Source organism: Planktothrix mougeotii LEGE 06226 (genome assembly GCF_015207485.1).
Taxonomy (GTDB): Bacteria; Cyanobacteriota; Cyanobacteriia; order Cyanobacteriales; family Microcoleaceae; genus Planktothrix.
Window position 1 is genome coordinate 1 of sequence record NZ_JADEWU010000005.1, and the last position, 57,671, is coordinate 57,671.

At 39.2% G+C, this 57,671-nt stretch carries 53 protein-coding genes, 1 tRNA gene and 1 CRISPR repeat array (1 of these 55 running past the window's edge); of the genes, 38 read left to right on the forward strand and 16 right to left on the reverse strand.

Annotated features, from left to right (window positions below; genetic code table 11):
- Nucleotides 1–257: 257 nt before the first annotated feature.
- On the forward strand, nucleotides 258–374 hold the full coding sequence (gene psaX / locus IQ236_RS03525; protein WP_072719390.1) for a photosystem I protein PsaX: 117 nt from the start codon (nucleotides 258–260) through the stop codon (nucleotides 372–374).
- A gap of 158 nt (nucleotides 375–532) precedes the next feature.
- Here the strand turns inward: psaX and IQ236_RS03530 are convergent, their stop codons facing one another.
- On the reverse strand, nucleotides 533–907 hold the full coding sequence (locus tag IQ236_RS03530) for a hypothetical protein (RefSeq protein WP_193867990.1): 375 nt from the start codon (nucleotides 905–907) through the stop codon (nucleotides 533–535).
- A gap of 41 nt (nucleotides 908–948) precedes the next feature.
- On the opposite strand from IQ236_RS03530, the gene IQ236_RS03535 reads away from it, so the two are divergent.
- From IQ236_RS03535 to IQ236_RS03560, 6 genes are all read left to right on the forward strand, one after another.
- Entirely contained in the window at nucleotides 949–1,584 is a 636-nt protein-coding gene (locus tag IQ236_RS03535) for a DJ-1/PfpI family protein (RefSeq protein ID WP_193867991.1), read from the forward strand.
- Nucleotides 1,585–1,745: 161 nt separating this feature from the next.
- Nucleotides 1,746–3,233, forward strand: coding sequence for a hypothetical protein (locus IQ236_RS03540; protein WP_193867992.1), 1,488 nt, complete (start codon nucleotides 1,746–1,748; stop codon nucleotides 3,231–3,233).
- A 2-nt stretch (nucleotides 3,234–3,235) separates the two neighbouring features.
- Nucleotides 3,236–4,606: a DUF1822 family protein gene (locus IQ236_RS03545; RefSeq protein ID WP_193867993.1), complete on the forward strand. Its 1,371-nt coding sequence runs from the start codon at nucleotides 3,236–3,238 to the stop codon at nucleotides 4,604–4,606.
- Nucleotides 4,607–4,622: 16 nt separating this feature from the next.
- Nucleotides 4,623–7,097 (forward strand): CHASE2 domain-containing protein, encoded by a 2,475-nt coding sequence (locus IQ236_RS03550; RefSeq protein WP_193867994.1) that lies wholly within the window; start codon nucleotides 4,623–4,625, stop codon nucleotides 7,095–7,097.
- A complete protein-coding gene (locus tag IQ236_RS03555; protein WP_193867995.1) occupies nucleotides 7,090–7,827 on the forward strand; it encodes a hypothetical protein in 738 nt (245 codons plus the stop codon). Before IQ236_RS03550 ends, IQ236_RS03555 begins: the two co-directional genes overlap by 8 nt.
- 144 nt (nucleotides 7,828–7,971) lie before the next feature.
- The gene (locus tag IQ236_RS03560) at nucleotides 7,972–8,889 is read left to right on the forward strand and encodes an ATP adenylyltransferase family protein (RefSeq protein ID WP_193867996.1); all 918 of its coding nucleotides are present in this window, start codon (nucleotides 7,972–7,974) and stop codon (nucleotides 8,887–8,889) included.
- Between the two features lie 67 nt (nucleotides 8,890–8,956).
- Here the strand turns inward: IQ236_RS03560 and ald are convergent, their stop codons facing one another.
- The gene (gene ald / locus IQ236_RS03565) at nucleotides 8,957–10,042 is read right to left on the reverse strand and encodes an alanine dehydrogenase (protein WP_193868101.1); all 1,086 of its coding nucleotides are present in this window, start codon (nucleotides 10,040–10,042) and stop codon (nucleotides 8,957–8,959) included.
- Between the two features lie 286 nt (nucleotides 10,043–10,328).
- On the opposite strand from ald, the gene murA reads away from it, so the two are divergent.
- The 3 genes from murA to IQ236_RS03580 all read left to right on the forward strand — a co-directional run bounded on the left by murA (nucleotide 10,329) and on the right by IQ236_RS03580 (nucleotide 12,804).
- Nucleotides 10,329–11,702 (forward strand): UDP-N-acetylglucosamine 1-carboxyvinyltransferase, encoded by a 1,374-nt coding sequence (gene murA, locus IQ236_RS03570; protein ID WP_193867997.1) that lies wholly within the window; start codon nucleotides 10,329–10,331, stop codon nucleotides 11,700–11,702.
- Nucleotides 11,703–11,865: 163 nt separating this feature from the next.
- Entirely contained in the window at nucleotides 11,866–12,744 is an 879-nt protein-coding gene (locus tag IQ236_RS03575) for a M48 family metallopeptidase (RefSeq protein ID WP_193867998.1), read from the forward strand.
- A tRNA-Leu gene (locus IQ236_RS03580) sits at nucleotides 12,723–12,804 on the forward strand. The genes IQ236_RS03575 and IQ236_RS03580 overlap by 22 nt, the downstream gene beginning before the upstream one ends.
- A 76-nt stretch (nucleotides 12,805–12,880) precedes the next feature.
- Here IQ236_RS03580 and IQ236_RS03585 read toward each other — a convergent pair.
- Both IQ236_RS03585 and cobQ read right to left on the reverse strand, forming a co-directional pair.
- Nucleotides 12,881–13,114 carry a 2Fe-2S iron-sulfur cluster-binding protein gene (locus tag IQ236_RS03585; RefSeq protein ID WP_072719380.1) on the reverse strand — a complete coding sequence of 78 codons (234 nt, stop codon included), beginning with the start codon at nucleotides 13,112–13,114 and terminating at the stop codon, nucleotides 12,881–12,883.
- 24 nt (nucleotides 13,115–13,138) lie between these two features.
- Entirely contained in the window at nucleotides 13,139–14,602 is a 1,464-nt protein-coding gene (cobQ, locus tag IQ236_RS03590; RefSeq protein WP_193867999.1) for a cobyric acid synthase CobQ, read from the reverse strand.
- A gap of 112 nt (nucleotides 14,603–14,714) precedes the next feature.
- On the opposite strand from cobQ, the gene upp reads away from it, so the two are divergent.
- The 3 genes from upp (at nucleotide 14,715) to IQ236_RS03605 (ending at nucleotide 16,200) form a co-directional block, all read left to right on the forward strand.
- Nucleotides 14,715–15,386, forward strand: a complete 672-nt coding sequence (gene upp / locus IQ236_RS03595; protein WP_193868000.1) for a uracil phosphoribosyltransferase — start codon at nucleotides 14,715–14,717, stop codon at nucleotides 15,384–15,386.
- 115 nt (nucleotides 15,387–15,501) lie between these two features.
- Nucleotides 15,502–15,798 carry a hypothetical protein gene (locus IQ236_RS03600; RefSeq protein ID WP_193868001.1) on the forward strand — a complete coding sequence of 99 codons (297 nt, stop codon included), beginning with the start codon at nucleotides 15,502–15,504 and terminating at the stop codon, nucleotides 15,796–15,798.
- A 111-nt stretch (nucleotides 15,799–15,909) separates the two neighbouring features.
- Nucleotides 15,910–16,200 (forward strand): YggT family protein, encoded by a 291-nt coding sequence (locus tag IQ236_RS03605; protein ID WP_190520574.1) that lies wholly within the window; start codon nucleotides 15,910–15,912, stop codon nucleotides 16,198–16,200.
- 232 nt (nucleotides 16,201–16,432) lie between these two features.
- Here IQ236_RS03605 and trxB read toward each other — a convergent pair whose 3' ends face one another.
- The 3 genes from trxB to IQ236_RS03620 form a co-directional block, all read right to left on the reverse strand.
- On the reverse strand, nucleotides 16,433–17,800 hold the full coding sequence (gene trxB, locus IQ236_RS03610; RefSeq protein ID WP_193868002.1) for a thioredoxin-disulfide reductase: 1,368 nt from the start codon (nucleotides 17,798–17,800) through the stop codon (nucleotides 16,433–16,435).
- A 92-nt stretch (nucleotides 17,801–17,892) separates the two neighbouring features.
- The gene (locus tag IQ236_RS03615) at nucleotides 17,893–18,252 is read right to left on the reverse strand and encodes a type II toxin-antitoxin system RelE/ParE family toxin (RefSeq protein ID WP_193868003.1); all 360 of its coding nucleotides are present in this window, start codon (nucleotides 18,250–18,252) and stop codon (nucleotides 17,893–17,895) included.
- A complete protein-coding gene (locus IQ236_RS03620) occupies nucleotides 18,242–18,508 on the reverse strand; it encodes a type II toxin-antitoxin system RelN family antitoxin (RefSeq protein WP_375539533.1) in 267 nt (88 codons plus the stop codon). Before IQ236_RS03620 ends, IQ236_RS03615 begins: the two co-directional genes overlap by 11 nt.
- 440 nt (nucleotides 18,509–18,948) lie before the next feature.
- Between IQ236_RS03620 and IQ236_RS03625 the strand changes: the two genes are divergently transcribed.
- Nucleotides 18,949–19,641, forward strand: coding sequence for a class I SAM-dependent methyltransferase (locus tag IQ236_RS03625; protein ID WP_193868004.1), 693 nt, complete (start codon nucleotides 18,949–18,951; stop codon nucleotides 19,639–19,641).
- Nucleotides 19,642–19,762: 121 nt separating this feature from the next.
- Here IQ236_RS03625 and IQ236_RS03630 read toward each other — a convergent pair whose 3' ends face one another.
- Nucleotides 19,763–20,755 (reverse strand): AEC family transporter, encoded by a 993-nt coding sequence (locus tag IQ236_RS03630; RefSeq protein ID WP_228041406.1) that lies wholly within the window; start codon nucleotides 20,753–20,755, stop codon nucleotides 19,763–19,765.
- Nucleotides 20,756–21,272: 517 nt separating this feature from the next.
- Here IQ236_RS03630 and IQ236_RS03635 point away from each other — a divergent pair.
- From IQ236_RS03635 to IQ236_RS03655, 5 genes are all read left to right on the forward strand, one after another.
- Nucleotides 21,273–22,139 (forward strand): M15 family metallopeptidase, encoded by an 867-nt coding sequence (locus IQ236_RS03635; RefSeq protein ID WP_193868103.1) that lies wholly within the window; start codon nucleotides 21,273–21,275, stop codon nucleotides 22,137–22,139.
- Nucleotides 22,139–22,813, forward strand: a complete 675-nt coding sequence (locus tag IQ236_RS03640) for an ATP-dependent Zn protease (RefSeq protein ID WP_193868005.1) — start codon at nucleotides 22,139–22,141, stop codon at nucleotides 22,811–22,813. The genes IQ236_RS03635 and IQ236_RS03640 overlap by 1 nt, the downstream gene beginning before the upstream one ends.
- A gap of 56 nt (nucleotides 22,814–22,869) precedes the next feature.
- Entirely contained in the window at nucleotides 22,870–23,976 is a 1,107-nt protein-coding gene (locus tag IQ236_RS03645; RefSeq protein ID WP_193868006.1) for a leucine-rich repeat domain-containing protein, read from the forward strand.
- A gap of 187 nt (nucleotides 23,977–24,163) precedes the next feature.
- Nucleotides 24,164–24,517 (forward strand): PadR family transcriptional regulator, encoded by a 354-nt coding sequence (locus IQ236_RS03650; RefSeq protein ID WP_190520559.1) that lies wholly within the window; start codon nucleotides 24,164–24,166, stop codon nucleotides 24,515–24,517.
- 46 nt (nucleotides 24,518–24,563) lie between these two features.
- On the forward strand, nucleotides 24,564–25,097 hold the full coding sequence (locus IQ236_RS03655; RefSeq protein WP_193868007.1) for a cofactor assembly of complex C subunit B: 534 nt from the start codon (nucleotides 24,564–24,566) through the stop codon (nucleotides 25,095–25,097).
- A 287-nt stretch (nucleotides 25,098–25,384) separates the two neighbouring features.
- Here the strand turns inward: IQ236_RS03655 and IQ236_RS03660 are convergent, their stop codons facing one another.
- Nucleotides 25,385–25,708, reverse strand: coding sequence for a DUF3155 domain-containing protein (locus tag IQ236_RS03660; RefSeq protein WP_190520554.1), 324 nt, complete (start codon nucleotides 25,706–25,708; stop codon nucleotides 25,385–25,387).
- A 146-nt stretch (nucleotides 25,709–25,854) separates the two neighbouring features.
- Here IQ236_RS03660 and IQ236_RS03665 point away from each other — a divergent pair, with 146 nt between their 5' ends.
- The 4 genes from IQ236_RS03665 (at nucleotide 25,855) to IQ236_RS03680 (ending at nucleotide 30,239) form a co-directional block, all read left to right on the forward strand.
- Nucleotides 25,855–27,258 carry a sensor histidine kinase gene (locus IQ236_RS03665; RefSeq protein WP_193868008.1) on the forward strand — a complete coding sequence of 468 codons (1,404 nt, stop codon included), beginning with the start codon at nucleotides 25,855–25,857 and terminating at the stop codon, nucleotides 27,256–27,258.
- A gap of 122 nt (nucleotides 27,259–27,380) precedes the next feature.
- Nucleotides 27,381–28,010: an SLATT domain-containing protein gene (locus IQ236_RS03670; RefSeq protein ID WP_193868009.1), complete on the forward strand. Its 630-nt coding sequence runs from the start codon at nucleotides 27,381–27,383 to the stop codon at nucleotides 28,008–28,010.
- Between the two features lie 121 nt (nucleotides 28,011–28,131).
- Complete coding sequence (locus IQ236_RS03675) at nucleotides 28,132–28,791, forward strand: hypothetical protein (RefSeq protein ID WP_193868010.1); 660 nt, start codon at nucleotides 28,132–28,134, stop codon at nucleotides 28,789–28,791.
- Nucleotides 28,792–28,859: 68 nt separating this feature from the next.
- Nucleotides 28,860–30,239 carry a four-carbon acid sugar kinase family protein gene (locus IQ236_RS03680; RefSeq protein WP_193868011.1) on the forward strand — a complete coding sequence of 460 codons (1,380 nt, stop codon included), beginning with the start codon at nucleotides 28,860–28,862 and terminating at the stop codon, nucleotides 30,237–30,239.
- An 88-nt stretch (nucleotides 30,240–30,327) separates the two neighbouring features.
- Here the strand turns inward: IQ236_RS03680 and IQ236_RS03685 are convergent, their stop codons facing one another.
- From IQ236_RS03685 to IQ236_RS03695, 3 genes are all read right to left on the reverse strand, one after another.
- Nucleotides 30,328–30,900, reverse strand: coding sequence for a hypothetical protein (locus IQ236_RS03685; protein WP_193868012.1), 573 nt, complete (start codon nucleotides 30,898–30,900; stop codon nucleotides 30,328–30,330).
- Entirely contained in the window at nucleotides 30,900–31,070 is a 171-nt protein-coding gene (locus IQ236_RS27970) for a transposase family protein (protein ID WP_193868013.1), read from the reverse strand. The genes IQ236_RS03685 and IQ236_RS27970 overlap by 1 nt, the downstream gene beginning before the upstream one ends.
- A 164-nt stretch (nucleotides 31,071–31,234) precedes the next feature.
- Complete coding sequence (locus IQ236_RS03695) at nucleotides 31,235–32,197, reverse strand: aldo/keto reductase (protein WP_193868014.1); 963 nt, start codon at nucleotides 32,195–32,197, stop codon at nucleotides 31,235–31,237.
- Between the two features lie 67 nt (nucleotides 32,198–32,264).
- Between IQ236_RS03695 and IQ236_RS03700 the strand changes: the two genes are divergently transcribed.
- The 3 genes from IQ236_RS03700 (at nucleotide 32,265) to IQ236_RS03710 (ending at nucleotide 36,418) form a co-directional block, all read left to right on the forward strand.
- Nucleotides 32,265–32,849: a DUF1802 family protein gene (locus IQ236_RS03700; protein ID WP_322744076.1), complete on the forward strand. Its 585-nt coding sequence runs from the start codon at nucleotides 32,265–32,267 to the stop codon at nucleotides 32,847–32,849.
- Between the two features lie 765 nt (nucleotides 32,850–33,614).
- Nucleotides 33,615–34,682, forward strand: coding sequence for a GUN4 domain-containing protein (locus IQ236_RS03705; protein WP_193868015.1), 1,068 nt, complete (start codon nucleotides 33,615–33,617; stop codon nucleotides 34,680–34,682).
- Between the two features lie 119 nt (nucleotides 34,683–34,801).
- Entirely contained in the window at nucleotides 34,802–36,418 is a 1,617-nt protein-coding gene (locus IQ236_RS03710; protein ID WP_193868016.1) for a YcjF family protein, read from the forward strand.
- 25 nt (nucleotides 36,419–36,443) lie between these two features.
- Here the strand turns inward: IQ236_RS03710 and IQ236_RS03715 are convergent, their stop codons facing one another.
- Complete coding sequence (locus IQ236_RS03715) at nucleotides 36,444–37,631, reverse strand: helix-turn-helix transcriptional regulator (protein WP_193868017.1); 1,188 nt, start codon at nucleotides 37,629–37,631, stop codon at nucleotides 36,444–36,446.
- Between the two features lie 402 nt (nucleotides 37,632–38,033).
- Here IQ236_RS03715 and cas10 point away from each other — a divergent pair, with 402 nt between their 5' ends.
- From cas10 to cas2, 11 genes are all read left to right on the forward strand, one after another.
- Nucleotides 38,034–41,075, forward strand: coding sequence for a type III-B CRISPR-associated protein Cas10/Cmr2 (gene cas10, locus IQ236_RS03720; RefSeq protein ID WP_228041407.1), 3,042 nt, complete (start codon nucleotides 38,034–38,036; stop codon nucleotides 41,073–41,075).
- 11 nt (nucleotides 41,076–41,086) lie between these two features.
- Entirely contained in the window at nucleotides 41,087–42,190 is a 1,104-nt protein-coding gene (locus IQ236_RS03725) for a type III-B CRISPR module-associated Cmr3 family protein (protein WP_193868018.1), read from the forward strand.
- 5 nt (nucleotides 42,191–42,195) lie between these two features.
- Complete coding sequence (cmr4, locus tag IQ236_RS03730) at nucleotides 42,196–43,026, forward strand: type III-B CRISPR module RAMP protein Cmr4 (RefSeq protein WP_193868019.1); 831 nt, start codon at nucleotides 42,196–42,198, stop codon at nucleotides 43,024–43,026.
- A 20-nt stretch (nucleotides 43,027–43,046) separates the two neighbouring features.
- Nucleotides 43,047–43,427 carry a hypothetical protein gene (locus tag IQ236_RS03735; protein ID WP_193868020.1) on the forward strand — a complete coding sequence of 127 codons (381 nt, stop codon included), beginning with the start codon at nucleotides 43,047–43,049 and terminating at the stop codon, nucleotides 43,425–43,427.
- 4 nt (nucleotides 43,428–43,431) lie between these two features.
- Nucleotides 43,432–45,411: an RAMP superfamily CRISPR-associated protein gene (locus IQ236_RS03740; RefSeq protein ID WP_193868021.1), complete on the forward strand. Its 1,980-nt coding sequence runs from the start codon at nucleotides 43,432–43,434 to the stop codon at nucleotides 45,409–45,411.
- Between the two features lie 62 nt (nucleotides 45,412–45,473).
- Complete coding sequence (locus IQ236_RS03745; RefSeq protein WP_193868022.1) at nucleotides 45,474–47,186, forward strand: DUF3696 domain-containing protein; 1,713 nt, start codon at nucleotides 45,474–45,476, stop codon at nucleotides 47,184–47,186.
- Nucleotides 47,176–48,201 carry a hypothetical protein gene (locus tag IQ236_RS03750; protein WP_193868023.1) on the forward strand — a complete coding sequence of 342 codons (1,026 nt, stop codon included), beginning with the start codon at nucleotides 47,176–47,178 and terminating at the stop codon, nucleotides 48,199–48,201. Before IQ236_RS03745 ends, IQ236_RS03750 begins: the two co-directional genes overlap by 11 nt.
- 38 nt (nucleotides 48,202–48,239) lie before the next feature.
- The gene (locus IQ236_RS03755) at nucleotides 48,240–49,712 is read left to right on the forward strand and encodes a hypothetical protein (RefSeq protein WP_193868024.1); all 1,473 of its coding nucleotides are present in this window, start codon (nucleotides 48,240–48,242) and stop codon (nucleotides 49,710–49,712) included.
- 177 nt (nucleotides 49,713–49,889) lie between these two features.
- The gene (gene csx18, locus IQ236_RS03760) at nucleotides 49,890–50,171 is read left to right on the forward strand and encodes a CRISPR-associated protein Csx18 (RefSeq protein WP_193868025.1); all 282 of its coding nucleotides are present in this window, start codon (nucleotides 49,890–49,892) and stop codon (nucleotides 50,169–50,171) included.
- A 3-nt stretch (nucleotides 50,172–50,174) separates the two neighbouring features.
- A complete protein-coding gene (cas1, locus tag IQ236_RS03765; protein ID WP_193868026.1) occupies nucleotides 50,175–51,167 on the forward strand; it encodes a CRISPR-associated endonuclease Cas1 in 993 nt (330 codons plus the stop codon).
- The gene (gene cas2 / locus IQ236_RS03770) at nucleotides 51,167–51,448 is read left to right on the forward strand and encodes a CRISPR-associated endonuclease Cas2 (protein WP_193868027.1); all 282 of its coding nucleotides are present in this window, start codon (nucleotides 51,167–51,169) and stop codon (nucleotides 51,446–51,448) included. Before cas1 ends, cas2 begins: the two co-directional genes overlap by 1 nt.
- 325 nt (nucleotides 51,449–51,773) lie before the next feature.
- A CRISPR array of direct repeats spans nucleotides 51,774–53,543; the repeat unit is 36 nt; unit sequence TTCCCTACTCGTTAGGGAAATTAATTGATTGGAAAC.
- Nucleotides 53,544–53,638: 95 nt separating this feature from the next.
- Here cas2 and IQ236_RS03775 read toward each other — a convergent pair.
- From IQ236_RS03775 to IQ236_RS03785, 3 genes are all read right to left on the reverse strand, one after another.
- Nucleotides 53,639–54,745, reverse strand: coding sequence for a M23 family metallopeptidase (locus tag IQ236_RS03775; RefSeq protein ID WP_193868028.1), 1,107 nt, complete (start codon nucleotides 54,743–54,745; stop codon nucleotides 53,639–53,641).
- A 270-nt stretch (nucleotides 54,746–55,015) separates the two neighbouring features.
- Nucleotides 55,016–55,663, reverse strand: coding sequence for a hypothetical protein (locus IQ236_RS03780; protein ID WP_193868029.1), 648 nt, complete (start codon nucleotides 55,661–55,663; stop codon nucleotides 55,016–55,018).
- A 120-nt stretch (nucleotides 55,664–55,783) separates the two neighbouring features.
- On the reverse strand, nucleotides 55,784–57,262 hold the full coding sequence (locus IQ236_RS03785) for a BCD family MFS transporter (protein WP_193868030.1): 1,479 nt from the start codon (nucleotides 57,260–57,262) through the stop codon (nucleotides 55,784–55,786).
- A gap of 145 nt (nucleotides 57,263–57,407) precedes the next feature.
- Between IQ236_RS03785 and IQ236_RS03790 the strand changes: the two genes are divergently transcribed.
- A protein-coding gene (locus IQ236_RS03790; protein ID WP_193868031.1) for an alpha/beta fold hydrolase crosses the window boundary here: on the forward strand, nucleotides 57,408–57,671 show its start. 342 nt of this gene lie beyond the right edge of the window; the window shows 264 of its 606 coding nt (coding positions 1–264); the start codon lies at nucleotides 57,408–57,410; its stop codon lies off the right edge, out of view.

A 57,671-nucleotide genomic window follows, 5' to 3' on the forward strand; every position in this document is an offset into this window, starting at 1 on the left:
GATGGGGGGACGGGGAGATGGGGAGATGGGGAGATGGGGAGATGGGAATGATTAAGGGCTTACCTCGATCTTCAGACTGCTGTTATAACTTTTAATAGAAGCGGGGATCACGCAAAACGCAATAAGTTGGTGAATAGATCACAATCGGGACTGAGGATTGAGTATTAATTCCTGCTTTTCAACTGCCGATCTTTGATTCGTTGAAACCGTCTGCTTCTGTGTTTTAATAAAATCAACGTATTTTAGGAACCAAACCTATGACCAGCAAAACTCAAAAATCCGGTGGCCCTTATACCTTTCGTGTGTTTTGGGCACTGCTTCTGTTAGGGATTAACTTTTTAGTTGCCGCTTACTATTTCGGCATCATTGTATAGTTTTAACATCATCCACTTTTAAAGATTGTGCTGCTCTTGATCAATCTTCTAAGATGAGGAGAATAAATTTCAACTTCTCAGATCATCGAGCAGCACTATGATTTCAGGATATTTGACATTCCGCTACAGTCACATCTCCTCAACCGTTTAACCGTTAATTATTGGGTGTCTATTCGCGCTTTTAAATCCGCGATTTGTTGTTGAAGTTGTTGCACATCTTGTTTTGTTTCTATAACTAAGGTGGCTAACCGATCAAACATCGGATCACCCGAAAGGAAACGATTTTCTGGTTGAGGTGGAGGACTGGTTGCATCCGGCTCAACCTGAATCACTGTTGTTCCTGAGCTTTGATATCGCAAACTATTAATCTGTCCTGCGAGTTGAGAGACTTGTGCTTCTAATCGACTCATGCGATATTCAAGCTGAGTGGCTGAACCTTGTGCTAAGGTCAAACTATTCCAACCCAGCGTAACGCCTAAAATGATTGTAATCGCTAGAATAAGATTCTGGAACCCAAAACGCTTTTTCACCATATTTTAACCCCTTATCCTTGTTGTTTAGGATTACTGAACTAATGACTCAAAAAAATGTTGCTATTTTAATGTTTAATGACGTTGAAATTCTGGATTTCGCTGCCCCCTATGAGATCTTTTCTATTACCTCAGAAATTAACGAAGATAAACCCTTTAATGTTTATCTAGTGGCAGAAACCTTAAACTCCCTTCAATCCCATAATGGCTTAAGTATTAATCCTGATTTCACCTTATTAGATAGTCCCGTCCCTGATGTAATTTTTATACCGGGTGGAATTGGCACAAAGGCTGCAATGAATCAACTTCAAATTTTAGCTTGGATTCAATCTAAAGGACATCATGCTGATTTAATTGTATCAGTCTGTACGGGAGCTTTACTGTTAGCTAAAGTCGGTTTATTAGATGGGTTAGTTGCGACGACTCATCATCAAGCTTTAGAGCAATTAAAAGTGCTTGCTCCCCAGACTACTATTGTAGACAATCAACGATATGTTGATAATGGCAAAATTATCACAGCGGCTGGAATTTCGGCGGGAATTGATGTGTCTCTTTATGTGATTGCTAAACTTTTAGGGGATGACAAAGCTTTAAAAACCGCTCAATACATGGAATATGATTGGAAACCCAAAGTTAAAATCACCCCAACTCCTAAAATATCAAATTCTTTGGGACTCTAATTCTGTTTGAGCTTGCATAAGTTTAATCACTTCAGAGATAAGTAAACTTGAGGGGTGAGATCACCTTACCCCTCTGTCCTAAATCACTTGTTGGAGTTGTTGGTTGCTTGGGATTCATAAGCCGAATTCAACAAGATACCGACTTCCTCTGTTCCTAACCCATGAGTAAAGCATTAAAGTATTGGACACTGGTTAAACTCGAAAGTTCTGGCCGACAAAAACGGTCGGAAATAGCAGCAGCCAAAGCCTTTTTTGAGAGCGCTTTTCCAGAATTCATCGCCGAGGCGGATGTTCCCGATGTGCCCATTCAGAAGCAATTAGTACAATGGCTTCGTGATGCTAATTCTCAAGGGAATAATATCAATAGCCAAAATGCAGAATGTTGTCTTTTATGCTTTATTTCTTGGGAAATTGAACAGGTTTGCCTTCAGTTAGCTCAACAATTTGGAACCTATCATGGTTTTAGGGGTCAAGACTTATTCCCCTTTGTTTTGGATGAAGAAGGAATTAATCGTCAGCGCCATTTAGGACAAACAAAAACCCCTTATCAATCCTTTGCACGGGAAATTTTACAAACCTTTGATCCTCAGCAAAGTAGTTTGGCAACTTGGACAAATCGACGAGTTAAATTTAATAGTGAAATCAATAAGTTTTTACTAGAGCATGGGGTGTATCTCGTGAGTGATTGGGCAATTTTAAATGATACCCATCCTCAACAACTGGAAAAAATTTTAACCCAGTTTTATCAATTAACGTCCCTGGAAGTTGAACAGCGATTACAGCTTTTAGCTTGCTACCATAGCGTTTACCGTAGCCAACGTTTACAACAACGCCAAGCCGGAGCTAAAAAACGCTGTCAACCGCCAACGGCCCAACAATATCAACAAATTGCTCAACGGTTAGAAACCTTAATTCAACAGAGGATTTCTCCTAAAGCCGTCGCCCTGAAATTACAAAATCTAGCAACTCAATTACGCCAATATCGTACCTATATTCGCGGAGGAAAGTTACCCAACCAATCCTTTATTTCTATTGATGATTCTGATTCTATTATTGAACAAATTCCTAGCCCTGAAGCGTTAGAAAACGATGAGGAAGACATCAAAAAACAGGAGTTTTTAAACTGGTATGAAAAACAGTTTTTGATGTGTTTAAATAGCAGTATTGCTCAAGTTTTAGAAACCTGGTTAACAACTTGCCAAAAGCGAGGTGGAGAAAAAACGGAACAATTTTTAACCGCACTTTATCTGTTTCATTGTCAGGGTCAATCTATGAGCGAAATTGCAGCTACATTAGGATTAAAAGCTCAGTATCAAGTAACTCGTTTATTAAAGCTTAAAGCCTTTCGCGCTGATGTCAGACATCATTTATTATTGCAGTTACGCGATCGCATTTTAGAGTATACCAAACCTGAGCATCTTTCCCAAGAGTTAGAACAGTGGGAAAAACAAATTGAATTAGCCTTAGATGGAGAATTGGAAACCCTGTTTAAACAAGCTGAATCTGATTCCTATATTGCTCAAAATCGTCCCCTAGATAGTCCCTTTTTTAAAGGCGTTTGCTACTATTTAGATTTAAGAGAAAAAAGTCCCAACTTGATACAGTCCATGATTTCTTTATTATCTAAAAATTCCCGACGGAGCTATTAATAATGTTTACTTCTTTCTTAGATGAATCAGAAGTTTTGTTTGAGTTTGAACCGCTTAATCCTGAAGCCTTACCCTTATCTTCTGAACAAATTGATCAATCCTTAGATTATTGCCGTTCTATTCTCAATGATCGAAAACAATGGCAAACCTATCTCAATTCTCTAGCCTTATTTGGGTTTCAGAATTGGTTAGAACAGCGTTCATCAGAACTGGTATTTAATTTAGAGCATCCTTCGTTAGAAAAACCTGAATTAGCTTATTTTATTGAAGCTGTTTGCCACTTAGCTGTTAATCAATTTAAAATCTGCTTAGTCGCCTTGGGAAATTCTAGGACGGATACTATTATTTTACCTAGGGCTATATTTGAATTACCAGAATATAGGGCGCATTATTATATTTTAATTGAAGTTCAAGAAGAATTAGAAACAACCTCAATTTATGGGTTTATTTCCTATTCCGATTTTCAAACCCATATAACACAGATTGATTTAGAACCCAAAGCAGATTGGACATATTCTGTTCCCTTATCTTGGTTTAACATAGAACCTGATCAATTTTTATTATTTTTACGCTGTTTAGAAGTGTCTGCAATTCCTTTACCAGAAATTCCAAATCCTGCAATACTATTATCTCAAATTCGAGAAGAATTAATTAGCAAACTTTCCCAACTCCAATCCTCAGAACCCGGTATTTTTCCTGAATTGTGGCAAATTTTAACTTGGGAACAGGGAAAGATTCTTTTCAGTTATCCTGAATTACTGCGGTGGATTTATGAAGTACAAAATCAAGTGAGTTTATCGGTACAACCGATTTCTCAATCTCCTCAAAATCCGGTTGCTTATTTAACAGATTTATTTGACTTATTAACACAACCTGCGCTCAATTTAGCGCGATGGTTTAACCCGGAATTAGACACAATATCAACAGCTTTATCCTGGGTTTTTATTCCCAATTTTTCTCCAGAAACCGCCTTGCGTGACGGAACTGAAATTTCCAGTTTAGTCAAACAACTCCAAGAAAATGGCGTCGAAATTTCTCCCCAAGCCAAAGGTGCTTATCGAGATTTAGGTTTAGGAGGACGTTCTCTACGATTATATGCTTTAACTTGGCCATTAGAATGGGAAATTGAACCCGAATGGACGCTATTATTAATATTAGGTTTACCTACAGGAACGGATTTACCAGTGGGTGTGAAATTACGAGTCAGTGACGCCACCGGAATTTTAGTTGAACAAGATTTAAGTCGGGAAGATCAGTGTTCTTATTTATTTACTCGTGTGGTCGGAACTTGTCAAGAAAAATTTGTGGTGACAGTGAGTTTAAGGGAAGATATAACAGAAACATTACCGCCTTTTGAATTTAGTTTCAATTAAGATTAAAAACCTAAATATGAATGCCATTGTTTCCCCTTTTTATCTCAAAGTTCAACGAGTTGAGCAGGTTTGCTTATTTCAATTATCTTGGGGAAAAGGGCAAAATTTGGGAGTCACCCTTCCCTATCCTGAACGATTAACTCAACTGTATCAAGAATGGCAATATATTTATCTAAGTTTTTATCAGAAAGCCCTGCGGGGTCGAGTGGAAGCGACCGGAAAACTTACCCAAAACCAAACAGATTGGCACGCTAAATTAGTTCAAGCAGAAGCAAAATTATTATATGAATTTCATCGCTGGTTAAGACATGAAGAATTATATGAAATTCGAGCAACTCTGGCTAAAGCGACATCAAAGCAGAATTTAGAAACTTTACCCCGTCATCCCGGCGTTGGATTAGATATTGATGTGTTTCTCACCACTGACCCGATAGATGTGGCTCGACTTCCTTGGGAAGCGTGGGAAATTGGTACAGAATTTGCGGCGACTGGAAAAATTAGAATTGTTCGTCAACCGATTAATATTCGTCAGGTTACAACGACTTCCGAACACCGACCAACCCGCAACAAAGTTAGGGTATTAGTAATTTTAGGAGATGAAACGGGATTAAATTTTCAAGCTGATAAAGAAGCGGTGCGAGCGCTCGCTCCAATTGCAGAAATTCAGTTTGTCGGTTGGCAACCTCAACAAACTGTAATGGAGGTTAAACTCGCAGTTGTTAAAGCCATTCAAGATCAAAAAGGTTGGGATATTTTACTGTTTGCTGGTCATAGTAATGAAACGGAATTAACCGGAGGAGAATTAGGGATTGCGCCCTCAGTTTCGTTGTCCTTATCCGAACTGATTCAACCCTTAACTGTTGCCAAACAACGAGGCTTACAATTTGCTTTATTTAATTCTTGTAATGGCTTAAGTTTAGCGAATACCTTGATTGATTTAGGATTAAATCAAGTGGCGATTATGCGAGAACCTATCCATAATCAAGTGGCTCAAGAATTTTTATTACGATTTATTCGCAGCTTAACGGAATATCATGATGTTCATGATGCCTTATTATCCGCTTGTCAATTCCTTAAATTAGAAAAACATTTAACCTATCCCAGTGCCTATTTAATTCCGTCCTTATTTCGCCATCCCCACGCTCCTCCGTTTAAATTACAAGCCTTAAGTTGGAAACAACGATTAAAACGATGGTTTCCGACAAAAAAAGAAGTCTTTGCCCTGACAACCTTATTAGTTATCGCTTGGCAAACTCCGATTCAAAATTTTTTATTAGAACGACGAATTTTGATTCAAGCTATTTATCGAAATTTAACTCATCAAATTCCAACTCAATCCTCTCCCCCCGTTCTATTAATTTTAATTGATGAAAAATCTATTCTAAAAGCTAAAATTTCTAATCCAAGACCGATGGATCGAAGTTATTTAGCTGAGATTATTAATCAGTTAATTCAACTTAATCTGCAAATAATTGGCATTGATTATTTATTAGATCGTCATCAACCTCAAAACGATCCCATTTTATCCCAATCTTTACAAAATGCAGTTCAAAATCATCAAACTTGGTTAATATTTGGAACCAGTAAAAATCCCACCGGAGGATGGTTTGAAACCTTACCCGAATTAGCGAGTCCTAATTGGAGCTTACAAGGGGATTTAAGAATATTAGGTTATCCTCCCCTCTATACCACCTTACTGCCCCTTCCTGACTCTCGACAACAACCTTTACCCTTCGCTTATTTATTAGCTTTAGCGTATCAATTAAACGTTCAAGAACTTGAACCTCCTTCCCCTCAACTTAACTCATCCGTTGATTGGCTATCCCATTTAAAAGCCTATTTAATTGATAGTACCGGAACAGATTATCAAAGGTTATTTTCATCAAAAGCACGTTTACAACCGATCACAAATTGGGCATATTTATTAAAGCAATGGTGGTTTCATCCCCTGATTGATTTTTCAATTCCCCCAAAACAAGTGTATCAAAGTCTTCCCGCTTGGCAATTATTTGAGTCTCCAGAGTCTACCTTGAAACTTTCTACTCCCTTTGTCGTTCTAATTGCACCAGGGGGATATGGTGAAGCCGGAATTGCAACAGAAGGTCAGGATAATTTTCCTTTACCTATGGCATTAAATTATTGGTATTCTCAGGAAACACCACGCAATTATCGCCAAGTCTTACCGGGAGGTGAAGTTCATGCTTACATGACTCATCACTTTATTCAGCAACGATTTGTGATTCCCATTCCTGACCTTTTGCTGATTTTAATTGCCGCTTTATTCGGAAAAGGAGCGACTTTATCCTTAGCAACAGTTCGTCCTCAAAAAATAAAGTATATCCTGGTGTTTTTGGGATTAACAGGAATATATGGATTAGGGAGTGTACAGGTTTATATTACAGGGGAACTTCTGCTTCCTTGGGTGTTACCAACTTTGATGTTTTGGATGTATATTTTTCTGACATTTGTGGAAAGGAAATTTTATGGCTAAGTTCAACTTTGTGCGTTCTCTTTGGAGATGCACAACCCTGGTCAGCATAATAGGATTTTCGGTTATTCCTCCTGCACTGAGTGAACCCAGTTTTTATCCTTTAGAATTTAAAAAAAGTTCCCATTCTGGAGAAGAATTGTATCAGCTTGCTAATCATGATTCTTCAACGACTAATCATGAACCGCCTGTCTATTCTCCTGGGGGGTCACGGGGAAATGAAATTTGTACAATTGTTCCTCTAACCCAACCTAATAATCATCAAGTTGATAGTGAAATTTGGAGTGACAAACCCACTTTTATTTGGCGAGGAAATATTGAATATGTAGAACTGCATTCTGATGACAATGGGACTTTAATTTGGAGTCAAAATATTTCGGATTCTAAGCAAAGTATTTCCTATACGGGAGAACCGCTTCAACCTGGAGAAACCTATCAATTATCACTTTATGATATCTCTAATCCTGATGTCAGTGATTTTCCCCGTGACTCTTTAACTTTTAAAGTTATAGAAACCCATCAACACCAGAAAATTCAGCAGGATTTAGAAGAATTAGAAACGCAACTGCATCAACAAAAAGCCCCCGCAGAAGCAATTACTTTAGCTCGGATTCAATATTTTGTAGAACATCAGTTATGGTCAGATGCTCTGATGGAATCTTCCTCAATTCAGGTTCAAGACCCCAGTTTAAATGAGTTATTAAAAACTAAAGTGTCCCGTTCTTGTGGATAACTCAAAATTGGAATTTTAGATTTTTTTGATCTTTGCTTCAACCCCCGACTCATAGGAAGAAGGGGGTGAGATTATCTAAATTGATAATATAGTCCTGAATTAATTTAAGATAGGAAGAAGACCTCAATTCCAATTTAGATTAAAATGACAACAGAGACAGCAGCAACCTCAATCTTGCCATTGGGTACATTATGGCAACGGATTATTACTCAAACTGAATATGCTCTCAATTGTGGCGCTCTTCAATCAATTGCAACAGATTATGATTTTATTGAAGAGGGGGATATTCGCTTTTTAGTTAGAATTTTAGCTAACTTAGCGCGTAAGGAAAAAGCGAAGAAACAGCAAAAAAAGATAGAGAAATCGGGGAAAGAGTTTAACCCTTTTCTTCCTTATGAAAAAGATTTATTTGTTGCTGATTTATCGAAAACTCATTTATGTTTACTGAATAAATTCAATGTAGTTGAGCATCATTTATTAATTGTAACCCGCGAATTTGAAGAACAAGAAACTTGGCTAACTCAAGCCGATTTTGCAGCGATGTGGATGGGTTTAGCAGAAATTGATGGATTAATATTTTATAATGGGGGTAAATTAGCGGGAGCAAGTCAACGCCATAAACATCTACAATTAGTTCCTTTTCCCTTAGTTCCCGATGGCTTAAATCTTCCCATTCAACCTGCGATCGCTTCTGTACAATTTCAAAATTCTATTGGTATCATTCCTGAATTCCCTTTTGTTCATGCGATCGCCTCTTTTAATCCCAATTGGATTCATACCCCATTAGAAGCTGCTATTTTCACCTTGGAATTATACTTTGCTTTATTATCAGCCGTGGGTTTATCCGTTGATGATCATCTTTTTCAATCAGGAGCTTATAATTTATTAGCTACCCGAAATTGGATGATGATTGTTCCTCGATCTCAAGAAGAATTTGAGGGAATTTCGATTAATTCTTTAGGGTTTGCGGGAGGATTATTAGTCAGAAATTCCCAACAACTACAATGGCTTAAATCCTATCACCCTTTAACGGTTTTAAAACAAGTCGGAATTTCCCGTTAATTCGGCTCTTTTTTGATGTTTTTTCTATTCCCCCTTCGTAATTCGTAATTCGTAATTCGTAATTTTTTTAAACTAAATCAGGAAAAACTTCCCGAACAGCCGGATGGACTAAATGGTGATTTTCCACATTTAAACCTTTGGCTAAAACCGGGTTTAATTCTAATGCTTTGAGTCCCCGATCTGCTAACTGAAGAACATAAGGTAAGGTACTATTATTTAGAGCTTGGGTCGCTGTCCAAGGCACAGCACCGGGCATATTGGGAACGCCATAATGTACCACCTTTTCTTCAATATAAGTCGGATGGCTGTGAGACGTTGGCCGTAAAGTTTCAATACACCCTCCTTGATCTACGGCGACATCCACAATGACAGAACCGGGACGCATTTGAGCGACTAACTCACGAGAAACTAATTTTGGGGCGCGTTTTCCTAAGATTAAAACCGCACCAATTAATAAATCTGCTTGGGGAACACTTTCTTCAATTTGGGATAAATGACTGTAGAGTAATTCCACACTCGATCCAAACACCGTTTCCAAATACGCTAATCGCTCCACATTCACATCTAAAATTTGCACTTTAGCCCCCATACCGAGGGCAACCCTAGCCGCTTCTGTGCCAACTACACCTCCCCCTAAAATTACAACAGTGGCCGCTTTTACCCCAGGAATTCCCCCTAATAAAACCCCTCGTCCTCCCTGTTGTCGTTCTAAAAAACGAGCCCCAAACTGAATCGATAACCGTCCCGCGATAATACTCATGGGGGTTAGTAAAGGCAAGCGACCATCAGGAAGTTCTACCGTTTCATAGGCGATCGCATGAACACCCTTATGAATTAACTGTTCCGTTAGTTCCCGATCTGCCGCCAAATGCAGATAAGTAAACAGCAGTTGCCCTTTTTGAATGCACTCATATTCTGAGGGCAAAGGTTCTTTAACTTTCACCACCAGTTCGCGACACCAAGCATCAGCCGGAGATTCCACGATTATGGCTCCCGCTCGTATATAATCCTCATCGGTAAATCCAGCACCATTCCCTGCACCCGTTTCCACAAAAACTTGATGACCTCGTTCACAGCAGACTCGCACACTACCGGGACTCAATCCCACCCGAAATTCCTGATCTTTAATTTCTTTCGGAATCCCAATTTGCATCATCAATTATTTCTCCTTCGTCTGACTGCGCTATCTTTCAACCTTTGTATTCTAATTTAGAGGATAATTTTGCTGGGAGTTTCTAATCTAAGTATAAAATTCAGGGGGGGACTTACAGCCCAATCTTTAAATATCCGTGATTATTTCTAAATTGGGTATTCCAAGATTAATATTCGGATAAAACCCCTCCCTCAGAGTGATTCCAGCTAATAGATCACTAATTAACGACTGTTTACCCCTAGACATCTGGAATCTTTTCGGTAGAATCAGAACAAAAAATTAACGAATGTTAACGTACAACCCATTTTTGGAGGATAGGCCCATTACACTCGCTATACGTTCATCAAAGCTCGCTACTGCGTCCAACCCTAACCAGTCCGTTCTCAAAATTTGGGGGCATCAACCCCTACAGGGTCATGTTTCGATTAGCGGGGCTAAAAATTCCGCTTTAGTTTTAATGGCCGGTGCATTGCTGTGTTCTGAAGATTGTCGGCTTCGTAACGTTCCCTCCTTGGTTGATGTCAACCGCATGAGTGAAATTCTCACGGCGCTAGGGGTTAAAATCGACCGCCAGGGTGATGTTCTCGATATTAAAGCGGGTCAACTATCAGAATCACAAGCTCCCTATGAACTCGTCAGCCAACTCCGGGCTAGTTTCTTTGCCATTGGGCCGATACTCGCTCGTTTAGGGGTAGCCAGAGTTCCCTTACCGGGAGGTTGTGCCATTGGAGCTAGACCTGTCGATCTTCATGTTCGGGGACTGCAAGCGTTAGGGGCTGAAGTTCATATTGATCATGGCATTGTTCATGCTCACGTTAAGGGATCTAACCCCCGACTCAAAGGTACTCGCATTTATCTGGATTATCCCAGTGTAGGAGCAACGGAAACTTTGATGATGGCAGCAACCCTCGCTGAGGGAGAAACCATCCTCGAAAATGCAGCCCAAGAACCGGAAGTGATCGATTTAGCCAACTTCTGTTGTGCGATGGGAGCAAAAATTCAGGGGGCTGGAACTAAAACCATTGTGATTTCTGGGGTTCCTAGTCTGCATTCAGCCGATTATTCGATTATTCCTGATCGAATAGAAGCCGGAACTTTTTTAATAGCAGGAGCCATCACCCGCTCTGAAATTAGTTTATCTCCCATTATTCCAGAACATTTGACTCCGGTACTGGCTAAACTCAAAGCCATTGGGGTCAAATTCCAGATGGAAGGGTCAAACCATTTACGCATTCTCCCTGTGGAGAATTTAACGGCAACAGACATTGAAACCCTACCCTATCCGGGATTCCCTACGGATATGCAAGCCCCCTTCATGGCTCTGTTAACGCTGTGTGAAGGCAATAGCTTGATCAGCGAAACAGTGTTTGAAAATCGGTTTGGTCATGTTCCTGAACTCAGCCGCATGGGTGCAGATATTCGGGTTAAAGGAACGACTGCCTTAGTCCGAGGAGTTCCGTTCTTATCGGGCGCACCTGTAACAGCAACCGACTTACGCGCTTCTGCGGCTTTAGTCCTAGCGGCTTTAGCGGCGGAGGGAGAAACCACCATTCAGGAGTTAAAACATTTGGATCGGGGTTATGAACAATTGGAAGCTAAACTCCGACAATTAGGAGCCAAACTCCAGCGTATTGATCATGCGCTAATAGAAAAGGAATAAGCAACTGATCTGTTAGCAGACAGTCGCTTATTCTCAAAAATGGAGTGTTTGTTGTGAGTTGTTTAGGGTGCGTTTTAGGGTTAATTACAACTCACAACCCACCCAATTTTGATCAGGCAGACGTTAGAATTTGTTATAGTTTGACTTTAATCTGTATGTAGCTATGACGTTTTCAACGACCCCTTTAATAGGACTCCGAGCCGATCATTTTCGTCATCCGTTGGATTTACAAGCGACCAATGCTTTGAAACAATTGCCCGGTTTAGATTTATTAGTCCGGCAAATTTTAGGCGGTGTCGGGGAACAGTTTTTTTATTTAGAAAATATTGCGTCTAGTATTTTAGTTAGTGATCAACAATTACCTGCTCTTCATCAATTATTATTAGCCGCTTGCAAAACTTTAGATTTAGAACCGCCTCAACTTTATATTCGTCAACATCCGGTTCCCAATGCTTATACTTTTGCAATGCGGGGAAAACAACCGTTTATTGTTATTCATACCTCGTTAATTGAGTTATTAACCTCGGAAGAAATTCAAGCGGTAATTGCCCATGAGTTAGGACATTTAAAATGCGAACATGGGGTATATTTAACCTTAGCGAATTTAGTGGTCTTAGCGGCGAATCAATTGTCGCCTTGGGGAACAATTTTAGCTCAGGGGTTACAAGCGCAGTTAATGGAATGGTTACGCTGTGCTGAGTTTACTTGCGATCGCGCAGCCCTATTAGCAACTCAAGATCCAAGAGTCGTGATGTCGGTATTGATGAAACTGTCGGGGGGTTCTCCCAGTTTAGCTTCGCAACTGAATTTAGATGCCTTTGTTGCCCAAGCCCGGACGTATGATCAAATTAGTCGCACAGAATTGGGAGAACTGCTTCAACAAGCTCAAACCGCCCAATTAACCCATCCCCTTCCGGTCTTGCGGGCCAGAGAAATTGATCGCTGGTCGAGTAGTCCTAATTATCAGGACTTGCTAAAACGAAACTTTATGGTTTATAATAGTGAAGCTAACCCAAACAAGGGCGGGTGGCGGAATTGGTAGACGCACCGCACTCAAAATGCGGCGGCTTCGGTCGTGAGAGTTCGAGTCTCTCTCCGCCCATTAATCAGCTTTAAAAAGCTGGGCTGAAAATCCCAGGGCTGATGTCATTGATTTTTATAATTTCTGGCGATCGCCTTTACCAAGTCGGATCACTATAAATATTAATGGTGATTTCCGCTTTTCCAGAGGGAACGGAAGAAATGCAAGCACAGATAAAATTATCTTCGTCTAGTTCCACTTCACAAGCATGACAAGACCCCATTAAACATCCAGTGGGAATTACAACTCCAGCGCGTTCGGCGACGGCTAATAAAGGTTCACCCGGTTGGGCTTCAACGGTAACTTTATCGGGTAAGAAATGGATTTTCATGTTGACTGTTGTTGAGGTTGACTGCTATAAAACCGATCTCAAATCTAAATAGGAATCTACGGTATCTGCTAATAAATCTAATAACAATTCTCGCTGTTCTCGATAATTAGCAATTCCAGTGGGTAAAGCATTTAACCCTCTGGGTTTTCGCAGATGATTTAACCAGGTTCGTCGCCAAGGGCCATTATCAAAAACCCCATGTAAATAATGACCCCAAATCGATTTTTGCTGATTAACAAATCCTAAATTCGGGTCATTAAATAAAGGAGAAATATCGTTAGAATCTAACAATTGAGTTCGTCCTTGATGAATTTCAAATCCTTCAACGGGTAAACCTTCTTGGGGAAAATGGGATGAAACCAACCGTTGACGGGAGGTTTTTTGAGTGGACATAACGGTTTTAAGCGGTAATAATCCTAACCCTTCATAATCGCCCTGTTGTCCTTCTAAACCATAGGGATCTGACACAATTTTTCCTAACATTTGATAACCGCCACAAATTCCCATCACCTGACCCCCCGCCTCGACATAATTTTTAATTTGATTTGCCATTCCCGATTGTTTTAAGACTTGCAGGTCAGATATCGTCGTTTTAGACCCAGGAAGAATGACGGCATCGGGATGTCCTAAAGTGTCAGAAGGCGCTACATACTTAATTTTAACGCTGGTTTCAGCATCTAGGGGATCAAAATCTGTAAAATTAGCAATACGAGGAAATCGGATAACGGCAATGGTTAATTCCGCTTGGGCCGAACTCGGACGACGATCTAATAAACTTAAAGAATCTTCTGCGGGGAAGGGATGATCAATCCAAGGAATAACCGCAACAACCGGAATTCCCGTATACTCCTCTAACCATTTTATCCCCGATTCTAATAGCGATCGCTGTCCTCTAAATTTATTAATAATAATGCCTTTAATTAATGCCTGTTCATCAGGGTCTAAAAGTTGCAAAGTTCCCACAACATGAGCAAAGGCCCCCCCGCGATCAATATCAACCACTAATAACGTTTTGGCATTCAAATATTTTGCCACCCGCATATTGGTTAAATCTCGATGTTTGAGATTAATTTCGGCGGGACTGCCAGCACCTTCACAAACTAAAATATCAAATTCCTGGGTTAAATAGTCTAAACATTCAGTAATAGTTTGCCAACCCCGATCAAAATAGTGTTCATAATAATCACTTGCTTGCACAACTCCCACAGGTTTGCCTTTTAAAATCACCTGAGAGGTCATATTTCCTTGGGGTTTTAATAAAATAGGATTCATAGAAACAGAAGGTGTCACTCCCGCCGCCCAGGCTTGCACCGCTTGAGCATAACCCATTTCTGATCCGGCCGGAGAAACATAGGAATTCAGAGCCATATTTTGCCCTTTAAAGGGAGCAACCCGCACGCCGCGACGATGTAAAATTCGACAAATGGCCGTGACCATCATGGATTTTCCAGCATGGGAAGTCGTTCCCACAATCATGATTGCTTTCATAAATGATCACTGAAGATAGAGACTAATATTCTAATCGCTTAGGGTTAAAAACCGTCAACCCATCTCTGGCAATGGTGTGGGATGATAGTGGAGACTTTCTAACGATTTTGTTATGGCTAATCAACTGCGTATTTATGTCCCCCCCCATCCTTTAATTAAACATTGGTTAGGAGTTGCTCGTGATCAGGCGACTCCTCCGGCTTTATTTCGCACGGCGATGACGGAGTTAGGACGTTGGTTGACCTACGAAGCCGCCAAAGACTGGTTACCAACCCTGGAAACAACGGTACAAACCCCGTTAACCGAATGTAACGCCACCTTTGTTAATCCTGAAGTTCCCCTGATCGTGATTCCTATTTTACGCGCGGGTTTAGCGTTAATGGAGGGAATTCAAAGCGTTGTGCCTTTATCTTCGGTTTATCATATTGGCATGGTACGCAACGAAGAAACCCTAGAAGCCAGTTGCTACTTAAATAAATTACCTCCCCAATTTGATCCTCAAACGCGGGTGATGATTAGTGAACCGATGTTAGCAACAGGGGGAACAATCATGGCGGTGATGGAAGAACTCACCCAGCGCCATCTTGACCCCGCTTTGATTCGGATTATTTCCATTGTCGCCGCCCCCCCAGCGTTACAAAAATTAAGTCAAGCTTATCCCAGTTTGCAAATCTATACCGCTATTATTGATCCTGAAGTCAATGAACAGGGCTTTATTGTACCCGGTTTGGGAGATGCAGGAGATCGAACGTTTGGCACATTCGACCGTCTCCCCACCGAATAGATCGCGGTTGTTGTCGCAACAGTAAGTGTGTCTCCCTTTTTTCCTGACTGTTGCCTGTTCCCTGTTGTCTGTTCCCTACTATAAAATCAAGCTATTGTGACAAAGTGGTTAAATTATGGGTAATCGAGATGGTTTTGGTAGTGGCTTCTTCCTCGGTGCAACCCTAGGAGGGTTTGTGGGCGGGGTATTAGGAGTGGTACTCGCTTCCCGCATCACCAATTCCGAAAGCGGTGAACCCTTGCCAGAAATACCGGGAAAGTCGGGGAAGTCTGCTAAATTGACGGGAGAACATATCGAAACCGCCCGTTTGAGTTTGGAGGATAAAATTGCTCAACTCAATCAAGCCATTGATGATGTTCGTCAACAGTTAGGCAATGTCAATGGCAATAGTAGCTCGGAAACTTATGATTAATCGATGGGGGTATCCCGTTTGATTTTCCCCCCTTTTCTTAAATGTGATACACTAAGGGTCATAACTTTATCTCAAATTCAGTCAAATTGAGTTAAACATCAAATAAATTTTATGGCACTTCCTTTCGGCTTACTCGCTAACACCCTGGCACAGTTCCTCAACATTTATATGATAATCCTATTTATTAGGATTTTATTAAGCTGGTTTCCAACTATTAACTGGTTTGATCCCCCCTTCTCGATTTTAAGTCAGTTAACTGACCCCTATCTCAATCTTTTTCGGTCTTTTATTCCACCTTTAGGGGGAATTGATTTTTCAGCTATTATTGCTATTTTTGCTCTCCAATTTGGCTCTCAAATTATTATTGCTTTATTAGGCAGTATGCAGCAAATGGCATTTTAATTCCCACCGTAGTAAGCCCTTCAGGGCTTTCTTTATTTTCCGCAAATGGTATTTTAATTCCCACTCCAAACGTAGTAAGCCCTTCAGGGCTTTCTTTATTTTCCGCAAATGGTATTTTAATTCCCACTCCAAACGTAGTAAGCCCTTCAGGGCTTTCTTTTATCAAATTGAGTTAAAAGAAAAGTCCTGAAGGACTTACTACGTTGTTACTTGAGAAATCGGGTTTTGAGTCTTACAAATTATTCTGAATTAATTCTCGATATAAACTCTTGGGTTTCACACCTTTGAGGTCTTGAATTAAATCCTTATTTTTGAACATTTGTAGGGTTGGAGTCCCAACTACCCCCGCGTTTTGAGCAATTTCAGGATCTTCTTCAATGTCAATTTCGACATAATGAATTTTACCCTCAAATTCACCAACCACTTTATCTAAAATTGGTTTAAGCGCATGACAGGGCCCGCAGGTGGGTGAGGCATATTTTACCACAATTAAGCGATCGCTATCATGGTAAAGTTTCCGCAAGGCATAACCCCCCGTATGGCGGGTATTTTGGATATCAAAATTTTCAGAAGTGGTAATTTGAGGTTGGGTTGAAGGTGTCGTTTCTGCTGCTGGTTCAGAAGTTTCTGTTTGTTGAACTTCCTGCGCTAACCCATTAATCGATAACCACCGCTCTGCTAACATCGCTCCCATACAACCACTTCCAGCGGCTGTAATGGCTTGACGAAACTCATGATCTTGGACATCCCCAACCGCATAAACCCCCTCAACGCTGGTTTCAGGAGTGCCATGTTTTGTAACAATATATCCCACTTCATCCAGTTGTAATTGTCCTTGGAAAATTTGGGTATTGGGAGTATGACCAATGGCATAAAATAACCCCTGGACGGGTAAATCCTGTTGTTCTCCCGTTTGGTTATTCTTAATTTTAATCCCGCCTAATTTATCATTGCCATAAACATCCACCGCTTCCGTATTCCAATGCACCGTAATTTTAGGATGCTGAAGAACCCGTTGCTGCATAGCTTTACTCGCCCGCAATTCATTTCGTCTGACTAATAAATGAACATGGGTGGCGTATTTAGTTAAATAAACGGCTTCCTCGGCGGCGGTATCTCCTCCCCCAATCACCGCTAATTCTACACCTTTGAAAATTGGACTCGCCCCATCACAAATGGCACAGGCGGAAATTCCCGCATTCCAAAAGGTTTCTTCCTGGGGTAAATGCAGCCGTTTCGCCGTCGCCCCCGTTGCAATTACAATGGTATGGGTTTTGATTTCCCGGTCTTCAGATTTAATAGTAAAGGGACGTTGACTTAAATCAACGGAAATCACATCTTCGGTAAACAGTTCCGCCCCCCACCGTTGAGCTTGGGCTTTGATTCTATCCATGAGTTCCGGCCCGGTAATGCCTTCGGGAAAACCAGGGAAGTTCTCAACTTCTGTGGTGGTCATTAACTGACCCCCCGGAATTCCCCCGATTTGATAGCCTTCAAAAACAACGGGTTTCAAGTTCGCCCGTCCTGCATAAATCGCCGCCGTGTAGCCCGCAGGCCCAGAACCAATAATGACAAGATTTTCAACAGTTGGGTTTGTCATTTTTCTTATTTCAAACTCATAACGACTTCGTTTAAATCAATTATAGCAGTTTTTGTCCTAAGATGGCGAGGGAGCCACAGATTCCCATTCAATTAACCAATTTCTTTCTCATATTGAGTGATCACCTCTTCAATGGTTTCATGACTAATATCTGAGTAATCAGATTTGGAATAAATGGTAGCGAGAATGATGGCTTGATTTGTTTTCAGATAATAAATAACTCGATAGCCCCCACTTTTTCCTTTTTGGATATTACTATTTTTAAGACGAACTTTAAAAACGGTATATTTAATACCTGCAATTCTATCACCAGGAATTTCACCTGCTTGAAGTTGTTCGATTAACGGTTGAAGATCGGTACGAATTGAACGATAGCGTTTAGCAAGTTCTCGAAGATCCCTTTTGAAGCGGGAAGTAAGCGCGATTTGGATGGGTGGTGGTTCACTCAACATCAATACCTTCCCACATTTCTGAGAGCGGAATAGTCTGTCCTGTTAATGCTTCCCATAAACCTTGGCGAATACCTTCTATAACAATTTCAGTCGGCGTTTCATTGGGGTCAACTTCGTCGTCTTCAGGAATTAAGACAATAACCCGAACACGCTGTGGTTTAGTAATTCCTAATGATTGATCAAGTGTCAGTTGCCCACTCTCATTAATAGTCGCTGTCGTTTCAATTGCTCTCATAACCGTTGATAGTTTACTCAAACATTTTTTAATCATAAGCTTTTTTAAAGTATTACTCCAGGTTTGGTGTCAAGAGGGAGTTTTAATAAGAAAAAACTATAGATTATAGAAATTTGTTTTAAATTTTAAAAGAATAAGGTAAAAAACCTCGATTTTTGTCAAGGGGTTATTGCAAACAGGTTGCAATTAGTTGACGAAATCATAGGGGTTTGGGCTATAATAGAAAAATAATAATCTGGGGAAGTATAACTTAACCTCAAAACCCTATCCTCAAACCCCTATAATCTCGTAAAAATTTATGAAACCCTGACAGAATTTAAGCGCAGCGATGCACGAGTTTTGAACAGAACTGATGGGGTCATGATCAAAGGGATTGACAAAATAGTAATTTTGTGCATTGCTTTTCTTGAGTTCGGAACTTCTACAATACTTCTGAACTTACCTTAATCTGAATTACCCTTATGGAACGTATTCCAGAAGTAGAAGTCATGGATACTTGGGAAGAAGCCAGCGAGTATGATGCGATGGATTTTAGCCAAGTTAATCAAGAATTTGCCGAATTAGCAATAGAATTAGGGCCAGAAACCGGATTAATCTTAGATGCGGGAACGGGGACAGCACGGATTCCAATTTTAATCGCTCAAAAGCGATCGCGCAGCGGCGTGGCTAACGCATCGCAATGGCAAATTACCGGAATTGATTTATCAGCAAATATGCTATTTATTGGCAATCAAAATATTGAGCAAGCGGGGTTACAGGAACAAATCAAATTAGAACAAATCGATGCCAAACAGTTACCTTATCCCGATGATCAATTTGATATGGTCATTTCCAATAGTATTGTTCACCATTTGTCAGAACCTCTGCTATTTTTTCAAGAACTTCAGCGCGTGTTAAAACCCCAGGGAGCAATATTTCTAAGAGATTTAACTCGCCCCAGTAGTGAAACCGAACTCAATACCTTAGTTGAACAATATGCAGGAAATTGTAACGACCATCAGAAAAAACTATTTCGAGACTCCTTACAAGCGGCTTATACCTTAGATGAAATCATTTATTTGATCGAGTCTGCGGGTTTAGAGAAGATGAGAGTTTATCAATCTTCTGATCGCCATTGGACAGCAGAACGTTCCTATCCTGCTGCTCCCAAATAGCAAAATTATCCTTCAGGAAACTTAAACGATTAATGCCCTGAACTCAAGTTCAGGCTAATTAATAAATGTAGTACAGTTTAGAAATTGAGTGCTGATTCACCAAAAACCCAATTTCTAAGTTTTACTGACCAAACAAAAATAACCATATCGGTAACGTTAATAATAATAGTGTAGAGCCCATCGCTAAATTGGTAACGGCTAATTCCCGATCTAAATTAAAGGCTTCGGCTAAAACTAAGGTGGCAAAAGCGGGAGGGGTTGCCATTTGCAGAACTAAAACTAATAACGGAGCTCCGGTTAATCCCAATAGCATTAATCCATAACCTAAAACCAAAGGTACAATTAACATTTTGATGACTAAACTGACAGAAGCGGGTTGGAAATAGCGCCAAGAATGAAGCTGACTTAAACGCATTCCCATCAAGACTAACGTTGAAGCAACACTTCCCCAAGCAATTCCCTTTAATCCCTGTTCAATCGGATCACCAACCGGAATATTTCGTACCATTAAACCGATCACCATACTCATTAAAGCCGGATTCGTTAATGATACTGCAACTAATTGCCAAGGGTCTTGTTTTCCCATGCCAAATCTTGCGGCTAAAGCCACTCCTAATCCATAGGCGCCAATAACCGTTCCCAGTCCATCATAAAATACCGCCCAACCGAAATATTGGGGGCCGACTAAGGCTAAACTAACCGGAAAACCAATATATCCCGTATTCCCCACCATTGAAGCTAATAAAAAACTGCCTTGAGCGGGTAAAGATTGGGGTAAAATATTGAATTTAGGAATACGGCTTTGCCAATGTAACCCCATCCAAGCTAATCCAGCACCGAGGAAAATAGCAGCCCAAGCCGCTAAGGGAGCAATCCAAATCGAACCGGATAAATCCGCTTTTCTTAAAAATGCAATAATAGCGATCGGAACAATGACCCAATATAAAATTTTTCCTAAATAATAGGGAACAATAGGGGGTAATTTCCGACCTAAAATCCAGCCGATTAAAACCCCGCCAATCAGCCATTCATAAAGTGTTAGAAGTTGAGTTACAGAATTAGACATCATGATTAAGTGTTCACTGTTGAGGTGTTGACGATTAGCCGTCAACATGAAGTATTATAAAATTCAGCCTTGAATGGATGTGCAGGAGTCAACAACCCACCACTGACTTGAGTACAAGTACAGTGGGGGCTTGAAATACAGCCCTAGTTGACCCGCCTAAGTCTTAACTGACTCCGTTATTTAGGTCACGACACCGGAAAATGCGTAGCTAGTTTTCCGCTCTGTCGCTGAGTATTAAACAACCATTTGGGAGGCAGTGTACTCAGCCGAAAAAGCCTTGATAACATTGGCCAAGCTAACATTACCCTAGAAATAGGAGGGGGAGAAATCCCCAAACCCAATTAAACGCCCTACCGAGGCGGGTCGAACCAGAACAATATCGGTAGCCTCAATCCTGTAATCCCAACAGGTATGCCGGGGAGTTTCGCCACTTCTGAGGCACAACGGTTTCCTCCAAACCACAAGAATTCACTATGTTGCATAGACCCCGCCCTCCCTTTCCTCTCACCGCCAAGCTGAGTACAGCTATGGCGGGAGTCTCCAGGGAGGAAGAAAGGTGAAGCCGTTGAAGCATTCTAGTCTGCCTAAACAAGCCGAAACTGTCGCGGATGAATCAACTCAAGAGATTCCAGAAGCAATACGAGATGTTCCCGTTGTGACCGTGGCTTCCTCCCGACCCCCTCAGAGACCTGGACTCTTCTGGAAAATGTTGGGGTTAGCCGTCGTGGCGTTCTGTACGGCTTTAGCCATTAATTATCAATTTGGAATTCTGTCTCCCAAAGCTTATATCCCCCTGATAGAAACTACCCCAGAAGCCAAAAGTTCTGTTACATCTTCCCCGTCTCCTAGTCCGAGCACGTCAGTTTCAGCGACACCAACCGCCCCCTCCCCTAGTGCCTCTCCAACCCTACCGGACAATTTATTAGGTCATCTCCCCTATGAAGAAGCTCCAGCCGCAGAGTTAGAAAGTATTACCCCCGATGGGAGTCATCGGTTACGCAAAGCTGCCGCCCAAGCTTATCAGGAAATGGAGCAAGCGGCTTTAGCCAGTGGGGTGAGTTTAGTTCCGATTTCCAGCTTTCGCACGGTTAAAGAACAGGAAGGAATCTTTTTTGAAGTCAAAGCCCAACGGGGACAAGGAGCAACCAAACGCGCCGAGGTAAGCGCACCGCCGGGATATAGTGAACATCATACGGGTTATGCCATGGATATTGGGGATGGAAATATGCCCTCAACGAACTTGAGTGTTAGTTTTGAACAAACTCAGGCTTTTCAATGGTTAAAAGAGAATGCCGCTTTTTATAGTTTTGAGTTATCCTTTCCTAAGAATAATCCCCAAGGGGTGAGTTATGAACCTTGGCATTGGCGGTTTGTCGGAGATCGCCAGAGTTTGGAAACGTTTTATAAAGCCAGAAATCTGAAGAAAAGCTGATGAGAACGACCAGTTTAAACTTAATTGCAATTAGTGTTTTCTGCATAACTTTATCGGCGTTATTGAGTCCGGTTTTGAATATTTCGCCGTTTATTCCGGCGAGTGTGACTTGTTTTTTATTAGGGGTGGCGACGTTAGATATATTTCAATTTCAAGGTCAAGGTGCTAATTTATTAGTAGATTGGTTAGCGGGAACCTCGGCTTCCACTCGGGAACGAATTTTACACCATGAAGCCGGACATTTTTTAGTGGCTTATTTGATGGAAATTCCCATTCAGGGATATGCTTTAAATGGTTGGGAAGCCTTCAAACAGGGATTAAAGGCTCAAGGAGGGGTGCAGTTTGCTGATCAACAGTTATGGGAACAATTACAGCAAGGTCAACTTTCATCACGGGTTTTAGATCGTTATTGTACCGTTTGGATGGCGGGAATCGCCGCAGAAACGTTAGTATTTCAAAAAGCGGAGGGGGGATGGGAAGACCGAGAAAAAATTACCGCAATTTGGACTCAGTTAAATCGTCCGATGAGTGAAGCGAAAGTTAAAGAACGTTGGGCTATTTTACAAGCTAAAACCTTAATTCAAAATCACGAAACGACCTATTATCGTTTGGTAGAAGCTATGAAAAATAAAGCTTCTGTTGAAGAGTGTTATCAAATGATTCAGGTTGACTGAAAAACAAAGTGTTGATTTTATGATGTTATTTTGTAAATAAACAATTTATTAAAATTATGATAAATTATGTTAACATAAATCCCTATAAAATAACACTAAATTTTTTAATATTTTTATTACCCCTAAATCCGGCTTTAGCTTCAGAGACTGCTGTACAACCTTCAAATAATTTTGAAACGATTTGTTTAAATCAAAATAATTTAGAGGTAGAAACACAAAAAACCCTAGATTTATTATTAGAAATCTCTCAAACCAAAGACTGTAAAATAGCAAATAAAATTCTATCTCAACTGATTCAATTAAATTTGAGTGGGTATCAAATCAAAGATTTAAGTCCTTTAAGTTCTTTTTCTCAATTACAATTTTTGTATTTAAGTGGAAATCAAATCTCTGATTTAACGCCATTGGCTAATCTAACAAATTTAAAAGTCTTAGCACTGGATGTCAATCAAATTCAGGATTTAACCCCGCTTTCTTCCTTAATAGCACTAGAAACTTTAATTTTAGATACGAATAAAATTACGGATTTAACCCCGCTTAACCATTTGACCCGATTAAAAAGTTTAGTATTATTTGATAATCAAATTCGAGATATTACGCCGTTGCAATCTTTAGTAAGTTTAAAAAAATTAGCCTTACAGGGAAACCAAATTTCTGATATTACACCCCTACACCCCTTAACAAAACTCAGCTATTTAGCCCTTTATGATAATCAAATTGCAGATTTAACCCCCCTCGCCTCTTTAACTCATCTCAAACAACTGCTCCTCTTTAACAATCAAATTACAGATTTAACCCCCCTCGCCTCTTTAACCAATCTCAACCAATTAACTTTATTTGATAATCAAATTTCCGATCTTCGTCCTTTAGCAACCCTGACCAATCTAACCGAACTTTACCTTGGAAATAATCCCATTTCAGATTTAACCCCCTTACAAGCATTGACGCACCTGAAAATCCTCAGCTTGTTTAATACCTCGGTTTCAAATCTTGCACCCCTGCAACCGTTAACCCAATTAATCACTTTAGATTTGTATAATACAAAAGTTTCCGATAGTCGTCCATTGCAAAGCTTGACAAACCTAACTGGATTAGACCTGAGAGGGAATTCCTTGACAGAACGAGCTTGTCCCGTTAAAACCACCTTAACCTGTCGTTTTTAGCTAACCTATAGGGAATCACCGTGATTGATTTTCTCCAATATCCCTAAAAATAGTGACCACATTGACTAAATCCCGAATCACGGCGCGATAAATTATATAAATAGAGTCAGGCTAGAAGTCAAAAATTTTCATCCTTATCTAAAATTTAGGTGAATCAATCATGCTTCAGAGTAAGCGGGAGAATCTTATGACCTTTGAAGAGATCTATCAATTTTTCCAAGAACCCCCGCCTATCTATCTCAATAAAGAACTGGCGGTTTGCTACATCTTATCTGTCTTTCTGCGAGGGGACTCCTATGGAACCGAACTGATTGAACGACTAGAACAAGAGTATTCTGCTTATCGATTATCGGATACGGTTCTCTATAGTGCCTTGAAGTTCCTCGAAAAACAAGGAACGATTACGGGATACTGGCAGAAGGTAGAAGGCAGAGGTCGCCCTCGTAGGATGTACCAAATCATACCGGAATACAAAACCCAGGCGCAAGAGTTAGCCCGACTTTGGCATGAATATACAACTCGTCGAGGTAAATTTGTGTAAACTCCCCATCGACGAGTGACCGTTTAAAAGTAGACTAATTTAATCTATGATGATTCCCGTAATTCCTTCCACGTTTGTGTTGACCTTGTTACTAGCAATTGGCTTATTCTTCTTTGTGCGGGCTGCGACCAAAGATCGAACCCAGCAGGAAAAACTAATGGCGGAACAAGCAGCAGACTCTTTGCTAACGCAAATTCAACAGTATTTCGCAGCACGAGCTTATCGTGTGACGAAATTAAATCGGGAAGACAATCAAATCACCTTTGAGGGGTTAGTTCGTCCCAGTTGGTTTCTAGCCATCTTCTTAACCCTATTAACAGCCGTTGGGCTGTTATGTTTAGGATTAGTCCTATCGATGGCTATTCCCAACCTTGGCGAACTGTTTTGGGGACTGGTGTTGCTTTCGCCCCTGGCGGGGTGGTTTTATTGGAAAGGTGCCGGGCGGCTAGAAAAAGTCTCTCTTAAGCTGGATGCTGTTCTCGGTCAAGGAAACCAAACTCAAAGTTTAATTACTGTAACCGCTCACCGAGACGAACTGGCAACGCTCAAACAAGCACTGCACCTCAAACCTTGCGAATAATTTCATCTGATCCTTGCTAGAAGCAGGGACTCCTGGGCTAGTTGGGTTAAAAGAGAAGAAATTCAACACCCTTTTAACCGACTAAACCCCCAGAGATAGATTGCCTCCATTGAAGGTTCACCACCAGACCTATCCGGTTTTTCTCTCGCGCTGCCTTAATCTGAGTTAAGGACTAAAGCTCATGTTGATAATAGCTGTCACCCAGTTTCAGGACGCTAGAAAAATTCCGCATTTAGAAAACCCTTTACTTTAAGCATTAAGAATATTCAACACAGGGGATCTAGACTTCAAACGCTTTTGAGGGCGGAAGCAGAAGATAGGGGTGTTGCTTTTTCCACAAGCTGCTTTAAACTGGGGAATAAAAAATGATTTTCTTCAACATACTGAGCGCCAAACAGACCCTTCTCAGCCCAGAAATACCGATCTGTTGTATGCTCATTGCGTTTGACAAGAAGCACAGCAGGGGGAATAATTCCCTCGGCATGGATAAACTTGCGAGCAGCCGTTACAGGTTTATCTTCGCCACTGGAAATGCTATATTGAGGCACACATTCTAAAATTCTTCGTCCTTCTTGTCTACGACGGCTTTTACGCTTACGTCTTCTAGCCAACTTGTTGACCTCCTTTTTAAGCAGGCGGGTTGTAAATATAGCTACAAAATCCGAAAGAAGTATATCTGTTCTAGTTCAAAATTTCAAGATGTTTTAATAGATTGATACAAAATCAGTACACTGATCCCCCGGCTCCTCCCCCTCCTATGCTTACAGCGAGTTCTGAATTTGTCCAACTCTGTCGCACGCAATTGTCATTGACGGCGAGTTTAGGTGCGTCCTTGAGTGTGGTGTATTTGGCCGAGGCTTGGGTGGATGAGGAACATCAGAAATTGATTCCGATCGCCACTTATCCTGAAACCTCCCTGGAAGATTTGGATATTCCGGGTTTGATGCGCTTTCCGACAATGTTAACTCCAACTCTACCTCGTTTGTTAACAACAGAAGAAATTACCAAAACCCGGATTTTGTTACCGGCGGTGGATATCAATGATTTTATAGAAGCTGAAGCACACCGGGAACAACCCCTAGAAGAAGAGAAAAGTTGGCAACAACGCAGTCAAACCGTGTTACCGTTGATTCAAGAAGAGGTGGTCTTAGGCTTTTTAGTCACCGGACGCAATGATCGCTCCTGGAACCCAGAGGAATATGGCCAATTGCAAGGAATTGCCCATACCTTAGCCCTGGGTTGTATTTTAGATCAACGCTCCCAATGGTTTCAACAACAATTAAGCCAACAACAACACCTACAGGCGCAACAAGCCGATGCCCTTCATAATATCTTTCATCAACTTAAAAGTCCCCTCACGGCGGTGCGTACCTTTGGAAAATTATTATTAAAGCGGTTGTTACCCGACGATAAAAATTATCCGATTGCCAATAGTATTTTACGAGAGAGCGATCGCATTCAAGAATTGTTACAACAAGCGGATCAAACTTTAGACCGCACAGAACCTGCTGTAAGCTTACCCCTAACCGTTGATTCTGTCTTGGTTTCCATGCCTCCTGGGGAAGAAGCCACGTCTGCGTCCTCAATGTTAACTTTGTTACCCGCCTGGGATGAACTCGAATGGTTAGAGTTATCTGAGGTCTTACAACCGTTAATTTTATCAACCCAAGCCATCGCTGAAGAACGACAACTTCAATGTTTTGTTGACCTTCCCCCTAAATTACCCGTTGTCCAAGGGAATCATAAAGCCTTGCGGGAAGTCTTGAGTAACCTCCTCGATAATGCCTTAAAATATACTCCACCGGGGGGAAAACTTTGTATTCGAGTGCGACTAACTCAAAAACGCAAATCTCAACCCCGACAAGTGGGAATTGGCATTAGTGATACTGGCCCCGGTATTCCACCCGAAGATTTAGCCCATTTATTTGAACGTCACTATCGAGGTGTCCAAGGACGTTCTGAAATTCCGGGGACAGGGTTAGGGTTAGCGATCGCCAAAACCTTAGTCGAACAAATGCAGGGAAAAATTGAAGTGTTCTCTCCGGTTAATTCGGTTTGGGTGTCCAAGGATATGCTTTCTCGTGGGAATACTCCTAGGGGAACTACATTTATCGTTTGGTTAAAGGGTGTTACTCCTGATCAAGAATTGAACAGAAGTTGATAGAATTATTTTTTCTTAACTGATGTTGTCTCCATCCCCAAGCCAATATTAAGCTTAAGAGTCCCAACAAACTGATCTAAAAATCCAATTTTCACCCCTTTATTTTACCCGGTTTAAAGCCTATGAGTGCATCCAGTAGCCCTGATAATCTGATTAATAACCCCGTGAGTTCCTCTGTTCCTGTAGAACAAAATTCAGGTAAACCACTGCCTTATGTTGCCCAGGAAGATATCATTTATCGTGCTTTTGATCGCAAAACCGTCTGTCGAGTTTTGAGTCAAGCGCATATTTATGTATCCATTCGCTGGACAAGAACTCATCTTTATATTGGCATTCCCAGCACCGTTTTAGCGGCTGTTGCTGGTGTGCAAGCCATCAGTGGGACTTATCAATTAGTGGCGGTGATTATTCCCGTTTTAGTCGCTATTCTTGCACCGTTATTAACCTTTTTAGATCCCAATGGTAAAGCGAATACCCATTTAGTCGCCTCCAGAGTTTATGAACAAATGGCAGATCAATATGATTCCTTTTTACTCAAATGTCGTTTAGAACCCCGACCCATCGAGGAAGAACTTAATGATTTAGTTCAGATTAATTCTGCCTATGGTGAAAGCAAAAAATCCCTTCCGGCTTGTCCTGAATGGGCTTATCAAAAAGCCCTTCGCACAGAAAATGACATCCAAAAGCTGATTCCTGCTGAACTTAAAAAAGCCGGGAATTATGGCAGATCTATAGGCAATACATCTTCTTGAATGGAGAATAAATTTGATCCCTTTAAACACCTTTTAATTTCCGTAGAGGCAGATTTGAGTTCATTTTTGAATCAGCCGATAAAACCAATCCAAAGACACTTCTACGGAATGGAGGTCTTCAATGGATAACACACAATCTGATTTAGAAGGATTAGAAATTACCCCAGGGGAAATCAAGCATTGGAGTGGTATCAATCAAAAGTTACTCTATCGACCCGCTACCGTTAAAAAATTATTAGGAGAAGGTTTAAAAACCTTTTTTATTTTATTATTATTATTAATCAGTTATTGGGTTTGGAGTTTAATTTTTCCAGAACTATCTTTAATTTTAATAATTATTTATTTAATTATGGGAGGACTATTAATTCTTGAGGATAGTGTGAAACTTTGGAATACCTTAACCCGTCCCCAATTCGTCAAACTGTGTCATCAAGTAGAGCGTTATAACGCCATTGTTAAAGCCTTAAAAATTTATGATCAACTCGATGCAATAGCCCATCCCCCCGGAAAATTAAACAATCGAGAAGCTATTATTGCAGCTTTAAACTTAATTAGAACAGAATTAATTAAAGGATTAAAAATAGAACGAACCTTGAAAAACTATCAAAAATTTATTCAGCAACATTCCGAACTGTTTGATCCAAATTTCACCGCCTTAACGGTCTTACAAACGGAAAAACCGACAACAGAACAAGGAAGACTTCTATATCAAGCCTTTGAAATTGCTTCAGACGTTCATCAACAATTAAAACAACTTCAGGAGCAACAGATTTCCCGTTAAGTGGTAGGCTGGTTTTAATATCCTGAAAATCCACCAATAACCTCAACACGATTGTGATAGGAACTCCAATGCGACCTAAAATTATTGTTCTCGATGATGACCCCACAGGTTCTCAAACCGTTCATAGTTGCTTATTGCTGACTCAGTGGGATGTGGATACCCTGCGAATTGGACTCGCTGACCAATCTCCGATTTTCTTTATTCTCACCAATACTAGAGCCTTAACACCCGAACAAGCCGCATCCGTTACCCGTGAAGTCACCCAGAATTTAAAATTAGCCCTCGCCGCCGAAGAAACCCGGTTTCTCAACGAAAAATCTGGATTTGATCAGCAAAATCTGGGCCAGAAACCGGGTTTCTACGTGATGGTGGTCAGTCGTTCTGATTCTACCCTACGCGGTCACTACCCGGTAGAAACCGATGTCATTGCTGAGGAACTGGGCCCCTTTGATGCTCATTTTCTAGTTCCAGCCTTTTTTGAAGGGGGAAGGATTACCCGCAATAGTATTCATTATTTAATCATTGATGGAGTAGAAACCCCCGTTCATTTAACAGAATTTGCTAAAGATTCAGTTTTTGCGTATCAACATAGTTATTTACCCGATTATGTCACCGAAAAAACCAACGGTCAAATTCCATCGGAAAAAGTAGAACAATTTTTGTTATCTGATATTCGGGTGGGAACTTTACCTCGGTTAATGCGTTTAACAGACAATCAATGTGTGGTAGTCGATGGTGAAACCCAAAAAGATTTTGATCAATTCGCCTCGGATATTATTACCGCCGCTAGTCAAGGAAAACGCTTTTTATTCCGCAGCGCGGCGAGTATTTTAACGTCTTTAGCAGCACTGGGAAATCAACCGATTCCCGCAGAAGAAATGGCAAAATATACCCGAAATGGGAAACCGGGTGTCGTGATTATGGGTTCTCATGTTAAGAAATCCACTCAACAATTAGAACGATTATTACAGGAACCTGGAATAGTCGGAATTGAAGTGGATGTTTCCCATTTATTAGAAGAAAGTGAGACTCAAAGACAGGAACTCCTACAACAAATTTTAGACCAAATTAAGACAATTCATGAGGAAGGTCAAACCCCAGTCATTTATACCAGTCGTCAAGAATTACAATTTGATACCGTAGAAACTCGGTTAGCGTTTGGGATGAAAGTCTCAGATTTACTGATGGATATTGTGCGAGGTTTACCGACAGATATTGGATTTTTAATTAGTAAAGGGGGAATTACCTCTAATGATGTCTTGAGTAAGGGATTAGCGTTAAAAACAGCACGGTTACTCGGTCAAGTGTTAGCAGGTTGTTCAATGGTTAAAACCTCTTCTAACCATCCTTTATACCCCAATTTACCCGTTGTTTTATTCCCTGGAAATGTGGGAGATGCTAACGGGTTAGCAACGGTCTATCAACGTTTAACCCAACCCCAAAGCTAACCCGTAGGGTGCGTAAGCAACGCGCACGCACCACTCCCTAATTAAACTTAATTAATCTACCAATAATCCTAAACCACGACTGACAAACCTATGGCTTTTTCTTCTTAAAAATCCAAGCTATTCCCAGAACTCCTACATAAAAGAAGAACGCCACTATAAAACTGATTATCACTGATATTCCAAAGGTGATGACGGGATAATCAGTCGCATATTGGCTTAATAATAGACCCGAACTAGAACCTGTAATTCCTCCCGCACTCATTCCTGTACCGACGGCTAAAATTTTGATTTGGAGTTGATAATTATTCTCTTGTTCCTGTTTTTCCTGACGGCGTTGGTTTTCAGTTTGTTCAATTTCTGTAATTCCCCGAATAGATGCGATCGCTCGATCTACTAAAGTAGAACCCTCAACAAAATAGTTGAGTTCATCCTTAATTCGCTCTTGGAAATATTGACTATCCTCATTAATAAAAGCAAGAAAGAAATCCAATTTTTGTTCAGAATTAATCGGGTATTTTTCTTTTAATTTTCGTTGAATTTTTTTTAAAGTTTTTTGATAATTTTTACTATTAATTACAATGGTTCTTAACCAGCTTTGAGCTTGATTTAAGGCTAAACTCACGGACTTTTCAGATCGAAACAGTTCATAAAACTTAATCATTAAATATGTTCTTCGTTTTTTCTAAAATTATCTATTTGCTTATCAGTAACATTGCCAGTTAGCAGGGCTAAAATAATGATAGTCAACACTACCCATAATTCATGTCTTTTACCCCGATTTTTCCGAAAATCCTTGACTAACTTCAGTTGTTCAATTATACTGTTTAACATGATTTTTTAAAACCAAATAAAAGTGATCTCTTTTTAATTTTACAAAAAAAAGATCACTTTTATTTCCCTTTTTACCCCTGACTTTGAAAACCCCCTGCTAAAAAAGGGGGGAATTGATGGATTAGGAGTTAGGAAAATATTGATTTTCCTATTAAGTCCTGTTTCTAAAAATCCCACATCACCGGATTATCATCTAAATGATCTGTAACAGTGCGCCCAATTTGGTCGATTTTTGCTAAATCTTCGGAGGCGATTTTAATAGTACCAGCATGAGTATTTTGTTCAGCTTGTTCTGCATTTCTAAACCCGACAATTGCATGAGTTTGGGGTTGGGAAATTAACCATGCGATCGCTAATTGTCCTAATGTACATTGATAACGTTCTGCAATGGGTCGTAATTGTTCTAAGGCATTTTGTACCCGTTGATAATGGTCTTTATTAGCAAATAATTTATTTTTAGATCGATGATCTCCTGCTGCAAATTGATGATGGGGGCCGAATTTTCCCGTTAATAATCCTTGAGCTAGGGGAGAATAAGCTAAAATAGAAATCTTCTGTTCAATACAATAAGACATGGCATCTTGTTCGACCTTTCGCCAAAATAAAGAATAAGGAGGTTGTAAACTTTCAATTCTTCCATATTGGCTGGCTTCTTCCAATTGTGTTCGGGAAAAATTAGAAACCCCAATCCCTCGAATTTTTCCTTGTTCTTTTAAGTGATTTAAGGCTTTCATGGTTTCTTCAATCGGGACTATTTCTGAATTAAAAAAGCCAGATGGCCAGTGTATTTGATATAAATCAATATAATCGGTATTCAGATTTTTTAAAGATTGTTCACAAGCTGCAATCACTTGATCATATTTCAAATGATTAGCAAATACTTTACTTGCATAAACGACTTGATCTCGGACATCAGATAAAGCTTGGGCTACAATTTGTTCCGAGTGCCCTTCTCCATAGACTTCTGCGGTATCAATGGTTGTAATTCCCGCCTCAAAACCAGCACGAATGGCTTTAATGGTTTCTGCATCTTCAATTCCTACCCACATTCGTTTTCCGGCTTGCCAAGTTCCGATTAAAAGCGGAGTAATTAGAATATCAGATTGACCTAGAGTTCGTTTTTCCATATTGAGTTTCCTAGTTTCAGGTTATTATTATATATAATATAATAGAAAATCAGCATCTATAATTATAATGATGAAAACTGTAACAAATCACGCTCTTAAAGAATGGAATATTACGGTTGAAGCCTTAGAACAAGGTGAAACCATTATGTTATTGAGAAAAGGAGGAATTCGGGAACAAAATGGAAAATTCAAGGTTGATCAGAACAAAATTCTGCTCTATCCTACCTTTGAACATCAAAAACCCACTTTATTAAAACCTGAATATGCTCATTTTGTACAACCTGTTTCTTCGAGTTGGCATCCTGAAACGGTTAAAATTAGTAGTTTTGCAGAAATTACTCATATTTTATCCTGGAATAATTCTCAAGATGAGTCTTTGATTCATTCATTAATCAAGTTTCATATTTGGAATGAAACTTTTGTGCGCGATCGCATCCAATTTAAACCTCAACAGCCTCTTTATATTCTATTATTGAGAACCTATAAACTTTCTCAAGTTCATGAAATTCCTTATCATCCTAGTTATGGCGGATGTCGTTCTTGGATTGATTTACAGCAACCGATTTCATTAGACAATAAAATTCCTATTTTAACTCAAGAAAACTACGACCAAAAAGTCTCAATGATTGCTCAAATTCTTCAATCCTCGTAGTGAGGGCTTCAGCCCTCATCCCTGATTAAGAAAGCCCTGAAGGGCTTACTACGGGATATAGTTTTGAAGCCTGGGTATCAACTTCAGAAAAATTTCTGAAGGTTTTATTACAGTAAGTAATAATTAGCCTACAATTAAAAGAAGTTGTTTTTCCACTCCCACTTCGTCCTAATACAACTAAAGATTCATATTCAATCGATAGAATTCCCCAATCCAACCCTCTGTATAAAAGCATACCATAAATCAAGAATTTTGATCAAAAATCCGATCTGGGTTGAGGATAATCCTCATGGTTATTTCAGATTATTCATACTGTTGAAGAATAAGAATCAAAGGATTAATCCTTGTATTTTTAACAACTTTTAATCGTGAAATTGATGAGTTTATATAGCTATAAAACCGTTTATTTTCGAGGATATGATGCTAGAATTGACTCCTAGCAGGGTGAGTTTTTCAATGCTATCTTGATTATAGGACTGCTACTCGTTGGGTGTAAGGAGGTGAGACAATTCAGGAAATCAAACCTAAGACAGCCAAACAAGTGTAAGAAAACGATTTTTAAAACCAATCTCATCTAAAACTATCACATCAGGAAACCAGACTATAAATTTCTGGAAGAATTATCTATTTTAGATTTTATCTTCTTAAAAATTTATCGGCTGGAATTTTCCCAAAATTTCATCTGTGTATTACCCTTGTTTTGAATTTCAGTTGTTTGACTTTTATTCCTGATGGTAATGGATATCGCATCTACCCCCGTTTAACATGAAAAATTCTCGATCGCCTTCCAGAACCGATACTTGGGTGGGAAAAGTAATAGATCAATTTCCCACTTTTATTATCGGATTTTTTACGGGATCACTGATCACAGTTTATGGAACTTTGACTCAGATTGATTTATTAAGCCATCTAAATGCTGATCCTAATATCCTAAATTTCTATCAACAATTATTGGGATTATCTCATGATACATCAGAACAAAAAAAACAATATAGAGGATATATTGAAAAGCTTAATATTAGTGTGAATCCTAATACGTTAATTATTCATGTTTTGCCTAATTCTATTTGTGAATCTGCTATTTATGAAGGAGATCGTGTACAAGTTTTACCTCCTGTTGAGGTAATTGGTCAACAAAATTCTGCTCAAGATACAGAATTTAATTTATTGAAACAGAGGGTCAATCAAATTATTAGTGATGGGTTTGGGTCTCTTGAAGTTGTCACTCCTGAAAATCAATTAGCACTGATTGAAATTAATCTACTCAATGAAGAACAAAATTGTGTGAGGAAACCTAAATATATTCAAGAGTTAGAAAAGCTCCTAGAGCAGAAAAAATGGAAAGAAGCTGATCAAAACACGAATCAGGTTTTACTGAAAATTACGAATCGAGAAAGTGTTGGTTATTTGGATGAAGATGCGATTCAAAAAATGTCTTGTTCCTACTTAAGAACGATTGATCAGTTATGGAAAAAATACTCAGGAGGGTTATTTGGATTTAGTGTTCAGAAGCGAATTTTTGTAGAAACTGAAAATGAGCTAGAAGATGATAGTTTAAATCGATATGATCCCAATGCTTATATTCATTTTACCGATTTAGTTCGCTGGATTGAATCAGGGAAAAATGGAAAAGAAAAATGGAAAAATTATAATGAATTGACTTTTTCTTTAGAAGCACCAGAAGGTCATCTTCCTCGTCTAAATCAGCTTGAGAAAGGAATGAAAAAGGAATCCAATTATCAACTTTTTTCTCCCAATGCGCTTCCCTTATCTTCCCAAGAAATTAAAGCAAGAACCTTATTTTTTACACGAGTTGATACTTGCAAGCTTTAGACTAATCTTAGAATATGAGGAGGTAGGGGAACTTAGGGGGGATGAATTCATTTCCTGAGTTAGTTACTATAGAAAGAGATCTATAAAATTAGTTCATTTGAGGTTAAAGCGATCGCAGTATGTCTATCTCTCGCTATTTACTGTTAATTTTTGGGATTTGCTTGCTTCTAGGGTTAATGATTTGGCTGATTAGTTCCCTATCAGCACTTTATACTCAGGTGATTTGGTCAGCGAATCCGATTTTAGCAAATTTGCTGCTATTATTATTAATTGTATTATTAGGATTGGCTATTTTTGCCTTTTTTTATTATACTCGATTATTCCAAAAATCAGGAAAATCTACCAAAAAACGGCGACCCTTAAAAATTCCTTTAGATAAAACCGAAGCCGCCGAAGAATCCCTTAAATCGTTAAGACAACAGGTGACTCAAATTCAAGATGAAGTGGCTAAAAAAGCGTTATTAAGTCGTTCTCAAGATATCGCTTCCGAATTAGCCAAAGGGAATATTCAAGTGGTCGTATTTGGAACAGGTTCGGCGGGAAAAACTTCTTTAGTCAATGCTTTAATGGGTCGCATGGTGGGAAAAGTTAACGCACCGATGGGAACTACAGAAGTTGGAGAAACCTATCATTTACAATTAGAAGGAATTGAACGGGAAATTTTAATTACAGATACCCCTGGAATTTTAGAAGCGGGAATGGGGGGCTCTGAACGGGGAAAATTAGCACGTTCGTTAGCAACAGATGCCAATTTATTAATCTTTGTTGTGGATAATGATTTAAGACAATCCGAATATCATTCCTTACAAGCATTAGTTGAAATTGGTAAGCGATCGCTGATTCTTTTAAATAAAATTGATTTATATCCTGAAAGCGATAAAACCCTAATTTTAGCTAAACTTCGAGAGCGAGTTAAGGCGTTTTTAGATCCCAGTGATGTCATTGCTGTAGCTGCAAATCCTCAATCCATACGTTTAGACACGGGAGAAATCATACAACCTGAACCGGATATTATGCCTTTAATTCGACGGATGGCAATGATTTTAAGATCAGAAGGAGAAGAATTAATTGCTGATAATATTTTACTCCAATCTCAGCGATTAGGAGAAGAAGCACGACGATTAATTGATACTCAAAGAAAACGGGAAGCTGAAAAAATTGTGGAACGATTTCAATGGATTGGTGCAGGAGTCATTGCGGTCACTCCTTTACCTGTCATTGATTTAATTGCGACGGCGGCTGTTAATACCCAAATGGTAATCGAAATTGGTAAAATATATGGCTGTGAATTAAATGCAGATCGGGGTCGAGAATTAGCCTTATCCTTAGCCAAAACTTTAGGCAGTTTAGGAGTGGTTAAAGGGGTGATTCAGTTAGTCTCAACAGCCTTACAATTAAATATTGCCACCTTAGTCGTCGCACGTGCCATTCAAGCGGTGAGTGCTGCCTATTTAACCCGGATTGCAGGTAAAAGTTTTATTGAATATTTCCGTCATGATCAAGATTGGGGAGATGGAGGAATGACGGAAGTAGTACAACGACAATTTCAGTTAACTCGCCGAGATGAATTTGTCAAACAATTTGTTCAAGATGCCTTTGCTAAAATTATTGAACCTTTGAATTTAAAGCCAGAAGAAGAGGAAGAATTTGAGATGGAAGTGAATCCCGAACCTTTATTAAAGCGTTATATAGAAGATTGGGATGAGGGGAATAGTGCTGATCGTCCTGATTGGTAAAAGGTAGATTAAATTTAATTCATTATCAGGACAAATCACCCCCCATATTTTGATAGCGTTCTACCATTTTACAAGCGGCTTGATACTGTTTTTGGGCAAGTTCTGGTGGAGATAAAACCTGTGCTAAGTTTAAATATTGATTGACCCAAATCATAAATTCATTGAGTGATCGAGAAGGTAACTGAATTTTATAATCTACAAATAATAGTTTCCCCTGTTCATCTTTAATCGTCTTAATTTGTTGACGAATATGGCGACGCTCCCCTTCTAAAATAAAATTAGTAGCGGGAGGAAAAAAGCGAATATGAACCAATTTTAAAGGCAGTTCTCCCGCAAGTTCCTGTTGTTGTTCGACTGCATTCCCTAAATTTAATCCCCATCCTTGGTTTAATAATTGATGAGCTTTTTGTAAATTATTATATTGTTCTTGGAGAGGTCGAGATTGGGATAAAAATTGGCAATAATCTCGATAGCGGTTGATTCGACCAATCGTGAGTTGACCGTTTTCGCAGGATTCATAGACCAAATACCAAGCAATATTAAAATGAATCAGTTGTAATGGCCAAATTTTTACTAATCCAATTTGTCCAGAATTATAGGGGTCACTGAACCGAGAAATTTCAATGGCTTTTCCAGTGAGAATTGCCTCTTCAATCTGATCTAATTGATGAAAAAGAGTATTTTGTACATTGCCCATTTCCAACATTTCATCCGGGTCAGTCCACACAATAGAACGGTTGAGTTGTTGTCGAACAGGATAGAAAAATTCTCCTTTTCGTTCTAAGTTAACCCCTCGTAATCGCTTTTCTAAAGTTTCGCAAATTCGTCTCGTTTTGGAGTCCGCTTGATATTGACTCAAGGAAACTAACAGTTGAAACGCAACTTGTAATTCCTCCCAACTCATCACACCTGTTCCGAGATAATAACCCCAACGGTACATTCGCTGTTCGAGAATGCTGTAGCGCCGTAGGGTTTCGATATCTTTACGAATTGTTGGTAAAGCGGGATAACCCGGAGGAAGGTTAATTTTCAGTTCAGAGGCAAGCTGCTGTAAGTGATATTGGACATCTGATAGAGCATTCCGATGTTCTCCTTTCTGAGTTGGGGGAGTGTTACCAACCCCTGGATATTGAACCAAGGTGGCAATTAATAACATCAATCGCTCAAAGGCTTGTTGATCTGAATAGGAATGGCGTGTTGGCTTTTTAGCCATATTCCGTAGGATAATAGTCGTAATAAGCCAATATTGACATGAAGCTTATGATTTCTTAAAAAATTTAGATTTTTAAAGGATTATTGAGTTTTGTAACTTAAACGATAAATATTGTGAAATTCAAGACAGAACCTATCACAGGTTGGTAAAGTTAGTAAATAGTTAATTTGTGAGAACATCACATTTGTTGTCCCCCTAGATTTAACAAACTTGCATCTGGCTAAGTCCAGTTAATTCACTCATCACACTCATTAGCTTTGATCCTAGAAGAAATGTTCTGCACAGCCACCTCCTGCAAACATTCTTATTATTCAGTTTTATTTTCTTGGATAACTAAGAAAAGACGGACTCGCAATGATTAGTTAAGTCAATTTCTATTCATGAAATGGGAAGTAAGGAATTATGACACTTTTTTGGCAAGCCAAAATTTGGGGTTTGCTTCATGACCCGGCATTAAAAGCACTGTACACCAATCGTGGACGAGGTGGCGAAGGAGCATGGCGATCGCTCACTTGTATGCAGGGATGGGAATCTCCCAAAGCCAAATCTCTCACTCATTCCCCCTACAGCACTCAATGGTTAAAGTACATTGGACTGTGTGATTTAATTGCATCAGCCAGCGATCGCGCTGCAATTGGTCGGGTTTCAATTCCCATTGATTATAATCAGCAAGGACTAGAAATTCGTCATTTACTATCAGGGAAAGAGCAACAGTTTAAATTAGAAAATTGGCATAACCCCTTAATCGCATTAAAAGACAATAGAATCGAGAAATTATCAACTCTTGAAACAAATATTATCCCTGATTTTATTCGTAACTGCACCGATGCTCGTCAAGTGTATTGGTGGTTCTGGCGCTGTTATCCCGTTGCTTTAACAAAAGCATTAAATCAAGAGCTTAATATTACTCATGAACCCTCCCTGTCCTTATTACCCGCCGATACTCGCATTCCTGATGCTTCCTTGTGGAGTCATATAACCATGACATCAGCCTTAGCGGGAGGGTTAGCCGGATATTATTCTGATATCGAAGATTATCCTAAAAAACGAGCCCGTAAAAATCAAGATTATTTTGAATCTCGTCCTTGTGTGGGAATCTTTAGTTTTACCCCCGTTCAAGACTTAATTAAAGCCAGCCGCAAAATGCGAGATTTTTGGGCAGGATCTTGGTTATTACATTATCTATCGGCTAAAGTAAGTTGGGCGATCGCTTGGAAATATGGCCCCGATAGTTTACTGTATCCCTGCTTATATCAACAACCCTTAATTGATTTATGGCTATTGCAAAAATACCCAGATTTTAAAGATTGGATTACACCCCCAACAGAACGACAATTATTAACCGCCGGGTTCCCCAATGTTCTTGTCACCATTTTACCCAATAATGGGTCTAATCATCCAGACTATTCCGGTAAAAATCCTGTGGTTTCTGCCATGCAATATGCAGAACAAACCTTAAATCAAGAATGGATGAACTTAGGAAAAGAAGTCTTAAATTATTTGCAAAATCCTGCTTATCCTTGGATCAAAGATCTGAATCCTCAAACCTGGGAAGGATGGTTAAAATCTCAATGGCAAAGTTATTGGACGGCTTTACCCATTGGCAGCTTAGATACAAAATTACACCATTCTCCCCATCATCAAAATTATAAAACTTGGGAGGATGAACAAAACAACTTTGCCCGTCCTCAAAAGCCTTTATTAGTTGAGTCTGAAGAAAAATTTATCAAAGCCAGTCGAAAAGCCGCCCTTTCAGAAGACTTGAAAAACCGCAGAACTAATCTTCAATCTTATCAAGCAAGACAACCTAATTTGAATGTAGGGTCTTGGTGGGCGAGTGTTTTTGATCAAACTCGGTTTGCTTTAAATGCAGTTAAAAATAACCGCACTTGGGAACTCCCCACCGCTTTTGGCCCCCGTTCAACGGTGTCAGGAATTGGCCCGGTTGTTCATTCCGGTCAAGATTGGGTGACAGAAGGAGAAACCGATAAAATTTGGCAAAATCAAGCGGGTTTATTTGATGGAATTGAAGAATTAAATGCAACGGAAGTTCTAAAACGAGGCTTACATAAAATTCTCCCTAACCTATTAAGCCGTTCTCAACAAAGTTTAGAGTTATATTATCCTGACCTGTGTTCTGGAGTCGCAGGTTGGCTAAAAAATAACCCTAACTTTATAGAATATTATCAGCACATTTGTGAAGATATTTCTAAACGATTTCCTTGGACAACTCAAGGGAAAGATAGCGTTGCTAACACCCCTTGGGGGATTCCTTGGGTGGCTAAAAATCATAGAAACTTATTGAATCCTCGTTTATTAAATGCAGGTTGGCTGATTGAAGATTTTGAACCTCAATCCAGTAACCCCAATCAAGTATTAACAAAACAGCAAAAACAGCAAAGAAAACAAGCCGAATCTATCGAAATTCGCCAAGCCATTAGTTCCTATTTTACCCCCGGCAATAATCCGACAGACTGGTATATTTTAGCCGCCGGAGATGGAGATGGAATGGGAAGTTGGTTAAAAGGAGAACCTCTGGGAAAATACAGTGAATATATAGCAACAGATTTAGAGCAAAATTTACATCAACTTTCTCCAGAAATGTCTGATACCTTCAAACATTTCCTTGACCAACCTAAACGAATGGGGCCAGCAACCCACAGTGCTTTAAGTCGAGCGTTGTTAGATTTTTCTAATCAATTAGTTCCCTATCTCACAGAAGAACGCTATGCAGGTCGATTAATTTATAGCGGCGGAGATGATGTTTTAGCTTATACTAATCTGTGGGAATGGGATAGATGGTTATGGGATATCCGTCAATGTTTTAAAGGGGATAAAGACCCCCACGAAGAATTTAGCAATCAAGGAGATTATTGGCACTGGAATCATAACAGTGAACCCCCCAAAAATTTATCAGCCCGTCCTTTATTTACAATGGGTTCCAAAGCAACCATTAGTTTTGGAATTGTGATCGCTCATCATTCTGTACCCATGGCGATCGCATTAGACAATCTTTGGCAAGCAGAAGATAGTGCAAAAGATCATTGTTCTGCTGACGGAAAATATAAAGATGCTGTACAAGTTCGAGTCATTTATGGAAATGGCAATATTTTATCAGCCACAACCAAATTTGATGTATTTAATCAATGGCGAATCCTAGTTGAGCAACCGGATTTAGATAGTGCCATCTTTGAACAAGCTGCACAAATCCATAGCCAACATTTGATTCCGGTAAAAGGTGCAATTCCGGCTTGGAGTAAAGCGTTCTGTAGTCGTCGAAAACAATTTATTGATGATGAATCTCGTTCTAATTTTGAAAGGCATTTAATTCAGTTCTTAGAAAATTTGTGGGAGAGTTCTTCTGTTAAAACGTTCCCAACGGAGATGAACAATTGGCTGAAATTAGCCGCCTTTACTTTACGAAATCGTAACATTGACATCTAAGGATCAACTTTATGGAAGAATTTTATTGGTATACAATCACCCCTCTGGATATTTTATTATTCAGAGATGCAAAACCCTTTACTCCGGGTGAACGAGCTTGGGCAGGGAGTGTATTTCCCCCGAATGGTCATGCGTTAGCGGGTTCAATTCGGAGCTTTTTAAATCAATCTGAACCCTTGGCATTAATCGGCCCCTTTTTTAGCTTGAAACAAACCCTTTATTTTCCGCGTCCATTAGGATTTGTTGGCACCAATCCTTTAGTTCCCTTAGAATGGATAAAAGATCAATATCTTAAGCAAATCTATTGGGATAAAAGCCAACCTTCTCCTTTAGTTACGTCGGGGAAAAATCAAAATTCTGAACCCAGAGAAAAACAGGAAAATAACTATTTTTGTCAGTTTATTTCCAGTAGAATTGTGTTAAACTATCTACAAACAGGTCAAATTAATCAAGAAGATTGGAAAACGGAAAATCCCGATTTCGTTCGACCCTGGAAAGTAGAAACTCGTTCCCATAATGCAATTCAAGCCGGGACTCGCCAAGTTAAAGATTCTGATGGTTATTTTGTAGAAAATGCAATCCGAATGGCAACAGGTTGGAGTTTAGCTATTGGTTTAAATCAAGAAATTAAAACTCCGGCTATTATTCAACTTGGTGGAGAAGGACATCGAGCCGTATTAGAACGATGTGAACCCCTTGAACAACAGTGGCAAACTATCAAAACAGCATCGGATGAAAACTTTAAAAAACAAGGGAAATCCGTTGCTTATTTAATCACTCCTGGGGTGTTTGAACGAAAGCATGATGGAGGAAAATCGATTTGTCGAGCATGGCCCTGGGAATGGAAATTATTTCACACTGCTAATCAAAATCAAACTCCTGGTTCTTTAGTCAGTGTAGCGACGGAAAAAGCGGTTCCCATTAGTTGCCGATTTCGCGAAAAAGAGGAAAACAAAAGTATTCCGGCTCCTCAAGTCTTTGCCGCGCCTCCGGGTAGTCTTTACTACTTAGAACAACCTGAATCTTTATTTCAGGATCAGGAGGAAACAAAAGTCAATCATTGGCGTAAATTGGGTTATTCACAATTACTTTGGATTCACTATCAAGGAGAGTAAAAACCATGACAAATTTAGTGTATTTGTATCTACTCGCTCCCTTACATACAGGGGGAACCACTCAAGAAGGAAATCTATTAGGAATTGCCCGTGAATCTCATACGAATTTACCTTACATTCCTTCCAGTAGCATTCGGGGAAGAATTCGAGCCAGTGTCAGCGATCGCATTACCTGTGTTAAGCTGTTTGGCCCGGATTTAAAAGATTTAGAAAATCGTCAGTTTTTAGATGAATATAAATTAGAAACCAATAAAGATCTCACTCAATTAGAACAAGGAGATATTTGGATCGGCGATGGTTCCTTATTATGGTTGCCTGTTCCTTCTTTAAGTCATGGTGTTGTCTGGATTAGTTGCCCGCTTCTGTTACAACGTTGGGCAAGATTTAACCCAAATTTACCTGAAATTCCCGCACCTTATAGCACAAATTTAGGGAATTCTAATGTTTATCTCAAAGATGCTATTTTAAAACAAAATCAACTCTCTACCTGGAATAATTGGAAAGACTTTCTTCCGCAAAACCAATCGAATCAATCAATTCAACGGGTTTTATTACTTCCTGATCAACATTGTGCCACCTTAATTCAAATGAGTTTGTGGCGACAAGTGAAAGTTAAACTTGATCAAAATAAATCAGTTGATGGTGGTTTTCGTTATGAAGAAGCCATCCCTCCTGATAGCGTGATGTATTTTCCTTGGGGAATTACATCACAAACTAATGGCACAGCAGAAAAATCAAAGACAGATTTTCAAGACTTGCTTTCAGTTAATGAAGTTTTACAAATTGGGGGTCAAGAAAGTTTAGGTCGTGGTTTTGTTCAATCTTGGTTAAATTAATTATTTAAGGAGTTAAACTCATGGCATTTGATCCACGTACTATTGCTACTCCTGTTTATGAAGCATTATCAGGACTGCAAACTCAATATTACAATCAAAATGAGCGCCTTCAAGAACAAAAAAGCCAAGCTGTTGAATTGTATACCTATTTAGCCACTTGGGGATTGATGCGACTTAAAGCAGAAGAAACAGCGTTAAATCAAGACGGTAAAAAAGATGTAGTTAAAAAATATTTTGCCTGTTTAGAAGAACTATCTGGGTTAACTAATCTTGCTAATGCTGAAGGTCTTAAAATCTTAAAAAATCTCAATGCAGATGAATATTTAGGTTTAACAGGTTTAGGTTTAACAGTCGCTCAAGAATTTAGTTTTTGGGCAAATGCTATTTATGTAGGAGACTAAGATTATGGCTTTTGATCGACCCAGAAGACCAGGACAAACCCCACCAGCGACCTCTCGCCCTAACCAAGCAGTTCAACGTAATACGTCTCGACCAACTCCTCCAAATTCTAATCGTTCATCAGGTGGTGATGGGGGTCGCAGAGGAGGAGGAAGCAATGGCGGTGGCGGTGGCGGCGGCAATCAACCTAATCTCCCGTCCCCTTGGTTAGATTCTGACAATGAACCTTCGCCAGATAAAACGGCCAGTTTTGTTGAATATTTGCGTTGGATGCGTTCCCCTGATAGTGGCTATAAAGACGCGACAAAAGTTCAAATTTTACAAATGGCGGAGGAAAACGCTAACTATCAACAACGTCTGGAACAATTAACAGACCGAACTCAATTAATTGCCGGAAAAGAAAACTGTTTTAAAGTCAAATGTCCTTGGCGAATTCGAGTCGGAGGACATCGGGGGCCAGAAAGTATTTTACTTCCTGCTTTTGATGCCTTGGGAATGCCTTATATCCCGTCTTCTAGTTTGCGAGGTGTGGCAAGAAATCAAGCTATTCGGGAAATCATGTCTAAGGAAAAAGTAGACTGGAAAGAAGCCGAGAAACAGATTGCCCCTTGGTTTGGTTCTCTTGAGGAAGAAGAGAAAGATCGCTCTGGAAAAGTGATATTTTTAGATGCCTATCCTCTTCCTAAACAAGATGGGTTAACCGTTGATATGGCTAATAATATTTGGAAATGGGAGGGAAATGATTTCAAGTATAACCCTAATCCTAATCCATTTTTATCTTTAAAAGAACCGATGTTTTTAATGGGTTTACGGTTAGCTATTGGATGTACTGATATTGAAGTTTTAAACCAAGTTAAGAAATGGTTAATTAAAGGACTACAAGCCGGAATTGGTTCTCAAGTGAATACGGGTTATGGAGAACTGATGAAAGCGGGAGAAGGACGACCGAAAGAGGAGTTTTTCAGCTTAGATTTTACCCTACAAGGTCAACTCATTCATGGGCGACAAAAGTTTACTCAATGGAACTGGAATGATAACCGTCAAGAATGGCAAATGCGAGGTCAAGCAGAAGCAGAGGTGCGTCCTGTTGCGTTTAAATCCATGTTGAGATATTGGTTTAGAACTTTAGCATTAGGTGTTTTACCGATAGGAGAGGTTTCGACTTGGGAAAATAAGTTATTTGGAGGGATTAATCCTCAACGGGAATGGGGTTGGGTTAAAGTTGAAATTTTAGAAGGAAAAGTGACTCAAAAAGAACCTAAACCTAATTATCAAGGTAAAAATGATCCTTGCGGAGAACAGGAAGGAACCTTAACCCTTTCCTATGGAGTCGGTTGTCCAACTGATCCTAAAACTCGACAAGCCATCAATACATTAATGAAGAATTTAACTTGGTTAATGTTTCATTTAGGAGGGATTGGACAGGGAGCAAGACGACCGTGCTATTCTCGTCAAACCCGTGAACGTGCCCCTTGGTGGAGAGGCTCAACGTTAATTCCTAATGATGATGATTCCTTCTGGGAATTACCTGATAATGTTCTAGCGTTTAAAGAGAAATGTGTCACTCATTTACAAAAAATTTATCAAGCCATTTCTCAACTGTTTAATATTCCTAATCTTCGTCCGATTAATAATCCCATTAATCTAGGACAAGTGCGTCAAGATAACTGGAAAGAAGCCATTGATGCTAACTGTCGGATTATTGTTTGTGCTGGGAAGTCTCAACAGGAGAAACCTTATGCTTTAGGAGTGTTACATAGTCCTGATTTTAAAATTACTAAAGGTCAATACAAGGATTATGACGGTAATTTATGTGGTCAAGTTAGCCGAGGGGTTAAACCTTCTCCTGTTTGGATTGCAGATCTAGGAGATTATCAAGTTGTAACAATATTTGGAGCGACAGAAAATCCTCGACAGCGTTATATTCAGGAGTTGCGATCGCGCACTTCCAAGGATAACTTTGCTCAAATCTGGCCATTAAATTGATTTATACTTTTAGTAGCTAGTTTTAAAAAAGCTAACTACTAATTTTTTCCATTGGATTAACTATGTTAACAGAATACCAATTAACCAATTTTAAAGCGTTTTCTAAAACGAAACCGATTCCGATCCGGCCGATCACGTTGATTTATGGCCCTAATTCTTCTGGTAAAAGTTCTATTATTCAGTCTTTACTGTTACTGAAACAAACCTTACAACAGGCAGAAAGCCCTAATATTATCCTAATCCCTAAAGGAAATTTAGTTGATTTAGGCAGTTATCGAGACTTTGTATATTGCCATGATGTTAGTCAACCTTTTTCAATCCAAGCAACGTTACCGTTTCAGCCGAAAAAATTATTAGAAAAAGGTTGGGCTTTAGAACAGCTACAAGATACTACAGAACTGAAAATTAGAATTAACTTTGCTTATGATGCAGAACAATCACAAATTGTTTTTGATTCAGTTTTGTTATTTATTAATCACCCAACTATTCCTTTAATTTCTTATAAATGCCTAGAGGGAGATCCTAAGTTTTTAGTTTTAGATCAATTTAACCCAGAACATCCTCTGTGGCAAGGTTGGTGGAAAGAAGCAAAAAATAAAATTCCCAAAAACTTTAGAAACAAGGTCAAATCAATTCTTAAAGAATTAGGCTTTAATGAGGCTAAAAGAAATAATGCTGCTAAAAATCTAGTAATTGTAGAGAACAAAATTAAAGAACTAGAAGTTGAAATAAAAACCATTTTAGATCAGATAGAATTAGCTAAATCTAACTCAGATAATAATCTAGTTTCTAGCTTAAAACAAGAGTTATCTTCTCTCAATTATAAATTAGACGAATTCAACGCTATTAAAATTTTATCTCATCGCTTTGATAATTATAATATTAAAGAGGGAATAGAGGATTTATTTCTAGTCCAATCCTATTTATTTGGAGTTGAAAATCGAAATTTTTTACCCTATAGTTTATATAAAGAGGAAAAAGCAGATGATCAAAATTTTCAGCTAAATTATCTATCCGAAGTTTATTCAAAGTTAGATTCTAAGGATTGGATATCAGATTTAACAAAAATTATCGATCCTGTGTTTCGAGGATGGATGGAAAAGATTGTTTATATTGAGCCATTAAGAGATTATCCAGAACGATTTTATATCTTTAGTGATTATTCGGGAAGCCAAGTTGGAAAAGAGGGTTCCCAAATTTCTAATTTATTATTCAATAACCCTCAATTGATTGAGCGTATTAATCAACAATTCAAAAATTTTAAATTAGGTTATGAAGCAAAAATTGTTAAGTTTATAGATGAAGAGGATTCAACAGGAAGCAATCTTTTTGCTATTCGTCTTTATGATGAATTTACCAAGGTTAACGTCAGTATTTTAGATGTTGGTTTTGGGATTAGTCAAGTTTTACCGATTCTTGTTCAATGTATGTTTTCTCATCAAAAAACAATTTTAATTGAACAGCCAGAAGTCCATATTCATCCTCGGCTACAAACTGAAATAGGTTCACTTTTCGCCGAATGTATTAAGCTTCCCTATGAGAATCGATTTATTATTGAAACTCATAGTGAGCATTTAATTCTTAGGCTTCAAAAATTGATTCGTAAAGGAGAGTTAAAACCTGATGATATAGCCGTGATTTATGTTGATCGTTCTTCGGAAGGGTCTAACTGTTTAGAGTTAAGACTTGATGAAGATGGTGACTTTATTGATGAATGGCCACATGGATTTTTTGAAGAAGATTTTCAGGAGATTTTTGAAAATTATGCTTTATAGAACAGTAATTTCACCTTCAGTCTTTAACATTACAGAAAGTAATTCTTCTCAGTATAGGTTCGTTATAAGTTTACTTAAAGACTTAGACAAAAATGGGTTGATTTTAGTAGATAAAAATGATAGAAATGAAGTTTTGTTTCCTCAAATTCTACAATATGTAGAAAACTGGGATACAAGATTTAAAATTCCTGCAAAAAAATTAATAAAGAAATTACGAGAAAATAACCGTATCATTAAAATCAGTGATTTTTCTCAAGTTCATAATACTCCTATTACTTGTGGATATATAGTTGATCAAATTGCGTTAAAATTTAGTCCTGATGCCATTTTCTCAACACAAAATTGTTGTATTAATAATAAAATTAATCAAATTGATATTATGGATTATGTTATATCTGGATTTGATGATAAAATTCAATCTTATGATTTTAGCCTTAATCAAGGACAATGGACTAAGGAAATATTTGAAAATGAAGTCTTGATTTCATTATTCAAAGATGCTAAATACATTAAACTTTATAATCGCTATATTGGAAGAACAATCTTGACAAAGAATAGAGGATATAGAAATACTTTAAACTGGATTCTTGATGTATTTATTAGAGAGTCGAATTTTCTGAAGCCAGGTGTAAGCAATCGAGTAATATTTGAAATCTATACAGGGATACAAGTTGGTGGCAAACAAGGTTTATCAACATCAGATTTATATTCTGCTATTACGGCTATTAGAGAGTTAGAAAAACAACTCTATAGAAAATTGACTTTACAAAAAAGCAATGCAGATGTTAAAATTTATATCAAAAAAGAAAACGATTGCGATAACCCTAAAACATTTCCTCATGCTCGTTATTTATTTACTGATCAAATCGGTTTGTGTATAGATAGAGGCTTTGATCTTTTATATTCGCCAGATCAGAATTCTATTCCTTCTTTAATTAAGGATCTTCATATTTCTTATCATTCAGATAAATCTAAAATCGCAAGAGAAGTAAATCAGCTTGAAGATTTACTGTAATTAAATTTTTGTAAAAATAATCTGAGGATTTAATTTTTATGTCTCAACAATCAATTTTAGTTGCAACGATTGGAACCCGTGATTTAAGCTTCCAAATTACTTCGGGAAAATGGTATAACGTGGGTGATGACCGCATCCAAAATGGCGCAATTATTGGAGAACAGGCAGAAGTTTTATCTGATTTAGGATTTGCTGAGAAAAGCTATCGAGATTTGACCCAGTATTTGTTAGAAAATATTGACCAGTACCGAGAACGGGTTAAACCGATTATTTTTGGTAAAGTCTTTTTAGAACAAGGTCGAACAATCTCTAAAGTTTATTTAATTGCTACCAATCAACAGGAAGGAATTCGAGAACGAGAGAAAGATACTATTTATTCGGCTCAAATTATTAAAGCTTGGTTAATGGATAATTTTAAACATTTAAACAATGAAAAAATAACAATTATTCCATTAGGAGAAGATGGAACTAACCCTTCTAACTTTGAAGAAATGTTTCGCTGGTGGTCACGGGTCTGGCGAAATCAAATTCGGGTGAAAAAACAGTTGGTTTGGGTGTGTTTAAAGGGAGGAGTGGGTCAAGCATCGGAAGCAGCTAGGGTTTCGGGTTTAAGTTTATATGGCGATCGCATTCAATTTTATGAGTTTAAAGCAAATGCCGTCAACAACTATCAAGGAATTCCTTCTGATTATACTGGTCCGTTTTTAGGAACGAATTATCTTTGGGATAGAATTCAACAACAATGCTTAAAGTTATTAGAACGATTTGACTATGATGAAGTGTCTGATTTATTAGAGCCTTATTTTGAACAAGATCCTGAAAATTTTGGTAGTCTCCGCAATTTAGTTCAAGCGGGTATTCAATGGAATCAAGGTAATTTTCAAGATTTTTTCAGACGCTCTGAAAGTATTTTAAATCCTCCTCAACAAGATCAAGGACACTCCTGGTGGTGGATGGGATATGAACAAGCAATGTTAGGTGTGGTGAGATTTAAGCAACAAAATACTGTTGAAGCAATGCTACACAGTTACCGAGCAATTGAGGGTACAATTTATTTATGGGCTATTCAGACTTTCCCGACTTTTGTTCAAAATCGAGAGGGTGAATATCTGAAAATTTCATCCTCAATCACTGAACGATATCCTCAAATACTTAAAGGGAAATACTTTCAATCTTCAGATTCAGAAGAATTAAAAGGTTGGTTTTTAGAAGATTTTATCAAAGCTGTTCTCCCAAGTACATCGAATAGCCAAGATTTTATAACTTTCTGGTCTTCAGCAAAAAAAATGAGAAATCAGCTATCTCATCGGTTAGGAGGATTAACAGAAGATGAACTTTTTAAAGGTTGGAAGGTTGACCTACAGATGGATTGTGAAAAGAGTTGGAAAAACCGAATTTTAAATTGTTTAAACACTTTGACTAGCCAGTCTTTTACGTCCTTAGAAGGAGCAAGTTTATTCATCAGAGTTCATCATTATCTTATCAATAAAATTAAGCAATATGAACCCTAAACTGTAATTAATTTGGTTTGAGGTAATCTTTGATAATTAATCTGTATTTTCACTGATGCAGTTTAACTTAAATTGTGTATTACAGATAATTTCAAACTTTCATGTAACTTTGCGTAATCTATAATTCAAGCTTTGTTGAATCCATTAGAACATTAAAAAACTCTTAAGGATTGCATCATGTATATTTCTAGTCGTGCCATTGTTGTTCGGAATTTTGCGATCGCTATTGTCAACGGAACCGTTACCTTAATTATTTTATTGATTGCGCCTTTGGGATTAATGGCTGTCATTAGTAATACGTTTTTAGTCACTGTTGCTACTTTCTTTACGGCTACTATCGCCGATGGAATTATTCGATTTCTCCAACCTTCTCGCTCTATGGGGGAATTTCCTTTACATCAGGATACTCCCTATTCTTCTGAATTAGAGTCTCGTTCATCCCATGAAATTGATCGCTAAATTATGTTAACATTGTATGTGTCTCAACAGGGATGTTATCTCACTTTAAAAGCTGAAAGTTTGTTAATCAAAAAGGGGAAGGAAGTCTTAGCAGAAGCTCAAATTCCCTTGCTGGAACAAGTGTTAATTTTTGGAAAATCTCAAGTGACGACTCAAGCGATTCGAGCTTGTTTATTTCGTAATGTTCCGATAGCTTATTTATCTCGGATGGGATATTGTTATGGTCGAATTTTACCGGTTGAACGGGGATATCGCCATCTATCTCGCTATCAACAACAACTGACTAGAGTAGACCGTTTAATTGTGGCTCGTCGCATTGTACAAGCTAAACTGAAAAATAGTCGAGTGATTCTGCAACGCCAAGCTCGTCGTCAATCTTCTGAGGCGATTACTTTTGCAATTCAAAGTTTAAATCATTTGATGGAAAAGGTAATAGAAGCAGAAAGTTGGGAACGATTAATGGGGTTAGAAGGGGCGGCGGCTTCTCAATATTTTTCGGCTTTGGGTGACTGTTTAACGAATCCTAAGTTTGTGTTTACGGTGCGTTCCCGCCGTCCTCCCGGAAATCCGGTGAATGCTTTATTGAGTTTTGGTTATCAACTGCTTTGGAATCATCTTTTAAGTTTAATTGAACTTCAGGGACTTGACCCTTATTTTGGGTGTTTACATCAAGGAACAGAACGTCATGCGGCTTTGGCTTCCGATTTAATTGAGGAGTTTAGAGCCCCCATTGTGGATTCGTTGGTGATGTATTTAATTAATCGCAATATGATTAATTCAGATACGGATTTTATTTACCATGATGGCGGTTGTTTTCTGAATGATTCGGGTCGAGTTAAATTCTTAAAGGCGTTTCTGCAACGGATGGAGGAAAAGTTAACGACCGCCGCCGGAGAAAATCAACCTCGATGGGATACTTTGAATCAACAAGTTAAGGCTTTTAAGCAGTTTGTTTATAACCCCATTGAAGGATATACACCCTATGAGTTGCGCTGATGTTATTTTATATTGTTGCCTATGATATTCCCTGTGATAAACGTCGTCGCAAAGTGGCTAATTTATTAGAGGGATATGGAAAGCGGGTTCAATATTCGGTGTTTGAGTGTGTGTTGGCTGAATCGAAATATCTTGAGTTACAGAAACGCTTAAAGAAACAAGTGAATCTGGCGGAAGATAATCTGCGGTTTTATCCTCTTTCTCGCCATACCTGGGGAAGTGTGGAAACTTGGGGTCAGGGGCCAAAGATTACGGAGTATCCGAGTTCGTTGATTGTTTAAGGAGGTTGGGGAGGTTTAGGGAAGCTTGATGAGCCTCGCAATTCCTCTGGGTAAGGGTTTCGTTGTTTTGCTAGGAAATGGAAGGAGGGATTTGGTTGGCTGGGATGAGGGAGCTTAGAAGGGATAATCAACGGAATCATGGGCTCGCGAGGCTCAGACAAAATGGCTGTAATACTGATTCTCTCATTGGGAGCCTCGATATTGCTCTGGATAAGGCTTTTGGCGATTTTGGCAATAGGCAAAATGTGGTTTCAGCCAACGGTTTTCCTGAGCCTCGAAAACCCCCCCTAGACAGCCGATGGTGTCTGGGTTTAAAATAGGAGGATTCCCTACTCGTTAGGGAAATTAATTGATTGGAAACATCTCTTAACATTAAAGCTATTAAAACAGCTGCAATAATTCCCTACTCGTTAGGGAAATTAATTGATTGGAAACTTAATGGCAAACGAACAATATTTCTTATCCAGCAGCAGGTTTCCCTACTCGTTAGGGAAATTAATTGATTGGAAACCAACAACAACCCAAGGTTCATTCATATAAACTCCGTTATTGAATTCCCTACTCGTTAGGGAAATTAATTGATTGGAAACACGTCGGTCCATCACACGCAGAGCAGCCTTTTGATAAGGCTTTTCCCTACTCGTTAGGGAAATTAATTGATTGGAAACTTACGTACTAAAGGGTGGAATGTAACATTTATCCCATTTGATTCCCTACTCGTTAGGGAAATTAATTGATTGGAAACCGGAATTGATAAGGAAGTTCAGCCCCTGCTTGTTCATTCCCTACTCGTTAGGGAAATTAATTGATTGGAAACATCAACCCAATCAGGGTTGCACATATCTTCAGGTTCGAGTTGAACTTCCCTACTCGTTAGGGAAATTAATTGATTGGAAACCATGCTTGTTTAGGAGTGATATCCACTTTAATAAACTTCATTATTCCCTACTCGTTAGGGAAATTAATTGATTGGAAACTGGTCTGCATATATACAGCCACCATTTCTAGTAGCCATATTTCCCTACTCGTTAGGGAAATTAATTGATTGGAAACATCCATACCAGGTTCACGCCACACACCAGTCACACATTTCTGCATTCCCTACTCGTTAGGGAAATTAATTGATTGGAAACCTTGCTGATAGAGATCATCAACTGAACGATATTCAAGCTCAGACCTGTTCCCTACTCGTTAGGGAAATTAATTGATTGGAAACAAGAGGAAGAAGAACCCAGAAGGGAGCCCAGAGGTTTCCCTACTCGTTAGGGAAATTAATTGATTGGAAACTAGCCACTTCTTTCTTGACTTCAGGAGCAGCCTCCATTTCCCTACTCGTTAGGGAAATTAATTGATTGGAAACTTGTTAATAATTTACTCATTCAAGCCTCCACAATTTTCCCTACTCGTTAGGGAAATTAATTGATTGGAAACAAATATAGAGAGGAACATCCACAAAGTCATTCTGATATTCCCTACTCGTTAGGGAAATTAATTGATTGGAAACTGGAAGAAGTTAAGCTTTTCATAATCGGGTCTCCTTTCCCTACTCGTTAGGGAAATTAATTGATTGGAAACTCTTTATCAAATATAATCTTATGTTCTTCTCCATCAGCACTTTCCCTACTCGTTAGGGAAATTAATTGATTGGAAACAATTTGAATTAGAAAGAGTTAAGGGTATTAAAGTAATAAATTTCCCTACTCGTTAGGGAAATTAATTGATTGGAAACCCAGCACTAGGATCATCAACAATAACAGTTACAAGGTATTCCCTACTCGTTAGGGAAATTAATTGATTGGAAACAAGGAATGAGAACTTTGATTGAATTACTAGACTCTATTCCCTACTCGTTAGGGAAATTAATTGATTGGAAACTTAATGAATATGCATAAAGCAACATTTGTATTCCTCGGCATTCCCTACTCGTTAGGGAAATTAATTGATTGGAAACCCTGCTCAATAGCAACAATCAGATTATGGCCTTGCCATTCCCTACTCGTTAGGGAAATTAATTGATTGGAAACAATGGGTTTCCCACTACTCCGCTCAGAGAGTTTATCTCCCCACTCGCTGGGGAAATTAATTGATTGGAAACAGGTTTGGGAAGCGATCGCGATATTCCGACCACTTCCCAGATCTCTCTACTTGCTAGGGAAATTCTATAAAATCCTAGTTTAAATGCACAATAGCTTATTGCAATTGCAGTTGTCGTTGAACTTTAACTAAAATGCGATCGCCTCTAATTAATTGATATTCCGCCTTCCAATTTCCGGGGGTTAAAGGGGATTGAGGATTATTCTTTTTCCCCACATAACCAATCCAAGTTTTACTCGATTCATTCACAAAACTTTCATTATTAACAACTTTTATTCCCTGGGAATCATAAACATTAAAAATCATTTTATCTCCCGTTAATACCCCGTAAACTTGTACCCAAAATAACAATGCTGGACTATCTTGGAGTAAAATAGTTTCATTAAATTTACCCTGCCATAATTCATCCATTGTGGGGGGTTGGGTTGAAAATCCAGCCCGAATTAACCCCGTTGGAATATAGGCTAAAGATTGTTCCCAAATGGGGTTACGAGTGACGTTACATCCGGCCGTTGCTCCTGGCCCCACAAAGGGATCAATCACTTCCCCGTTATAACGAATGGTGAGATGAACATGGGGAAAGGAGGCTAACCCAGAAGCGCCAACCGATCCTAAAATTGTCCCTTTCTCAACCGTATCCCCCGGTTTAACCCGCAGGCTTCCCTGTCGCAAATGACAATATTGAGTTTCCCACCCCGCACCATTGGGCACAGAGCGATGGTCAATAACAACCCCATTGCCACATTCTGTCCCTTCTACGGCGGTTTTATCCGCTTCCTGTGCAATGCGTTTGTCAACCACCCCATCCCGGACTCGTAACACTGTCCCCGCCGCCGACGCCACCACCGGAACCCCTCTGGCCATGGCTTGTTCGTCCGGTATGGCAAAATCTGTGCCTTGATGACCATCATAGGTTTGCCGTCCACAGCCAAAATCAACGGCCTTGGGACTCGGATCTCGATCAGGATATAACAAAATAAAGCAATCTTCACCCAATTGACAATCAATGGGTTGAGCAAAACGGGGGGTTTGGGGGGTTTGGGTGATCAGTTGTTGGGTCATCCCTTCAGCCATCGTCTGAGCCTGTTGCAGAGAAGACTCAGCCGTTTGTGTGACCTTCGGACTCCAACAACTGACTAAGACCATTAACCCCAAAGTCAGGAAGAATGCAACCCCGTATTTTTTAGCGCTTGAAAACCTCATATTTAACCCCGTAGTAAGCCCTTTAGGGCTATCTTTCCCGTAGTAAGCCCTTTAGGGCTATCTTTCCCGTAGTAAGCCCTTTAGGGCTATCTTTCCAAGATAAAAAGATAGAGGCGTGAACGCCTCACTACAATTTGTAGTCAGCCCTTCAGGGCTGTCTTTCCAAGATAAAAAGATAGAGGCGTGAACGCCTCACTACAATTTGTAGTCAGCCCTTTAGGGCTATCTTTCCAAGATAAAAAGATAGAGGCGTGAACGCCTCACTACAATTTAGCGGAAAAGAATATCCGATTGTAAGGTTAAATTCAGGTCTTCACTGGGACGAACTACGACAACATCGACTTTCCGACGTCCGACGAAGACTCCGGTAATGGCACCGAGTCCCGCACCGCCTAACACTTCTTCGGTGGCGATCGCATTATCGCCAACAATAGCACCAATCGCCGTCGCCGCTGCTGCTCCAATGGCTGCTCCCCCTAGAATAGACCGGGCTGAAGCTCCTTTGCGAATGGTTTCTGTGCGAGTCACCACTTGAGAATTAGCATCTAAGCGGAATCTTTGTCCAGCACTAATAATCACTTCATTGGCGACAAATTGAGAGCCCCCGGAAGCGGGTTTTAATTGTCCGACAATTTCAGCCCCGGCGGGAATCCAAACTCGTCCTTGGCTGGTGACAACATTTTGTGCTACCGTCATCGTTAAAGGAACGGTTTCATTGGGCATGACCACAATTTTTTCAGCTTCTGGATATTCGACTGAAATTACAGTTCCTGCTAAGATTCTATCCCGTTGTAAGGTATTGGGAAAGGATTGAGCCGTGGCTGGAATTCCGGGTAGTAAAGGGATAGCCACCGCCGTTGTTAAACCGAATGCTAGAAAAATTGATAATCCTGAACGCGAAAATTTAGAAATGAACATAAACACAACATCCTTATTTGTTCTTGAGATTGGGTTTAATCCTTATATAACCTAAAGTCGATAGAATTGCTGTATTGTTCCTGTGTTTATCAAGTTTGATTCTAAATTCCCCCGGCTCTACTAATCTAATTCCTGTTCTAATACATTAGCGATCGCTCGTTTTGTATTTTCGCTAAATTCTCGAACATTTACCCGATTTAATAAGATAATTGCCAGCATCATTCCGATGGCTTGAACTGTAAAAACCGTTCCATAAGCTAACACAGGAACCTGAAAGATCGCCCGTCCTAAATCTAAAACCGCACCGCCTAAAATTGTTGCTAATCCTCGCGCCAAAGCTTGAGCTAAACCCCAAGCTCCAATAAAAGTTCCAGCCGTTTCAGCTAAGGTTAAATCTAACATTAAATTAATCGCCCCAGCCGTTAGAATTCCTGAACATAAACCAAAGCCTAATAATGCTCCTTTTAAAAATCCTGGATTTGTGCTAAAACCTGCCAAAATAAAGAATATTAAACAAATTGCAACCCCAATACAACCGATTTTAACTGTATTTTTTTTACCGAGACGAGGAACCATTAAAAATCCCGTTGAAGCAATGCCAATTAAGGTTCCTGTTCCAAAAAACGCATTTAATTTTGTGGTTTCAGACACACACATTCCAAAGACTTCACCCCCATAGGGTTCTAAAACCGCATCCTGCATAAATAAGCTAATCGTCATTACTAACAAAAAGGTAAAAAATAATCCGGTTTGGGGACTAGCGGTTAAAATTTTAAGGGCACGATTTAAAGTAATTTGATCTTCGCGTTCCACAACAGTAGAGCGCAATTGGTAACGAGAAAACCGACGTTCAATACCAATGGTTGCTGTCACGGATAATCCGATAACCATTAACGGTATTATGATAAATAACGGCGTAACAGAGGCTTGTAATTCAGGTAAATTTGTGGTTGTTGCTATGGGGGTTTCAGTTAAAATAGCAGCCCCACACAGTTCAGGACGATGAAGAATTTTAGAACTAATAATCGCTCCAATCACAATTCCCACCATTAGCATTGACCAAACAATACTAATTAATTTAGAGCGATTATCTTCATCAGAAACATCAAATAAAAGGGCAGTAAAAGGGGTAGAACTTGCACTTAAAGCTAAACCATATCCGGCAAAAATTAAGGCTAATAAACCCGCCCATAAATAAGCGATTCCATTAAATCCATTAACTTGAATACTCGCCCCTAATTGCCAAACGATTTGTATTGCTAAAAATGAAGCACTGGTAAATAAAATTAACCCAATCCATACATAGCTACTGCGATGATATCCCCATAACGGTTTAGCATCAGACATCTGACCAAACCACACCCTAGCAGGGGCAACAAATTGGTGCATTGCGATCGCTCCTGCTGCAATTAACGCCGGAACTTTTAACTCGTCAATCATAATTCGGTTAATCACACCCAGGGTTAGTAAAGACATAATTCCTAACCCCATTTGATACAAACCTAACCGAAACATGGTAAATAGAGGAATGGGGGGCAAGGGTTTACCTTCTAGGGGATTAGAGGTTGAGGATTGCTCTGAGGAATCACCGATTTTCATGGGTTGTAAGTTAAGACAGCAAGAAGGAAAAACAACTCATTTTTAACAATTTTATTAAAATTTAGGCTGAGTTGCATTTTCTGATTATAATAGAAGAGCTACTGAATTTCAAGTTAAACCAAATTCAAACTCTTTTTGAGCAAAAATGACTAAAGTTTTATCAAATTTTATTCAAATTAAACAAGCTAAAATTCATATCTTAGAAGTAGGAAACTCTCAAAATCCATCGGTTTTATTCCTTCATGGGGCTAGTTTTAAAGCCGAGACTTGGCAAGAGATTGGAACCCTAGAATTGATGGCTCAAAACCAATATCATGCTATTGCTGTGGATCTCCCTGGATATGGCAAATCTCAATCCTTGAGCGGAAATCGAGTTGAGCTTTTATTAGAGATCATTGATCATCTGAAC

Coding starts and splice junctions, on each gene's coding strand:
- cobQ (WP_193867999.1), bottom strand. CDS start 14,602: ATGAAAGCAATCATGATTGTGGGAACGACTTCCCATGCTGGAAAATCC.
- IQ236_RS03640 (WP_193868005.1), top strand. CDS start 22,139: ATGAGAACGACCAGTTTAAACTTAATTGCAATTAGTGTTTTCTGCATA.
- murA (WP_193867997.1), top strand. CDS start 10,329: ATGTTAACGTACAACCCATTTTTGGAGGATAGGCCCATTACACTCGCT.
- IQ236_RS03685 (WP_193868012.1), bottom strand. CDS start 30,900: ATGATTAAGTTTTATGAACTGTTTCGATCTGAAAAGTCCGTGAGTTTA.
- IQ236_RS03615 (WP_193868003.1), bottom strand. CDS start 18,252: ATGTTGAGTGAACCACCACCCATCCAAATCGCGCTTACTTCCCGCTTC.
- IQ236_RS03680 (WP_193868011.1), top strand. CDS start 28,860: ATGCGACCTAAAATTATTGTTCTCGATGATGACCCCACAGGTTCTCAA.
- cas2 (WP_193868027.1), top strand. CDS start 51,167: ATGTTATTTTATATTGTTGCCTATGATATTCCCTGTGATAAACGTCGT.
- IQ236_RS03655 (WP_193868007.1), top strand. CDS start 24,564: ATGATGATTCCCGTAATTCCTTCCACGTTTGTGTTGACCTTGTTACTA.
- IQ236_RS03740 (WP_193868021.1), top strand. CDS start 43,432: ATGGCTTTTGATCGACCCAGAAGACCAGGACAAACCCCACCAGCGACC.
- IQ236_RS03695 (WP_193868014.1), bottom strand. CDS start 32,197: ATGGAAAAACGAACTCTAGGTCAATCTGATATTCTAATTACTCCGCTT.
- IQ236_RS03560 (WP_193867996.1), top strand. CDS start 7,972: ATGACAACAGAGACAGCAGCAACCTCAATCTTGCCATTGGGTACATTA.
- IQ236_RS03550 (WP_193867994.1), top strand. CDS start 4,623: ATGAATGCCATTGTTTCCCCTTTTTATCTCAAAGTTCAACGAGTTGAG.
- IQ236_RS03605 (WP_190520574.1), top strand. CDS start 15,910: ATGGCACTTCCTTTCGGCTTACTCGCTAACACCCTGGCACAGTTCCTC.
- IQ236_RS03645 (WP_193868006.1), top strand. CDS start 22,870: ATGATAAATTATGTTAACATAAATCCCTATAAAATAACACTAAATTTT.
- IQ236_RS03725 (WP_193868018.1), top strand. CDS start 41,087: ATGGAAGAATTTTATTGGTATACAATCACCCCTCTGGATATTTTATTA.
- IQ236_RS03585 (WP_072719380.1), bottom strand. CDS start 13,114: ATGAAAATCCATTTCTTACCCGATAAAGTTACCGTTGAAGCCCAACCG.
- IQ236_RS03530 (WP_193867990.1), bottom strand. CDS start 907: ATGGTGAAAAAGCGTTTTGGGTTCCAGAATCTTATTCTAGCGATTACA.
- csx18 (WP_193868025.1), top strand. CDS start 49,890: ATGTATATTTCTAGTCGTGCCATTGTTGTTCGGAATTTTGCGATCGCT.
- ald (WP_193868101.1), bottom strand. CDS start 10,042: ATGCAAATTGGGATTCCGAAAGAAATTAAAGATCAGGAATTTCGGGTG.
- IQ236_RS03715 (WP_193868017.1), bottom strand. CDS start 37,631: ATGGCTAAAAAGCCAACACGCCATTCCTATTCAGATCAACAAGCCTTT.
- IQ236_RS03755 (WP_193868024.1), top strand. CDS start 48,240: ATGTCTCAACAATCAATTTTAGTTGCAACGATTGGAACCCGTGATTTA.
- IQ236_RS03775 (WP_193868028.1), bottom strand. CDS start 54,745: ATGAGGTTTTCAAGCGCTAAAAAATACGGGGTTGCATTCTTCCTGACT.
- IQ236_RS03745 (WP_193868022.1), top strand. CDS start 45,474: ATGTTAACAGAATACCAATTAACCAATTTTAAAGCGTTTTCTAAAACG.
- IQ236_RS03750 (WP_193868023.1), top strand. CDS start 47,176: ATGCTTTATAGAACAGTAATTTCACCTTCAGTCTTTAACATTACAGAA.
- IQ236_RS03625 (WP_193868004.1), top strand. CDS start 18,949: ATGGAACGTATTCCAGAAGTAGAAGTCATGGATACTTGGGAAGAAGCC.
- IQ236_RS03545 (WP_193867993.1), top strand. CDS start 3,236: ATGTTTACTTCTTTCTTAGATGAATCAGAAGTTTTGTTTGAGTTTGAA.
- IQ236_RS03535 (WP_193867991.1), top strand. CDS start 949: ATGACTCAAAAAAATGTTGCTATTTTAATGTTTAATGACGTTGAAATT.
- psaX (WP_072719390.1), top strand. CDS start 258: ATGACCAGCAAAACTCAAAAATCCGGTGGCCCTTATACCTTTCGTGTG.
- IQ236_RS03540 (WP_193867992.1), top strand. CDS start 1,746: ATGAGTAAAGCATTAAAGTATTGGACACTGGTTAAACTCGAAAGTTCT.
- trxB (WP_193868002.1), bottom strand. CDS start 17,800: ATGACAAACCCAACTGTTGAAAATCTTGTCATTATTGGTTCTGGGCCT.
- IQ236_RS03650 (WP_190520559.1), top strand. CDS start 24,164: ATGACCTTTGAAGAGATCTATCAATTTTTCCAAGAACCCCCGCCTATC.
- IQ236_RS03600 (WP_193868001.1), top strand. CDS start 15,502: ATGGGTAATCGAGATGGTTTTGGTAGTGGCTTCTTCCTCGGTGCAACC.
- upp (WP_193868000.1), top strand. CDS start 14,715: ATGGCTAATCAACTGCGTATTTATGTCCCCCCCCATCCTTTAATTAAA.
- cmr4 (WP_193868019.1), top strand. CDS start 42,196: ATGACAAATTTAGTGTATTTGTATCTACTCGCTCCCTTACATACAGGG.
- IQ236_RS03555 (WP_193867995.1), top strand. CDS start 7,090: ATGGCTAAGTTCAACTTTGTGCGTTCTCTTTGGAGATGCACAACCCTG.
- IQ236_RS03780 (WP_193868029.1), bottom strand. CDS start 55,663: ATGTTCATTTCTAAATTTTCGCGTTCAGGATTATCAATTTTTCTAGCA.
- IQ236_RS03735 (WP_193868020.1), top strand. CDS start 43,047: ATGGCATTTGATCCACGTACTATTGCTACTCCTGTTTATGAAGCATTA.
- IQ236_RS03700 (WP_322744076.1), top strand. CDS start 32,265: ATGATGAAAACTGTAACAAATCACGCTCTTAAAGAATGGAATATTACG.
- IQ236_RS03785 (WP_193868030.1), bottom strand. CDS start 57,262: ATGAAAATCGGTGATTCCTCAGAGCAATCCTCAACCTCTAATCCCCTA.
- IQ236_RS03670 (WP_193868009.1), top strand. CDS start 27,381: ATGAGTGCATCCAGTAGCCCTGATAATCTGATTAATAACCCCGTGAGT.
- IQ236_RS03575 (WP_193867998.1), top strand. CDS start 11,866: ATGACGTTTTCAACGACCCCTTTAATAGGACTCCGAGCCGATCATTTT.
- cas10 (WP_228041407.1), top strand. CDS start 38,034: ATGACACTTTTTTGGCAAGCCAAAATTTGGGGTTTGCTTCATGACCCG.
- IQ236_RS27970 (WP_193868013.1), bottom strand. CDS start 31,070: ATGTTAAACAGTATAATTGAACAACTGAAGTTAGTCAAGGATTTTCGG.
- IQ236_RS03705 (WP_193868015.1), top strand. CDS start 33,615: ATGAAAAATTCTCGATCGCCTTCCAGAACCGATACTTGGGTGGGAAAA.
- IQ236_RS03665 (WP_193868008.1), top strand. CDS start 25,855: ATGCTTACAGCGAGTTCTGAATTTGTCCAACTCTGTCGCACGCAATTG.
- IQ236_RS03630 (WP_228041406.1), bottom strand. CDS start 20,755: ATGTTGACGGCTAATCGTCAACACCTCAACAGTGAACACTTAATCATG.
- IQ236_RS03710 (WP_193868016.1), top strand. CDS start 34,802: ATGTCTATCTCTCGCTATTTACTGTTAATTTTTGGGATTTGCTTGCTT.
- IQ236_RS03675 (WP_193868010.1), top strand. CDS start 28,132: ATGGATAACACACAATCTGATTTAGAAGGATTAGAAATTACCCCAGGG.
- cas1 (WP_193868026.1), top strand. CDS start 50,175: ATGTTAACATTGTATGTGTCTCAACAGGGATGTTATCTCACTTTAAAA.